A 57,671-nucleotide genomic window follows, 5' to 3' on the forward strand; every position below is an offset into this window, starting at 1 on the left:
GGCGTGCCGGCCGACGCGCCCGGCTATGATGCAGGCGACGGTCAAGTGTCCACGGCCGCCGAGTCGCATCGGTGCAGCCCGGGTCCGCGGGCCATGTTGAGTTGGCAAGTATCGAAGGGGAACCAGTGAAGATCCGAGTTGAGCGCGACGCGTTGGCCGACGCTGTGGCCTGGGTGGCCCGGAGCCTGCCCACCCGTCCGACCGCCCCGATCCTCGCCGGCATGCTCCTCCAGGCGGACGCCAAGGGCTTGACGATGTCCAGCTTCGACTCGACGACGTCGGCCAAGGTCTCGCTGCCCGCCACGGTCACCGACGAAGGCACCGTGCTGGTCTCGGGGCGCCTGCTGGCCGAGATCGCGCGCTCGCTGCCGAACAAGCCGGTCGACCTCGTCGCCGACCACTCCAAGGTCGAGCTGACGTGCGGCCAGGCGCGGTTCACGCTCCAGACGCTGCCCGTCGACGAGTACCCCACGCTCCCGGACATGCCCACCCAGACCGGTGAGGTGGATGCCACGGTGTTCGAGAAGGCCGTCGGTCAGGTGTTCGTGGCCGCCGGCCGCGACGAGCTGCTCAGCGTCTTCACCGGCGTCAAGATGGAGATCAACGGCGAATCGCTGTCGCTGCTGGCCACCGACCGCTACCGCATGGCGCTCAAGGAGCTGACCTGGCGCCCGTCGTCGCCGTCGGTCGAGGGCGCCGTGCTGGTCCCGGGCAAGGTGCTTGCCGACACGGCCAAGTCCATGACGTCGGGCGACACCGTGACCATCTCGCTGTCGACCACCGAGGCCGAGGGCGAGGGCCTGGCCGGCTTCGTCGGCGAGAGTGCCCGCGGCACCCGCGAGGCCACCACCCGCCTGCTCAGCCAGGCGTTCCCGAAGGTCCGCCACCTCATGGACGTCGACGCCACGGTCAGCGTGCGGGTCAACACGGGAGACCTGCTGGCCGCGGTCAAGCGCGTGTCGCTGGTGGCGGAGCGCAACACCCCGCTGCGGATGCGCATCAACGACGACCACATCGCGCTTGAGGCCGCCACCGGAGACCAGGCGCAGGCGTCCGAGGCGCTCGAGGCGCAGGTGGAGGTCGTCGGCGACGAGCAGTCCATCACCGACGCCGGCTTCAACCCGCACTACCTGCTCGACGCCCTCACGGCGCTCGACGCCCCCTACGCGCACTTCTCGTTCACGCTGCCCGGCAAGCCGTGTCTCATCATGGGGCTGGCCACCGTCGACGGCGACCCGCTCGTCGACTACCGGCACGTCATCATGCTGATGCGCCTGCCGAACTGACCCGTCCACCCAGGAGGTTCCACCATGCGCATCGGTCTGATCGGCCTCGGCAAGATGGGCGGCAACATGCGCGAGCGGCTCCGCCGCGGCGGCGTGGAGGTCGTCGGTCTCGACCACAACCCGGCCATCTCCGACGCCGCCGACGAGGCGGACCTCATCGCCCAGCTCGGCGACGGACCCCGGGTCATCTGGCTCATGGTGCCGATCCACGCCGTCGACGCGCTCATTGAGACCCTGAAGCCGCTGCTGTCGCCCGGCGACATCGTCATCGACGGCGGCAACTCGAAGTGGACGCACGACGCCCGGCACGCCGCCTACCTGGCCGACGCCGGCGTCCGGTTCCTCGACTGCGGAGTCTCCGGCGGCGTGTGGGGCCTGGAGAACGGCTACGCGCTCATGGTCGGCGGGCCCGCGGACGCCGTCGAGATCGCCATGCCCGTGTTCGAGGCGCTCAAGCCCGAGGGCGAGTTCGGTTTCGTGCACGCGGGCGACCACGGCGCGGGGCACTTCGCGAAGATGGTCCACAACGGTGTCGAGTACGGCCTCATGCAGGCGTACGCCGAGGGCTGGGAACTGCTGGAGACCGCCGAGATCGTCAAGAACGTGCCCGCGGTGCTCGAGTCGTGGCGCGAGGGCACCGTGATCCGGTCCTGGCTGCTGGACCTCATGACGCACGCGCTCGACGCGGACCCGCACCTCGACGGCATCGAGGGCTACGCCGAGGACTCGGGCGAGGGCCGCTGGACGGTCAACGCCGCCGTCGACCTCGCGGTGCCGGTCCCGACGATCGCCGCCAGCCTGTTCGCCCGCTTCGTGTCGCGGCAGGAGGACTCCCCGGCCATGAAGATGGTCGCGGCCATGCGGCAGCAGTTCGGCGGCCACGCCGTCGCGCCCGCGAAGGACTGACCGGCTCGGTGTTCGTCACCGAACTGGCGCTGGTCGACTTCCGCAACTACACGGAGGCGTCGCTGACGCTGTCATCGGGCGTGACCGTGTTCGTCGGCGCCAACGGGCAGGGCAAGACCAACCTCGTCGAGGCCGTGGAGTACCTCTCGACGATGTCCTCGCACCGCGTGTCCGCCACCGCTCCGCTCATCCGGGCCGGCGCCGAGACCGCCGTCGTCCGCGCGAAGGTTCAGGCCGGCCGGGAGGACGAGCGGGTCATCTCGCTGGAGCTGGAGATCGCCAACGGGCGCTCGAACGTGGCGCGGCTGAACCGGGCGCCGGTGGCCAGGGCCCGCGACATCGTCGGCGCGCTGCGCACCGTGGTGTTCTCGCCCGTCGACCTGGGAATCGTCCGCGGCGACCCCTCGGACCGACGCGCTTGGCTGGACTCCCTCATCGTGACGCGATGGCCGCGGATGGCGGGCGTGCGGCAGGACTACGACAAGGTCCTCAAACAACGCAACGCCCTGCTCAAGGGCATGGCCGGGCGCTCGTTCGTGCCCACCGGCGGCGACGAGGACGTGACGCTGACCGTGTGGAACGAGCAGCTCGCAGCCCTCGGCGCCGAGCTGCTGCACGCCCGGCTCGACACCCTGGCGGACGTGCTGCCCCACGCGCAGCGGGCCTACGAGACGATCGCGCCGGTCAACAACCGCATCGACGCCACGTACAAGACGGGGCTGGACCTCGGCGCTATGCCCGACGACGACGTCAGGGCCGAGCTGCAGCGGCGGCTGCTGGAGCAGATGGAGCGGCTGCGCCGCGACGAGGTGTCGCGGGGGGTGACGCTGGTGGGGCCGCAGCGCGATGACGTCGAGTTGAGCATCGGGGCTCTGCCGGCGAAGGGCTACGCCTCGCACGGCGAGTCCTGGTCCCTGGCGCTCGCGCTGCGGCTCGGCGGCTTCTCGCTGGTTCGCGACGACGGGGTCCAGCCGGTGCTGGTGCTCGACGACGTGTTCGCGGAACTGGACGTGTCGCGGCGGGAGCGGCTGGCCGCCGCCGTCGCCGACGCCGAGCAGGTCCTCATCACCGCGGCGGTGGGGGCGGACGTGCCGGACTTCCCCGCCGAGCGGCGGTTCCGCGTCGAGGCGGGGACGGTCAGCGGACCCGATGCGTAGGGGCGCTCAGCCGTAGGTGTCGCGGGGTCCCAGCCCCTTGACCGAGCGCGTGCCCTTCTTCCAGCTCGGGGGCTTCGGGCCGCGGAACTCGACCCGCAGCACCGTGCGGTCCCCGAGCTTCCGGTTGAGGGTCGCGACGATCTGCGAGGCGGCGTAACGCATCGCGGAGGCCCAGGCCGTGGAGTCGCAGTCGACGATCAGGACGCCGTCGGCGTAGTCGACGGGCTTCGAGTGCTGTGCGTTGGCCTCTCCGACCAGTTCCGGCCACCGCCGCAGGACCGTCGACAGGCCGATGCGGCGCTGCCAACCCCTGGCCTGGATCACCGACTCGAGCACGTCGCCCACCCGCTGCGGGTCGCGTTCGTCGGGGTGCGCCCCCGAACGCTGCTCCTGGAAGACTCGCCGGCGCCGGACCGGCTTCGGCGGCGCCGGCTCCGGCAGCGTCGGCCCGTACGCGGCGGACTCGACGGCGGCGCGCGCGATCTCCGAGGCCAGCTCCAGCCCGGTGGGGTCGTGCGCCTCCTCGCTCATGATCTCGAGGGTACCGGCCGCCGCCCGCGACACCTACGCTCGAGGCATGCGCATCACCGTCACCGGCACCAGCACCGTCACCCTGCCCGCCGAGTGCGTCGCGGTGACCCTCACCCTCGGCTTCAGCGGCGCGGACCGCGAACCCGTCATCGCCGACACCGCGGCCCTGGCCGACCGGCTGCGGGCCCGCCTCGCCGAGGCCGTCGCCTCGGGGGCGGCCCGCGACCTCACCCTGTCGGGGCTGCGCACCTGGACCGCCACGCCCGTCGACGAGCGGGGCCGCCCGGCGCCGGCGCAGCACACCGCGGAGGTGCGCGGCAGCGTCGTGCTCGACGACCTGACGGTCGCGGGGCCGCTGCTCGGCGAGCTGGCCACGGTCCCCGGCGTGCAGATCGGCTGGCTCGACTGGCGGCTGCGCGACGCCACCGTCGCCGACCTCCAGCCCCGCGCGCTGGCCGACGCGTTCGGGCGCGCCCGGCGCCGCGCCGAATGGATCGCGGCCGCGGCGGGCGCCGGCACCCTCGAGGTGGTGTCGATCACCGACGGCGGCGCACCCGGCACCTTCGCCCGCTCGGCGATGCGCATGGCCGAGGCGGCGCCGTCGTTCACCCTCGACCCCGGCGAGGTGGACCTGTCGGCGACGCTGACGGTGGACTTCGACGCGCGCTGACATCGCCGGGGATCGTCTCGCCACAGGGCAAAGCGCGGCCTGTGTCGAGGCCCTGAGAGTCGGCTGAGATCTCTTCAGCAGAACCCTTCCCACCGGGGCCCCGCCGTGGTTACATGAGAGACGGGCAGCTGACCGGTGGGGGGACTGGATGAGACTGCAGGGATTGTCATCCGTGATCGCGGCGGCGATCTCGGCTGCCCTGGTGGGAGGCGCCGTCGCCACCGCCCAGGATCCCCAGACCGCCCTCGAAGCAGTGCCCGCCCCGGTGAGCTCCGCGGCCCCCTCCCCGTTCCTCGCGGCCGCCGAGCTGCCGAGCCTCCCGATGCGGGTCGCGGCCGTGGACGTGGCGCGCAACGAGGACCGCGAGCTGACCTTCGACCCCTTCAGCGCCCCCACGCCCGAGATCGCCCCGCTCGAGGGGCCCCGCATACCCGACCCGCCGCCCCCGTCGGCCCCGCCGACCATCTCCGCCGAGCCGAGCATCGGATCGCTCGGGGACCTCGTCGACGGCGACCTCTTCGCGCAGCCCGTCAATGGCCGGCGCACCTCAGCGTTCGGCATGCGGTTCCATCCGGTGCTGCGCCGCTGGAAGTTGCACACCGGGCTGGACTTCGCCGCCCCCTGCGGCACGCCCGTCGGTGCGGCCGCGGGTGGCCGGGTCGTCGCGACCGGGTGGGCCGGCGGCAACGGCGTCCAGGTGAAGATCGACCACGGGTGGATCGGTGGCTACCGCGTCGTGACCACCTACAACCACCTGTCCGCCATCGGCGTGCGCGTCGGCCAGGTCGTCGAGGCGCTCGATGGGATCGGGCGGGTCGGGAACACCGGCTACTCGACGGGGTGTCACCTGCACTTCGAGGTCATCGCCAACGGCCAGTTCACCGACCCCGAGCCGTGGCTGAACGGCAAGCCGTCGCGGGTGGATCTGAGTTCGGTCGCGTTCTTCGACGTGCCGGACATGCCCTCGCCGCTGCCGTCGGCGACGCCGTCCGTGTCGCCCAGCCCGAGCGCGTCGGCGTCGCTGAGCCCGCTGCTGTCGCTGTCTCCGAGCGGTTCGCCGTCGCCGAGCGCGTCGCCCTCACCGTCGCTGTCGTGGTCGCCGAGCCCGTCGCTGTCGCCGTCTCCCTCGCCGTCGGTGTCGGTCTCGCCGTCTCCGAGTCCGGTCGCGTCGCCGGCCCCGTCGCCGTCGCTGACGCCGTCACCGGCGGTCAGCGATCCCTCGCCCACGCCGTCGGTGATCGAGTCGAGTCCCGTCGCGGCGGCGTCGGTGGCCTCCCCCTCCACGGAGGCGGCGTCCTCACCCGCGCCCGAGCCGACGACACCCGCCCCGGCCCCGACGACGCAGCAGCCGCCCCCACCACCCCCACCACCGCCGCCGTCCCGACGACCGAGGCTCCCGCCCCGACCACGGAGGCCCCTGACCCGACGACTCGGGCGCCGGAGCCGCCGCCACCGACCGAGGAGCCCGCGCCGGAGCCCGCCCCGACGTCGGAGGCCCCGCCCGAGCCGACGGCGGAGCCGAGCCCCACCGCCTGAGGCTCAGACGATCAGCAGGGCGCCCGCGGCGAGGATCGACGTGAGCAGCGTGATGACGTCGAACGCGCGCTGTGGCACGCGGTGGATGAGGGCGACGCCGATGACGGTGCCGACCAGCACGACGGGGATCCCCCACGCCACGGTGACCAGGACCTGCGGCGTGAACAACCCCAGGGACGCGGTGAGCGGGGTCTTGGCCACGTTGACGATGAAGTAGAACCAGGCCGATGTGCCGAGGAAGCGCATCTTCTCGACCTTGGCCAGCTGCAGGTAGACCGCCATGACGGGGCCGGCGGCGTTGGCGGCCATGGTCGTGAAGCCGGCCGCGACGCCCGCGCCGATCGTCAGCGCGCGATGCGGCGGGCCGGCGTCGGCCGGGTCGGGTGCGCGGCGTCGCGCCAGCGTCGTCATGACGAGCTGGATGAGCACGGACGTCAGGAGGATCGCGCCGATGGAGCGGCGCAGGACCAGGTCGTCGACGACGTTGATGAACAGCGCCCCGAGGAGGATGCCCGGCACGACGGAGGGCAGGAGGGCGCGCAGGAGCGACCAGTCGGCGGAGCGGCGGTAGCGCATCACGCCGATGATGTCGCCGGTGATGAGCAACAGGAGGGCGGCCGCCGTGGACTCCTTCGTCGGCAGGGCGAGGGCCAGGAGCGCGACGGCGATGGACCCGAGGCCGCCGAAGCTGGTCTTGGCGATGCCGATGATCAGCGCGGCGGCGCCGGCCGCGATCCATGTCCACTCCACGGGGGTCTCCCTCTGTCGCGGGCAGGCTACCCCGGCGGCCCCTGCCGGACCCAACCGTGTTGAGCCTGACTCGCGGCGTGCGGCGATGGGATGAGCCTGATTCGCGGTTCGTGCCCCGCTGTTGAGCCTGAATCGAGACTCAAACCCAGAATTTCGGGTTGGATCGTTACATTCCTGGTCGACACCAGAATCAGGCTCAAACCCTCGCGCCGATCTGGCGCCCTACGGCCCCCAGAGGGATAGGGGACCCTGCATCTGCCTCCACCGTCCGCGCCAAACCGGCTCTGGTCGCGTCCCAGCGCCATATTCACCCCGCCCCGATGTCCGGTTTTGGGCGTGACCACGGTAGAATTGGGACGATCAACGGCGCCGGCCAGCCCGGCGCCCGTTTGTGTGGACAGGAGCAACGTGACCGACGACGTGCAGGCAGACGAGGACTTCACCCCCACGGAGCGCATGGAAGGGCTCCTCGACACGGCGGACAATACGGTCTCCGGCAGCTACGACGCCGATCAGATCTCGGTCCTCGAGGGCCTCGAGGCGGTCCGCAAGCGCCCCGGCATGTACATCGGGTCCACCGGCGAGCGCGGCCTGCACCACCTGGTCTACGAGATCGTCGACAACTCCGTCGACGAGGCACTGGCCGGCTACTGCAACTCCATCGAGATCGAACTCCTCGACAACGGCGGCGTCCGCGTCAAGGACGACGGGCGCGGCATCCCGGTCAAGGAGCACCCGGTCGAGAAGATCCCCACCGTGACGCTCGTGCTGACCGTGCTCCACGCCGGCGGCAAGTTCGGCGACGGCGGCTACAAGGTCTCCGGCGGCCTCCACGGCGTCGGCTCGTCCGTGGTCAACGCCCTGTCCGACAAGCTCATCGTCGACGTCCGCCGCGACGGCTACCGCTGGCAGCAGACCTTCCACCTCGGCGTCCCGGTTACGGAGCTCGAGCGCCTCGAGGAGACCACCGAGACCGGCACCACGGTGACGTTCTACCCCTCGCAGGACATCTTCGAGACCACGCGCTACAACTACGACACGCTCGCGACGCGCTTCCGCGAGATGGCGTTCCTCAACAAGGGCCTGCGGATCTCGCTCATCGATCTGCGCGCCGACCACCAGGTCGCCACCGGCGACGAGGGCGAGACGGACACCCCGTACGACGAGTTCCAGTTCGACGACGGCCTCATCGACTACGTGAAGTACCTGTCGGCGGGCAAGGACACCATCCACCCCACCGTCATCGCCGTCGAGGCCCACGCCCCGGAGCAGGGGATGGGCGTCGAGATCGCCATGCAGTGGAACTCGTCGTACACCAACAGCGTCTACACGTTCGCCAACACCATCAACACCCACGAGGGCGGCACGCACGAGGAGGGCTTCCGGGCGGCGCTGACCAACACCGTCAACCGGTGGGGCGAGTCGTGGGGGCTGATCAAGAAGCGTGACGACCGCGTCTCCGGCGACGACATCCGCGAGGGCCTCACCGCCATCGTGTCGATCAAGGTCTCCGAGCCGCAGTTCGAGGGCCAGACCAAGACGAAGCTGGGCAACACCGAGGCGAAGTCGTTCGTGCAACGCGTCCTCAACGACCGGCTGGGCGACTGGTTCGAGCGCAACCCCGCCGAGGGCAAGGACATCGTCCGCAAGGCGCAGTCCGCGGCGCAGGCCCGCATCGCGGCCCGCAAGGCCCGCGACATGGCCCGCTCCCGCAAGGGTCTGCTCGGCGGCTCCGGCTTGCCGGGCAAGCTGGTCGACTGCCAGTCGACGGACCCGTCCGAGTGCGAGATGTTCATCGTCGAGGGCGACTCCGCCGGTGGCTCCGCCCGCGGTGGCCGCGACCCCCGCACCCAGGCGATCCTCCCCATCCGCGGCAAGATCCTCAACGTCGAGAAGGCGCGCATCGACCGCATCCTCGCGAACAAGGAGGTCGAGGCGATCATCAACGCCCTCGGCGCCGGGATGCAGGAGGACTTCGACCTCGCGAAGCTGCGCTACCACAAGCTCATCCTCATGGCCGACGCCGACGTCGACGGCGCGCACATCCGCACGCTGCTGCTCACGCTGCTGTTCCGGTTCATGCGCCCGCTCATTGAGGCCGGTCACGTGTACCTCGCGCAGCCGCCGCTGTTCCGGCTGCGCTGGACCAACGCGCCGCACGAGCTGGCCTACAGCGACTCCGAGCGCGACGCGCTGCGGATCAAGGGCCTCGAGGAGGGCAAGAAGCTTCCTCAGGTCAACCCGATCCAGCGGTACAAGGGTCTGGGTGAGATGAACGCCGACGACCTGTGGGACACCACGATGGACCCGGACAACCGGATCCTGCTGCAGGTCACGCTCGAGGACGCCGCCATGGCGGACCAGATGTTCTCCATCCTCATGGGGGAGGACGTCGAGCAGCGCCGCACGTTCATCCAGCGCAACGCCCGCGACGTGCGCTTCCTCGACATCTGACCCTCGCGGCGACGATTTCCACGTTTTCGAAAGGTTTGTTGACGCATGGCTGACGACGGCACCCTGGTCCCCCCGTCCCTGGGTCGGGTCGACCCCATCGACCTGCAGGTCGAGATCCAGCGCTCGTACCTCGACTACGCGATGAGCGTCATCGTGGGGCGCGCCCTGCCGGACGTGCGTGACGGCCTCAAGCCCGTGCACCGGCGCGTGCTCTACGCGATGTGGGACGGCGGCTACCGCCCGGACCGCGGGTGGAACAAGTGCTCCCGCGTCGTCGGCGAGGTCATGGGCCTCTACCATCCGCACGGCGACACCGCCATCTACGACACCCTCGTGCGCCTGGCGCAGCCGTGGGCCATGCGGCACCCGCTCGTCTCGGGCCAGGGCAACTTCGGCAGCCAGGGCAACGACAAGGCCGCCGCCATGCGGTACACCGAGTGCAAGATGGCGCCGCTCGCCGTCGAGATGGTGCGCGAGATCGAGCAGAACACCGTCGACTTCAAGCCCAACTACGACAACCGCGAGGAGGAGCCCGTCGTCCTGCCGGCGCGGTTCCCGAACCTGCTGGTCAACGGCTCGACCGGCATCGCGGTCGGCATGGCCACCAACATCCCGACGCACAACCTGCGCGAGGTCAACGACGCCGTCCAGTGGGCGCTCGAGCACCCCGAGGCCACGCGCGAGGAGCTCCTCGACGCGGCCATGCACCGCATCCAGGGTCCCGACTTCCCCGGCGGCGGCCTCATCGTCGGCCGCGGCGGCATCGAGGAGGCGTACCGCACCGGCCGCGGCTCGGTCACGATGCGCGCCGTCATCGACATGGAGGAGGACAACAAGGGCCGCCAGATGCTGGTGGTCACCGAGCTGCCCTACATGGTCAACCCGGACGCGCTGGCCCAGCGCATCGCTGACCTCGTCAACGCCGGCAAACTCACGGGCATCGCGGACATCCGCGACGACACCTCCGCCCGCACCGGCCAGCGCCTCGTCATCGTCCTCAAGCGCGACGCCCAGCCGCGCGTGGTGATGAACAACCTGTACAAGCACACCGCGCTGCAGGACACCTTCGGCTGCAACATGCTGGCCATCGTCGACGACGTGCCCCGCACGCTGCGCCTGGACCAGTTCATCTCGCTGTGGATCAAGCACCAGCTCGACGTCATCCGTCGCCGCACCCAGTACCAGCTCGACGACGCGGAGAAGCAGGCCCACATCTACCGCGGCCTGGTCAAGGCCCTCGACGCGCTCGACGAGGTCATCGCGCTCATCCGGCGCTCGCCGTCGACGGAGGACGCCCGCGAGGGCCTGATGGACCTGCTCGGCATCGACCAGGTCCAGGCCACCGCGATCCTCGACATGCAGCTGCGGCGCCTCGCGGCCCTCGAGCGGCAGAAGATCATCGACCACCTGTCGCAGCTCGAGGCGCGCATCGAGGACCTCAAGGACATCCTGGCCAACGAGCCGCGGCAGCGGCAGATCATCGCCGACGAGCTGCAGGAGATCGTCGACAAGTACGGCGACGACCGCCGCACGCGCATCGTCGCGGCCGACGGCGACTTCTCCGAGGAGGACTTCATCCCGGATGAGGACGTGGTGGTCACCATCACGCACGGCGGATACGCCAAGCGCACCCGCGCCGATCAGTACCGCGTGCAGAAGCGCGGTGGCAAGGGCGTTCGCGGCGCGTCGCTGCGTGCCGACGACGAGGTGGAGCACCTCTTCACGACGACGAACCACCAGTGGCTGCTCTTCTTCACCAACTTCGGCCGCGTGTACCGGGCGAAGGTGTGGCAGCTGCCGGAGTCGGGCCGCGACGCCAAGGGCGGTCACGTGGCCGGGCTGCTCAGCTTCCTGCCCGACGAGAAGATCGCCCAGGTGCTGACCATCCGCAGCTACGAGGACGCCGAGTACCTGCTGCTGGCCACGAAGCACGGCTTGGTGAAGAAGACGGACCTCAAGGCCTACGACTCGCCGCGCCAGGCCGGTGTCATCGCGGTCAACTTCCGCGAAGAGTCCGACGAACTGATCGGCGCGTCGCTGGTGAGCTCCACCGACGACGTCCTGCTCATCTCCCGGAAGGGCCAGGCGATCCGGTTCCCCGCCGACGACGCCCAGCTGCGCCCCATGGGTCGCGCGACCTCCGGGGTGACCGGCATGAAGTTCCGCTCCGGCGACGAGCTGCTGTCCATGGCGGTCCTGCGGGCGGATGAGGACCAGTCGGACCGCTTCGTGTTCACGGTGACCGACGGCGGCTTCGCGAAGCGCACCGCCGTCGACGAGTACCGCGTGCAGGGTCGCGGGGGGCTGGGTATCAAGGCCATGCGGCTGAACGAGGACCGCGGATCGCTCGTCGGCGGGCTCATCGTCCGCGAGGGCGACGAGGTGCTGGCCATCAAGGTGTCCGGGCAGGTGACGCGGTCCGCGGTGGCAGGTGTCCCGGTCAAGGGCCGCGACACCATGGGGGTGAAGTTCGTCGGGGTCAAGGGCGACGACGCCGTCGGCGCGATCGCCTTGTACCCCGAGTCGGAGGCCGCCGACGCAGTCGACGCCGATCCGGCTACTTTCGACGGCGATGCTGCGGAGGCCGAACCCGGTACGGTAGAGGACAGCGCTGCCGATCAGGCGACGTCCGAGCCGACCACTGAGGGGGTAGCCGACGATGAGTGAGAACTCGCCGCGCTGGCCGTCCGCGTCCGGGGCGGGGGGTCTGGACTTCTCCCGGAACCGCCCCAGCCCGTCTGAGCAGCCCGATTCCAACGGACGTCCCGCCGAGTGGCAGCCCCTCGAGACCCCGCCGGCCCCTGTCCGGGCCGGATACGCGGTGCCGGGCGACGACGGCGCGGCGGCGTCGGTGACCACGCCGTCGCGCGCGGCTGACGATCCCGACGCGACCGATGAGGAGCGTCCCGACGCCGACGCGACGGGGGAGTCGGGGAGCGAACAGACCCGGACCCTGCCGGCGTTCGCGGGCCGGGCGGCCCGCGCGGCCCAGGACTGGGCCGCCAAGGCCCGCAACGCCGTCGTCATCACCCCGGGTGGTCCGTCGGCGGGTTCTGCCGCCACGACGGGAGCGGCGTCCGGCGCCGCGGCCGGCCTTGTGACCGGTGCCGCCGTCGCGGAACACCACGAGCCGACGCCCGCCGAGGGCGCTGCTCCGCACCGCACCGTGCGGCGGACCCGGAAGGCGCGGCTGCGCCTGGCCCGGATCGATCCGTGGTCCGTGATGAAGACGTCGTTCCTGTTCTCCATCGCGTTCGGCGTGATGCTCGTGGCCGCGACGTTCATGGTGTGGTCGGTGCTCGCGGGTTCCGGGGCGCTCGAGTCCACGAACCAGCTGATCAACACGCTGATCGGCGATGAGGACACGGCGTTCAACATCGGCGACTTCCTGAGCATGTCGCGGGTGCTGGGTTTCGCGACGGTGGTCGCGGCGGTCGACGTCGTGATCCTCACCGCGGTGGCGACCTTGTTCGCGTTCCTGTACAACCTCGCGGCCACCGTGATGGGCGGCCTTGAGGTCACGCTCGCCGAGGACTGACCCCGCCCGGCTGGACGCCTGCCCTCGCGTCTCGGCGCCTGCCTCGCGCTTGAGCGCCTGCCATACGTCCGGCCGCCTGCCCTACAGCGCAGGCGTCTCTCCGTCGCCTGCCCTGCGTTCAGATGCCTGCTGTACGGGGCAGGCGAACTGACTTTCCTCAGGCGCCGACGGTTGGCCTGCCCTGCGTTCAGATGCCTGCCCTGCGTTCAGATGCCTGCCCTGCGTTCAGATGCCTGCTCTACAGGGCAGGCGATCTGAATTTCCGCAGGCGCCGACGGGTGGCCTGCCCGAGTTCTCGCTCGGCGCCGAGGCTAGGAATCCCGGCTGACAAGGTCGTTCATGGCGACGGAGGCCTCGGTTTGCCGGGCGACGAAACGGTGCGCTAAAGTTACGCGTCGGTGAACGGGCCTATAGCTCAGACGGTTAGAGCGCTGCCCTGATAAGGCAGAGGTCACTGGTTCAAGTCCAGTTAGGCCCACCATCGCAAACCCGCGTCTCAGGCGCGGGTTTTTGCTGTCCCGGTCGGGCGCCCCACCCGACCGCGACGCGTCAGCCGGCGAGCGTGCCGCCGAAGACCTGCCAGGCCAGGAGCGACTTCGCCACGAGGCTGAGGATGATGTAGCTGCGCTCCCCAACCAGGTAGTCCGCCCAGCGGCCCTTCGCGCGGTACTGGAGCCACTGGTCGAGGGCGAAGACGTTGAAGAACAGGAACAGCGACACCACGATGGCGTAGACGAAGCCGGGCGGCTCGGCCTCGGAGCCCGGCGCGACGGTGTAGTAGAGGACGCCAGCCAGGGGACGATCCCCGCGACGCAGCCGAAGATGAACGGCAGCCATCCGCGGCCGCCGGGCTGCTCGTACTTCTCCTGGAGCCAGCCGAACAGGATCATCGACACGTTGGCGCCCGCGATTCCGATGATCGCGGCCACGTCCGTGATGCCGACGAGCTGCGAGATGACGACGATCATGAGCGTCGACGAGAACGAGTACTCCACCCAGCGCGCCCGGTTGATCCTGTGCGAGAGGTCGCGGATGTAGCGGGTGAACCACACGGTCGCGACGATGAGGTGGGCGAGGAACGAGAGCGCGAGGAAGCCGGCCACCGCGAGGCCGGTGGGGAGGTCCACCTGAACGGTCGCGGGCCCCGGCGGCGTCCCGGGCGGGCCGGCGAGGTAGGCCGCGGTGATCGGCAGTGAGAAGTCGGTGGCCAGGATCACCACGACGATCGCCTGGACGAGGTGCAGTGCTGCGGCTGCGAGGTTGAGGGTGCGCAGGCGGCGCTCCTCGGCGTGCGTGATCTCGCGGGGTGTCATGGCCTCACCGTAGCCCCGTGCCTGCCCCGGCGGAGGTCACGGCGCGGGGCCGGGGCTCAGCGGCCTGCGCGGGCGATACCCCGCCTCCCTGCACATGAGTGCAGCGCCCCTGATTCCGACGTGCACGTGAGGCGGCTCGGCGCTGGAATCGGCGCGGGCACGGGCACGCTGGCCCCAAGGAGCCGACGACGACGTGGCACCGCGACACCCAGACCGCCCACGCCGTCGCCCGCCCATCCGATCCTGTGGGGAGTCACCGTGGACCAGTCAGCCCGCTACACCGATCTCAGCCTCCGTGAGGACGACCTCATCGCCGGGGGGAAGCACATCCTCTGCGCCTACGCGATGCGGCCGAAGTCTGGCTCCTTCCTGGAGGCGGCGGCGCACTTCGCCGCGGAGTCGTCGACGGGCACCAACGTCGACGTCTCCACCACCGACGACTTCACCCGCGGCGTCGACGCCATCGTCTACCACGCCGACGAAGCTACGGAGGAGGTGCGCATCGCGTACCCGCTCGACCTGTTCGACCGCAACATGATCGACGGCCGCATGATGATGGTGTCCTTCCTCACGCTGACCATCGGCAACAACCAGGGCATGGGCGACATCGAGTACGCCAAGATGTTCGACTTCTACGTCCCGCGTGCCGCGATCAGCCTGTTCGACGGCCCGGCCATGGGGATCGCCGACCTGTGGCGCGTCCTCGGGCGGCCGGTCACCGACGGCGGCTACATCGCCGGCACCATCATCAAGCCCAAGCTGGGGCTGCGCCCCGAACCGTTCGCCCGGGCCGCCTACGAGTTCTGGCTGGGCGGCGACTTCATCAAGAACGACGAGCCCCAGGGCAACCAGGTGTTCGCCCCCATGAAGCAGACCATCCCCCTGGTCTACGACGCGATGAAACGCGCCATGGACGACACCGGCGAGGCGAAGCTGTTCAGCGCCAACATCACCGCCGACGACCACGCCGAGATGATCGCCCGCGGCGAGTTCATCCTCGAGACCTTCGGCCCCGACGCCGACAAGGTGGCGTTCCTCGTCGACGGCTACGTCGGCGGGCCGGGTGCCGTCACCACCGCGCGGCGCTACTTCGCCAGGCAGTATCTCCACTTCCACCGCGCCGGCCACGGCGCCGTCACGTCCCCCAGCTCGAAGCGCGGCTACACCGCGTACGTGCTGGCGAAGATGGCGCGCCTCCAGGGCGCCTCGGGCATCCACGTCGGCACCATGGGCTACGGCAAGATGGAGGGCGCCCGCGACGACCGCGCCATCGCGTACATCTGCGAGCGGGACCAGTACCAGGGCCCGGCCTTCCACCAGGAGTGGCACGGCATGCGGCCCACCACGCCCATCGTCTCCGGCGGGATGAACGCGCTGCGCCTGCCCGGGTTCTTCGCCAACCTGGGGCACGCCAACATCATCAACACCGCGGGCGGCGGCGCGTACGGGCACCTCGACGGCGCCGCTGCCGGCGGGCGATCGCTGCGACAGGCGCACGAGTGCTGGGCGGCGGGCGCGGACCCCGTCGAGTGGGCCACCGGGCACCGGGAGTTCGCCCGGGCCTTCGAGTCCTTCCCCGCCGACGCCGACGCCCTGTACCCGGGCTGGCGGCAGGCCCTCGGCGTGGACCGCTGAGCCGGACCCACCGGGACCGGACATGTCGGATCAGACGTTCACCCAGTACCTGCTCGACGTGCAGGACGCGGCCCGCGGCCCGCAGCGTCCGCCCGGCCACGACTACGCGCACATCCTCAGCGCCGTCGCCGTGTCGATGAAGCTCACCGCCTCGCTCGTGAGCCGCGGGCCGCTGGCGCTCAGCGGCGCCTCCCGGTCCGCGGGCGAGCCAGGGACACTTCAACGCGGCCTGCGCCGCCTGGCCACCCGGACCCTGCTCGAGCGGGTCGCCGGCATCGGCCGCCTGGCGGCGGTGTCGATCGCCGGAGACCCCAGCATCCACCAGATCTCGGCCGGCCTGGACGCGCGATACTTGTTGCTCGCCGAGGCCCTCCACGGGTCGGGCGGGCTCTACGAGAACCAGACGGTCGGGCTCGCGTTCTCGATCCTGGAGCGGCTCGGCGGCGGCCCGTGCGGCGAGGCCGACTTCATGCAGCCGGAGACGCGGCAGGTGTGCGCAGGGATCGGCCTGTACGGGCCGAGCACGATGCTGGTCCTCACGACGGGGCACGGCGTCGACGGCTTCACCCTCGACCGCGACGTCGGCAACTTCGTCCTCACCCATCCCCAGATGACCATTCCCACGAGCTCCGGGAGCTTCGCGATCAACCCGTCGGAGGCAAGGCACTGGCCGGCGCCGACCAAACGCTACGTCGACGAATGCCTCCGGGGCTCCGACGGCCCGCGCGGGCGCGACTTCACGATGCGCTGGAACGCCTCGGCGGTCATCGGCGCCTTCCGGGTCCTCGTCAACGGCGGACTGTTCATGGCGCCCGACACGGGGCGGCGCGTGGGCCTGTGGGGGATGCCGCTCATGCACAACGCGGCGCCGCTGGCGTTCCTCGCGGAGCAGGCGGGCGGCGCGGCCACGACGGGCGGCGAACGCATCCTCGACCTCGTGCCCCTCTCGCTGACCCAGCGCATCCCGATCTTCTTCGGCGCCGTCGAGGAGGTGCGCCGGATCGAGCGCTACGTCGACGAGCATGCCCGGGGGCTCGACGAGGGCCAGTCCTACCCGCTGTTCCACCACCGCACGCTGTTCATCGAACCCTGAGGAGTCCGCCATGTCCGACACGCATCCGGTCGTCGCGATCACCGGCTCCTCCGGGGCCGGGACGACGACGGTCACCGACACGTTCGCGCAGATTTTCGCGCGGGAGTCCATCACCTCCGCCATCGTCCACGGTGACTCCTTCCACCGCTACGACCGTGACGAGATGAAGCGGGTCTACGAGGAGGCCGGAGAGAACGCGCCCAGCCACTTCGGCCCCGAAGCCAACCTGTTCGGCGAACTCGAGGACCTGTTCGCCGAGTACGGACGCAGCGGCACCGGGAAGGTCCGTCAGTACGTCCACGACGACGAGGAGGCCCAGCTCTACGGCCGCCCCCCGGGCACGTTCACCCCGTGGCTCGACCTGCCCGCCGGGACCGACCTGCTCTACTACGAGGGGCTGCACGGCGCCGTGCGCACCGACGCCGTCGACGTCGCCAGGCACGTCGACCTGCGCATCGGGGTGGTGCCCATCATCAACCTCGAGTGGATCCAGAAGCTGCACCGCGATCGAAGCACGCGTGGCTACTCCACCGAGGCCGTCACCGACACCATCCTGCGTCGCATGCCCGACTACGTGCACTACATCTGCCCGCAGTTCTCCAACACGCACATCAACTTCCAGCGCGTCCCCGTCGTCGACACCTCCAACCCGTTCATCGCCGGCTGGATCCCGACGCTCGACGAGTCGATGGTGGTGATCAGGTTCGCCGATCCGCGCGGCATCGACTTCCCCTACCTGCTGTCGATGATCGACGGCTCGTTCATGTCGCGGGCCAACAGCATCGTCGTGCCGGGCGGGAAGATGCACCTGGCGATGCAGCTGATCTTCACGCCTCTGATCTGGTGGCTGGTCGAGTCCAGCCGCAAGGCCAGGGCACGCGAGGGTGCGCGCACCTGACCGCGGTCAGGAGAAGTCGGTGCTGCGGCTGAGGTCCTCCCAGCGGTCGACCTCGTCGAGACGGGCACGCATCACGGCGCGGTAGGTGTCGAGCGCGTCGCTGCCCAGGAGCAGGAACGCAGGCGGCTCGTCGGCCTCGACGGCGCGCAGGATCGCCGCCGCCGCCTTCACCGGGTCGCCCGGCGCCGGCTTCTTGACCACGTTCTCGATGCGCCGCGTGCCCGCGGTGCCCGCGTAGTCGTCGATCACCGTCGCGGACTGCGTCAGCGACCGGCCGGCGAAGTCGGTGGCGAACACCCCGGGCTCGACGACGGTGACGGAGATCCCGAGCGGCGCGAGTTCCCCGCGGAGTGAGCCTGACATGCCCTCCACGGCGGCCTTCACCGCGGCGTAGTAGCCGGACCCGACGGGCGTCATGGTGGCGCCGATCGATGACAGGTTGACGATCGCGCCCGAACGGCGCGACCGCATCCCGGGCAGCACGGCCTTGATGAGCGCGACGGACCCGTAGAAGTGAGTGTCGAACAGGCGGCGCACGTCGTCGTCGGCCCCCTCCTCGACGGCGGCGCGGTACCCGTAGCCCGCGTTGTTGACCAGGACGTCGACCCCGCCGAAGGCGGTTTCTGCCTCGGCGACCGCGGCCTCGATCTGGGCCGGATCGGTCACGTCGAGGGTCAGGGTGAGGACGCGGTCGCCGGCGAGATCGTCGAGCGTCGCGCGGTCGCGGGCGGTCGCGACGACCTGGTGGCCCGCGTCGCGGGCCGCCTCGGCCAGGGTCCGGCCCAGGCCGCTCGAACATCCGGTGATCAGCCACGTTGCCATGAGGTGCTCCTTGTCGTTCGCGATCACTGTAATCCCTGCCCGCCATGGTCAGAGCATGAGGAGAAGCGCGGCATTGCCCCCGTACACCGCGAGCATGAGCGCCGCGTCCCCGGCGAGTACGAAGCGCTTGGCCGCGCCCGCCTGGTAGGTGAGTCCGATGATGACGACGGCCGACATGGCGATCGTCGTGAGGACGGTCGACACCTGCGTCGGGGAGGCGTCCGCCAGCAGCAGGCCTTTGGTGTAGACGAGCTCGTCGACGGTGAGGATGAGGATGTTGAACAGGTTGGACCCGAGGAGGTTGCCCACCGCCAGGTCGACGGCGCCCATCCGCACGGCGGCGAGTGAGACGGCTAGTTCAGGCAAAGACGTCGACACCGCGAGGAACACCGTGCCGACGAACGACTCCTCCAGCCCCGACATCCGCGCGATCTGCTCGGCTGCCGGTGGAAGGATCAGGGCGGCACCCACGACGACGGCCGCCACCGCGGCGTAACGCCCGACGGCCTGGGGGAGCGTGAGGTGTGCTGTCGCGGGGTCGCGTGCGGTCAGGTGGACGTCGAGCGGCGCCTGCACCCCGGGGTCCGGCGCCGAGCGGGAGTGGCGGAAGATCAGCCGCACCGAGCCGACGTACAGCCCCAGGAACAAGAGAGAGGAGGCGCCGATCCAGGGGGTCAGCGGCATGGCGTCGCCGCTCAGCATGGCCACGCCGACGGTGGCCAGCAGGACGATCCCGAGCCCGGCAGCCAGGGCGTGTGACGGCGAGGCGAGCGAGAGCAGGCGCTTGCGCTCGGGCACGAGCATGTCGAGGCTGGCGAGGATGAGCAGGTTGATCGCGCAGCTGCCCAGCACGTCGCCCACCGCGAGATCGGCCGAACCGACGATGGCCGACGAGCTGATCCCGACCATCAGTTCCGGCAGCGACGTCACGGAGGCCATGAGGATCAGTCCCACCCAGGCGCTGCCCCACCCGCTGAGCTCGCCGATCCGCTCGCCGTACCGGGACAGGCGCCCGCCCGCGACGAAAATCGCCGCGGCACAGGCCACGAACGCGATGAGTGCGACCAGTTCTGACACGAGCGACCACCGGGCGTTGGAGCGCTCATGACGCTACTCCGGGTCGACTTTTGCCAGGGGTGCACCCTGGCAATCTAACGGCATTAGGGATACCTTTGTGCATAAGGAGGAGCCATGGAGCCAGGGCGGCGGCAACGCAGGCACGACCAGACCCGCGACGAGATCGTCGCGCTGGCCATCGAGATCATGGCCGGCCAGGGCGTGGCCGGCCTTTCGTTGGGAGAGGTCGCGCGACGGCTCGGGGTCCGGACGCCGTCGCTCTACACCTACGTCGAGTCCAAGGGCGCCCTCTACGACGAGTTGTTCCGACGCGGATGGCAGGCCTGCCTCGACGAGATGCGGGCACGCCGTGGCGCCCTCGAGCCGATCGACGGGCACACGGACACCGTGGCGCGGGTCCTGGCGATCACCGACGCCTTCGTGCGCTGGGCGCTGGCGAACCCCGAGCTGAGCCAGCTCATGCTGACGCGGCCGGTGCCGCAGTGGCAGCCCACGCCCGAGGCGTTCGCCCCGTCGCTCGCCGTCGTTGCGCTCTCCCGCGACGAACTCGCCGCGCTGTGCGCGAACGAGCTGCTCCACCCCCTCACCGACGTGGACGAACTCGTGCAGAACCTCGCCACCGCCACCACCGGGGCGGTCGTGCGGCACCTGGCCAACGAGCCGGATGTCGCCTATGCCGACGGCGTCGCCGTCGGCCACCTCCCGGCACTCGTCCGGGCTCTCGTGCTCGCGCACCTCCCCGAAAGGACCTGACATGCGCGCCATCGACATCCCCCTGCCCGGCCCCGGCGACGGACTGCGCGTCGCACGCGCCCAGCACCTGCGCCTCATCGACGAGGTGAATGAACTCGCCCCGGAGCAGTGGGCCGCGGTCACCGAGTGTCCGGCCTGGACCGTGCGCGACATGGTCGGGCACATCGCCTCGGTCGCCCGCTTCCAGGGCAACCCGCTGCTGTTCCTCGTCGACGCGCAGATCGGGCGGTTCCGCTACCGGGGTCGCAGCACCCTCGACGCGGCCAACGAGGTGGGCATCGACCGCCACCGGTCCCTCTCGACGGCAGAGCTTCTGGCGACGCTGCGACGCCGGGCGGAGTCGGACCGCGACACCCCTGGGTGGCTGCGCCGGTTCCCCGCAAAGGACGAGGCCCTGCCGACGTACACGACCATCGGGTCATTCGTCGACACCATCCTCACCCGCGATGTCTGGCTGCACCGCCACGACATCGCGCGGGCGGTGGGGGCTGCGACCCAGCCGGATCCCACGGATGCGGAAGTGGTGGAACAGGTCGTCCGCGACCTCGGCCTCGCCTGGACCGGGCCAGCGGTGCACCTGCGGCTCACCGGCCCCGAGGGGGGAGCGTGGGACCTGGGGGAGGGGGCCGGACCCGAGGTTGAGCTGCCCGCCGTGGAGTTCATGCGGCACTTGTCCGGGCGGACTGCGGCGCCGGGGCTGCTCGACGGCGTCCCGGCCGAGGTGCGCGGTCCGCTGGCCGGGGCGCGCGTCGCGTTCTGACCAGGCGTGATTGCGCGCCGGTGATTCATCATTGCCGGGCGGGCTCTGCGGGTCCTAGATTGTGCCCATGATCCGCAGGGGGGTGCGCGGCATCGCAGCCGCGCTGACGACCGTCGTCGTCGCTATGTCCATCACCATCGCCGGGGCCGAGGCGGCTCCGAAGAATCCCAAGCCGACGCCGACAGCCGAGCCGACGCCGTCGCCTTCGCCGACCGCCTCCCCGACTCCAGCGCCGCAGCCGATGTACGTCGCCCTCGGCGACAGCTACGCGGCAGGCACCGGGGCCGGGTCGTACCTCCAGGATTCGAGCGGGTGCTACCGCTCGCTCAAGGGGTACCCCGGCCTCGTCGCGACCGAGAAGGGCTACGCCCTGAACCTGCAGGCGTGCTCGGGCGCCGTGACCGCGGACGTCCTGGACAAGCAGCTCACTTCCAGCTTGACCGACGCCAGCTACGTGACCATCACCATCGGCGGCAACGACGTCGGCTTCGCCTCCATCATGACCACGTGCATGGGGAGTAACGAAGCTGCCTGCCTGTCGGCTGTCCAAACGGCGGTCGAGGTGACGAAGACTGATCTGCCCAGCAGGCTCGACGCAGTGTTCAGCGCCGTGAAGACCGAGGCACCGTCGGCCGCGATCGTGGCGACGAACTACCCCCACCTCCTCAGCCCCGTCAAGCCCGACTGCAGCTGGCTCACCGCCTTCACCAAGAACGAGGTGACGGCCATCAACAGCGGGGCTGACACGCTCTCCGACACGATCAGCGCTGCCGCGGGACGCGCGGGCATCCGCTTCGCGGACGTACGGGAACCCTTCACGGGGCACGCCGTCTGCGACTCGTCGTCCTGGATCAACAACGCTTCGCTGGCCACGTATCAGTCGTTCCATCCCAACGCGACCGGGTATGCGTCGGGCTACAAGCCCACCGTCGCCGGGGTGCTCGGCGGCACCGCGACCGGCACCGCCGCGACCGTCACCACCGGCGGGACCACTTCCAGCGACACCACGCGCGGCATGGTGAAGCTGCCGAAGGACTGAGGTCGGTGACCCGGCGTCGGAGGACGGCGCCGGGTCAGCGCACGACGGTCGCGGACGACGACCGCACGACGAGCGTGCTCGGGACCACCACGGACGCGGGCGGAAGGTCGGGCTCGGCGAGGCGCCGGAGAATCGCCTCGCCGCATGCGACGCCGGCGTCGTAGGCATGGCTGTCGACCGTGGTGAGGTCGAGGAACCGGCTGCGTGCCAGGTGCGAGTTGTCGTAGCCGATCAGCGCGACGTCGCGAGGCACCTCGCGCCCCGCCTCCCTCAGAGCGGCGCGGGTGCCGAGCGCCATGGTGTCGTTGGCGGCGAAGACCGCCGTCACATCGGGATGCCGGCGGAGCAGTTCCACCGCCCCGGCATACCCGCCGTCCTCGTTCGTCTCGTTGGACTCGCCGGCGAACCGGGCCGCCTCGCCTTGGGCCTCCACCGCCTCGAGGTACGCCTGCAGACGGACCGCGGCCGCGCCGCCGGCGCCGGTCACGTGTCCGATCCGACGATGTCCTGCCGACCGCAGGTGCTCCATGAGTTGATCGACGCCGTGGCGCTGGTCGCTCTCGACGGTGTCCGCGTCGTCGATGCGGTGCAGTCGCGTGCCCTCGAGGACCGTCGGGACGCCGAGCGTGGGAAGGTCGCGCCCCGGTTCGGCCGCGACCACCAAGGCGTCGACCTGGCTGTCGAGGAAGCCGTCGATGGCGTTGACGAACGTGTCCCCGTCCCGGTAGTGCTCCCGGATTGCGACGTGGAATCCCTGCGGCCCCACCGCGGCGCGGAGACCGCGCAGCAACTCGACGAACGAGGGGTTCTGGAAGTCGTCGATGACGAGGCCGACGGTGCGCGTCCGGTCCGCCGCGAGCGCCGAGGCGGCCTGGCTGCGGCGGTATCCGAGCTTGGCGATGGCGTCCTGGACGGCCTGCCGCTTGGGCTCGGCCACGAGACTGGAGCCGTTGAGCACGAGCGACACCAGCGACTTCGAGACGCCGGCCTCGCGGGCGACGTCGTAAATGGTCGGCCTGACAGGCCGTCGGCGGGGTGACACGGCGCAACTCCTTCCGCGATGACCGAGGGTAACGCAGCTATTGACAGGACAAGCGTCCTCCGCCTACCTTAGTGGCACTTGGACCGCTCCAAGTGTACATCGAGGAGGATGAATGACCATCGGCATCGCCGTCATCGGAGCCGGCATGGCGGGGAAGTCGCACGCCGCCGCCTACCGGGTGGCGCCCACCCTGTATCGGCCCACGCTGCCCGACCTGCGCTACGTCTCCATCTGCGACGTGAACGCCGAGATCGGCGAGGCCACCGCCCGCCGCTACGGCTACGAACGCAGCGACACCGATTGGCGGGCCATCGCCGCCGACCCCGACATCCACGTCGTCAGCGTCGTCATCGCCAACAGCCTGCACCTCGAGGTGGTCCGCGGCCTCCTGGAGGCGGGAAAGCACGTCCTGTGTGAGAAGCCGCTCGCCGACACACTCGAGTCCGCCCGCGAGATGGCGCGGCTGGCCCGCGAGGCGTCGTCGATCGCCCGCATCGGTCTCACGTATGTCCGGCAGCCCGGGATCGCCGCCATCCGCAACTGGATCCAGGACGGGACGCTGGGCACGGTGTTGCATCTCTCGGCGCGCTACTGGTGCGACTACGCGTGCAATCCGAAGGGGCAGATGAGTTGGCGCTACAAGGGCCCCATGGGGTCGGGCGCGCTCGCCGACGTCGGCAGCCACCTCACCTATCTGTCGGAGTTCCTCTGCGGCGACATGACCGCCGTCTCGGGCGGGGCGTTCACGACCGCCATCACGGAGCGCCCGCTGCCGCTGGGCGCCGTCGTCGGGCACGGTCAGGTCGACGTCTCCAGCGAGACCGAGCCGGTGGAGAACGACGACTACGCCACGTTCACGGCGAAGTTCGGTGCCACGACGGCGAGTCTGGAGGCCTCCCGCGTGGCCGCCGGGTACCCCAACGGCCTGAACTTCGAGGTCTTCTGCGTCAACGGCGCGGCGAGCTTCCATCAGGACACGCCGTCGCAGGTGCGGCTCTACCTGCACGACGACCAGCCGGGCACCAACGGCTACCGGACCGTGAACCTGGGCTCGGATCACCCTTACGTCGCCGGCGGCATGGCCATCGACGTGTCCGGCGTCGGTTTCGGCCAGAACGAGGGCTTTGCGTTCCAGGCCCGCGCCTTCCTCGAAGAGGTGGCCGGAATCCCCGAATCGGAGTCCCTGCCCCGCAACGCCTCGTTCGACGACGGCGTCCACAACATGGAAATCCTGGCCGCCGTCGCTGAGTCGGCAGCCGACAACGGAAAGACGGTGACCCTGTGAAGCTCGGTGTCTACAACGCAGTCCTGCACGATCGCCCCCTGGAGGAGGCGCTGGAGGTGATCGGGGGTCTCGGCCTGACCGGCATCGAGATCAACTCGGGCGGCTTCCTGCCCCCCGTCCACATCCCGGAGATCGAGGAGATCGCCGCCAGCCCCGCGGCCGCGAAGGCGTACCTGGCGCGCTTCGAGGGCACCGGCGTCGAGATCGCCGGCCTCAACTGCAACGGCAACCCGCTGCATCCGAACGCGGAGATCGCCGAGAAGCACGCCGAGGACATCCGCCGCTCCATCCGTGCGGCCGCCGCGCTCGGCCAGACCCGCGTCGTCACCATGTCCGGCCTGCCCGGCGGCGAACCGGGAACGAAGTACCCGAACTGGATCGTCAACGCCTGGAACTCCGCCGCGCTCGACGTCCTAGACTACCAGTGGGAGATCGCCGCGCCGTTCTGGAGCGAGATGGACCGGTTCGCCAAGGACCACGGCGTGAAGGTGGCCCTTGAGCTGCACCCCCAGAACCTCGTGTTCAACGCCCGCGACGTCAAGAAGCTCATCGAGCTCACCGGAGCGACCCACATCGGCGTCGAGATGGACGCGTCGCACCTGTTCTGGCAGCAGGCCGATCCGATCGCCGTTGTTCGGGAACTGGGGCCGCTGATCTTCCATGCCGCGGCCAAGGACGTGCGGATCAACCCGAACGCGCGGCTCAACGGGGTCCTCGACAACGGGTTCCGCCGACTCTCGCCCGACGAGGCGCGCGTCAACCTCGGCGGCGACGAGTGGGCCAACGAGTGGCCGACGGACTCCTCCTGGGACTTCGTCGCGCTGGGTAAGGGCCACGACACCGAGTACTGGACGGAGTTCATCCGGGCCCTCCACGAGGTGGACCCGGACATGTGTCTGAACATCGAGCACGAGGACACTGAGCTGGGTCGCATCGAGGGGCTCGAGGTCGCCGCGGAGGTATTGAAGGACGCCTTGGCGGCGTTCGAGGCCGAGTGACGGGCCGAGCGCCGGTGATCGTTCCGGCCGCTCCTTGACGAGGTCGCTGCGCGGAGCGCCGGTGGGTCGTTCTCACCGCTCCCTGACGAGGTCGCTGCGCGGAGCGCCGGTGGGTCGTTCTCACCGCTCCCTGAGGAGATCGCCGCGCGGAGCGCCGGTGGGTCGTTCCCACCGCTCCCTGAGGAGATCGCCGCGCGGAGCGCCGGTGGGTCGTTCTCACCGCTCCCTGAGGAGATCGCCGCGCGGAGCGCCGGTGATCGTCTCGAAGGGTTGTGTCGCGACATTGGGCAGAGACTGTTGGACGGTGCGGGTTACGACCCTTCGAGACGGCCGAGGGTCGCTTCGCGACTCCGGCCTCCTCAGGGATCGGTGGGGCCGCCCGTGGTCGATTCGCGACTCCGGCCTCCTCAGGGATCGGTGGGGCCGCCCGCGGAGCGGCGGGGCCTGTCTGTTTTCGTTCCCTGAGGAGATCGCCGCGCGGAGCGCCGGTGGGTCGCTCTCACCGCTCCCTGAGGAGATCGCCGCGCGGAGCGCCGTGATCGTCTCGAAGGGTTGTGTCGCGACATTGGGCAGAGACTGTTGGACGGTGCGGGGTACGACCCTTCGAGACGGCCGAGGGTCGCTTCGCGACTCCGGCCTCCTCAGGGATCGGTGGGGCCGCCCGTGGTCGCTTCGCGACTCCGGCCTCCTCAGGGATCGGTGGGGCCGCCCGCGGTCGCTTCGCGACTCCGGCCTCCTCGGGGATCGGTGGGGGCCGCTTCGTTCGCGACGCCGCGGGCAGACCCGCGCAGCGCTGCGGGTCGACGGGTCCTGACCGTTGGCGAAGCGTCGAGAGGAGATGTCGTAGCTTGTGTGAAGCGTTCCGCCTGGCGGGGCGGGGTTCAGGCGCGACGCTCCGCCGGGGTGGCCAGGCCGCGACGCTCGCGCAGCCGCCGGGCCGCGGCGCTGAAGGCGGTGTCGGCGAGCATGCCGACCACGAGGATGACGATCATGTAGGCCATCAGCCCGGCGGCGTCGCCGAACTCCTGCGCGAACGACAGCCGGTTACCCAGCGCGATCGCGCCCGGGATGACCACCAGCAGCTCGCCCGCCATGAGCGAGCGCCACGCGAAGGCCCAACCCTGGCTGAGTCCCGCGACGTACGACGGCAGGGCCGCCGGGATGATGATGTGCCGGTAGAGGGTCCAGCCGCGGGCACCCAGCACATCGCCGAGCCTGTGGTAGGCGGGGGGCACCTGGTCGACGCCGGTCAGCACGCCGTTGGCGACGCTGGGCGCGGCGCCGAGCACGACGACGAACATGATGGCCTGCTCGCCGAGGCCCATCAGGAGGATGGCGAGGGGGAACCACACCACCGAGGGCATGGTCTGCAGGCCGGTCACGAGCGACCCGATGGCCGAGCGGAGCAGCCGCGACCTCGCCGTCGCCAACCCGATGGCCGTGCCGATCGCCACCGCGAGCGCGAACCCCACGACGGCGCGGGTGAGCGTCCGGCCCAGCGCCACCCAGAACGACGGTTCTGAGGCCAGCCGGGCGAGCTCGCCGAGCACGACGGTGGGCCCCGGGAGGAGGTACTCGGGCTTCCAGCCCGACCACGACACGACCTGCCACAGCACCAGGAAGATGCCGGTCGCGAGGAGGATCGGCAGCGCGCGCCGCCAGCGGGCCGGGCGGGCGGCGGCGTCGTCGGCGAGGGGCTCCTCGGCGGGATCCAGCGGCTCGGCGACGTCAGATCTCGAAGTAGTCGGCCTCGTCATGGCGGGCCACCTCCTCGCGTAGGCGTTGAGTGAGGTCGGCGGCCAGCGCCACGCAGGGGGCCGACTCCATCGCGCGCGGCCGGGGCACCTGGATGCGCTGCTCGTGGATGATCCGCCCCGGACGGGCGCCCATGAGGATCGTGCGGTCGGCCAGCCGGACCGCCTCCCGCACGTTGTGGGTGACGAACACGACGCTGAACCCCGCGTCGAGCCACACCTCCTCGATGAGGTCGTGCATCTGGTCGCGGGTCATGGCGTCGAGGGCGCCGAGCGGCTCGTCCATGAGGACGACGGCGGCGTCCTGCGCGAGGACCCTGGCCAGCGCGACGCGCTGCCGCATGCCGCCGCTCATCTCGTGGGGGCGCTTGTCGACGTGCCGGCCGAGGCGCACCCGGCCGAGCAGTTGGCGGGCCAGGGCGCCGCGCTCCGCCGTGGGCACGCCGCGCAGCTGGAGCGCGAGCTCGACGTTGCCCGCGGCGGTCAGCCACGGCAGCAGCGTGCTCTCCTGGAACATCAGCGCCACCTTGCCGCCGGCGTCGATGCTCCCGGTCGTCGGTGTCTCCAGGCCGGCGGCGAGCGTCAACATGGTCGACTTCCCGCAACCGGACCCGCCGACGACGGCGACGAACTCGCCGGGGGCGACGTCGAGGTCGAGGTCGCCGAGCGCCGTGACCTGGGAGTCGCCGCGCCCGAACGACTTGGACACGCCGCGCAGGCGCAGCCCGCCGCGGGCGGCGGTCGGCGCGGCGGCGCTCACGCGGCCACCGCCGGGAGGCCGCGTGCGGCGAGGGCATCGTTGAGGAGGGCGAGGTCCCAGAGCCGGGCGAAGTCGTCGTGTGGTTTGTCGGGGAGCAGGCCGACGGCGTCCGCGTGGGCGGCGGCGTCGCGGAGGGCGCCGGCCAGAGGGTCGGGGCCGAAGTCCATGGTCTCCCAGGCTGAGGCGAGGGTCGCGGGGTCCAGGTCCTGGCCGGTGAGGGCCGTGATCTGGGCGGCGACCGTGTCGCGGGCGGCGGCCGGGTCGTCGTCGATGAGAGCCAGGGCGTCGAGGTGGGCCTCGAGGACGGCTTGGACGCGCTCGGGGTGCTCGGCGAGGACGTCGGGGTGCGCGACGACGGTGGTCGTGACGAAGCGGCCGCCCGGCCAGAGATCGCGCTCGTCGACGAGGACCCGCCCGCCGGCCTCGACGAGCCGGCTCGCGAACGGCTCGGGCAGCCAGGCGCCGTCGATCTGGCCGGTGCGGAACGCCTGGACGGCGGCGGAGTTGGGCTGGGGGAGGACGTGGACGTCGCCCCCGCCATCCTCGGTGGCGGTGAGGCCCTGCGCGGTGAGCCAGTGCCTGAGCGCGATGTCCTGCGTATTGCCCAGCTGGGGGGTGGCGAGGCGGGCGCCGCGGAGGTCGGCGGGGTCCTCGATGCCGGGGCGGACGACCAGCGACGCACCGCCGGAGGTGGAGCCGGCGATAACCCGGACGGCGTCGCCGCTCGACTGGAGATACGCGGTGACGGCGGGGTTGGGGCCGAGGTAGGCGATGTCGACCGATCCCGCCAGCACCGCCTGGAGTGCCTCTGGCCCGGCGCGGAAGGACTGCGTGGTCGCGTTGGCACCGACCTCCGCGAGCCGGTCGTCGAACAGGCCCTCGCCGTCGGCGACGAGGGCCGGGGCGTGCGTGACGGTGGGGAAGTAGCCGATGCTGACGCCGTCGTCGGCGCCCGCCGCGGTGGTGCACCCGGCGAGCAGTCCGCAGGCCAGCATGGCGACGGCGAGCGTCGTCGCGCTTGCGGGCCGGGGGCTGCGGCGGTCGTGCATGGGGTCTCCTGCTGGGCGGGTGCTGCCGAAGCTAGGTGGGCCCCGACACCACCGTCAACGCCCGCCGGCGCGGTGAGACTTCCCCTGAGCGTGCCGCGGAGGCGGTCTTTCGCTGAGCGCTGAACGCGGGAATATCTTCGCCGATCCCCGTTGAGCCTGACACGCGGTCTGCGGGGCTCGGTTGAGCCTGCGGCGGGGGTGGGGGAGTGGGGTTGAGCCTGCACCGGGTGTCGACGACCCATTCGGGACATTTGATCGTTAAAGACTCTGGCGACACCAGAACCGGGCTCAACCGAGAGTTCGGCAGGGGCTGCCAGCGGCGGGCGACCAGCCCACGGCGTCGACGCGGCGCACGGGCGGGCGGCCGCTGAATCAGCGCAGCGAAGCGCGCACCTCGGCGCCGCGCAGCGGCTTCCCGAACGGCTCCTCAGGGGCGGGCGAGACCACCACCCTATACCCCAGGGGGTACTGGCCGCGGGTGGGCGTGGAAGTTCCGACGGTCGGCGCCGGCCATCCCGCGCAGCACCTCGTCGCCGGCCCGCGCGATCGCCGTCGGATCTCCGACGACGATGAGCCGGTCCGTCGCCCGCGACAGCCCCACGTACATGCGCTCCCGGAACCGCTCCCGTGTCCCGTCTTCGTTCACGCACAAGACGACGGCGCGGCGCTCCAAGCCCTTGAAGCCGAGCACGTGGCCGTAGAACACGAGGTCGTCGTCCCAGAACGACTCCCAGTATCCGTCCTGCCCGTCCATCTCCTGCCGGCTGCGTTGCTCCGGATGCCGCCTGCCGGTGGTGAGCAGCGCCACATGCCCGGGCGCCCAGCCCTCGTCGAGCAGAGCCTCGACCTTGTCGTCGGCCACGTCGTCGGCGTCGTCGGGAGCGGCGGGGACGAAGACGACGTCGGGCCCGTTGCCGCCCTCCAGACGCATCCGCAGCGGCGCCAGCGGCCGGAACACCTCGGCGATCTGCCGGGTGTTGCGCAGGTTATGGTCCAGCACCAGGGGGACCAGCGGCACCGGGGGACGTCCGAAGCGCTGGAAGATCCGCTGGTTCTCATCGGAGTAGAGAAACAACCCGCCCTCCTGCTCATCCTTGAGCGCGGACACCAGAGGCCGCCACCACGACTCCGCGAAGTCCTGCGCCTCGTCGACGACGAACGAGTCGAACCGCTGGCCCGGCGGCAGTTCCGCGGCGCGGTCAGCCATGATCCGCGGCAACTCGTGCTCCCAGAAGTCCGGCTCGTCGCGCGACCCCGACGCGATCCCCCACAGGTTCGCCAGCCCCTCGAAGGTCCCGACGAACGCCGGGCGGTGCTTCCGCGGCCACCCCGCTACCTCACGCCGGAAGTAGCTCGCCAGGCCGATCGAATAACACAGCAGCGCCACCCGCTCAGGCGCGCGCCCACCCTGCCCGCGGCTCAGCTGCTTGGCCTGCGTCAACGCCAGCACTGTCTTGCCGCTGCCGGCCCCGCCGCGCACCTCGATGCGGCGCAGCAGCCGGGTGACGTCCAGGATCAGCGCCTGCTCCTGCGTCAGCCGGTCGGCGCGGGCGTGCCGCTCGTCGGCCTGGTCTTCCACCGTCGGCGCCGCGTCGACCCCGCGTCCGGTGAGGATCTCGACGATGAGCTGGCAGTCGTCGAGCGACGGTGCCAGGCGGTTGGTCTCGAACCGCAGCGGGACGTCGGCCAGCCGGGTCGCGAGCGTCGGCATGTCCTCGCGACCGTGCACCATCCAGCGGGGGCAGTCGGGGAGGTCGAAGTCGTCGCCGAGGGTGAGGAACGGGGTCACGACGGTGTGCGCGAATCGCACCCGGCCGCGGGAGCTGTCCGCCCACCGTCGATCAGACTCGACGTAGTCGCGGATCGCGTACCGGGCGTCGCGCGCCTGGGCCACCGGATCCACCGTCTCGCGCCTCCCTTCGCGCTCCATGAACCACCGACCGTCGCGACACCCGATGCCGGCGCCCTTCACCTCGACGACCACCACCCCGGCCCCGGGCATCACCACCACCAGGTCGGCCTCGTAGTCCTTGGCCGCGTCCGTGAGGCGGTGGTTCGCGATGAGGGTGTCCTCGGGGCGGAGAGCGTCGCGCAGCCTGGTCCACACGAACTCCTCCGACGAGGTGGTGAAGCGTGGTTCGTCAGGGATCAGCGTCGGCGCCATGGGGCCACGGTAACGGGCGCGGGCGTCACCGCACAGGGTGGCGGGTCACCGTCGCGTAGGCCCAGCCGACGTTGAAGGACGGGTCGCCCGCGAAGTCCGCGTCCACCGAGCCGCTCAGCGCGTCGTAGTCCACCACCAGCGACGACTCCAGCAGGATCGCCGACCCGCCGCGCACCCAGAACCCGGTCGTGGCCGGGCCCGGCGCCGCGCTCACGAAGCTCCCGTCGCTCGCGCCCAGGAACCCGCCCTCGGCCGACGCCGCCGCGATGGGCCGGGTGTCGGCCACCACCTGCGGCGCCGGATCGCTCCACAGCTGCCACAGCGTGAGCCGCGCCTCGACCTCGACGGCGGCCCGCGGCCGCGGGAAGAACCACGCCGCGACGCCGGCGCCGTCCGCAGCCACGTCCAGGTGGCCGTTGACCGTCATCCGGGACTGGACGTCGACCAGCACGTCGTGGTCGGTCGGGTTCTGCCACACCGTGTAGAAGGAGACCTTCTCCGTGGCATGCGCGCGGATGGCGTCGGCCTCCTCGCGGACCCGGTACCGCGCCCAGGTGACGCCCGGGCGTCGACGCTCCTCGACGAGGTTGTCGGAGCTGGCCCAGGACCGGATGAAGTCGGCCTCGAGCAGCAGGTCGGTGTCGGGACCCAGCAGGTCCGGGTGGTCGAGCAGGTCCTGCCGCCAGGAGTCGACCATGCCGGCCAGTCGCTGGGCCCGGTCGGACGCCGCGTCGACAGTCAGGCGCCGCACCTCCTCGGAGAACCGCTCCATCTCCGCGGCGTGCTGGCGGCGCAACTCGCCCAACCGCAGCGCGTCGTGGCCCAGCTTCCAGGCCGTCGACGCGGCCATGCGCTTCAACTCGTCGTGGACCTCCGCCACACGACGTTCGTCCAGTTGTGCCCGTCCCTCGGCGGCGAGGGCCTCGACGGCGGCGACCATGGCCTCGAGGTGTGACGTATCCCGTCCCTCCATCCACCCATTGTCGCCCCGGAGGTGACGGCCCGGAGGTGTAACCTCGGATCACGCAGGAGGCCCGCTGCAGCGCCCCGTTTCGGCGCGTCGGCGCCCTGTCGGCCCCGGCGCCCACGTCCCATGAGGAGGGCACGATGAGGCAGAGTTCGTGGCTGCGCCGGGCGATGGCGACCGTCGTCGCCCTGCTGCTGGCGGTTCTGGTGGCGGGGTGTTCCAGCTCGGACCAGTCGACGGACATGCCAGGCGTGGAGCCCGCGCCGGCGCAGGACGGCGGCGGCAAGGCGTTCCCGGAGGAGGGCACCGAGGGCGGCGACGGCGACGAGGGCCGCCTGGTCATCCGCACCAAGACGCTGCGGCTCGAGGTCGAGAGCACGGCCGACGCCGTGACCGAGATCCGCGACCTCACCCGCACCCACGACGGCACCGTCACCGACATGCAGGTGGCCACCGACACCGACGAATGGCTCTACCGCTACGACGAACGCGGTAACCTCACCGGCGACGGCACCGCCCTGCGGGGCTGGGTGACCGTGCGCATCCCCACCGACGAGTACGAGGACTTCGTCGCCGAGGTCGGGGAACTGGGGACCATCAAGTTCCAGTCGGAGGCCACCGACGACGTGACGCAGGAGCACGTCGACCTGTCCGCCAGGCTGGCCAACATGCGCGCCCAGGAGGAGCGCCTGCGGGAGTTCTTCGACGCGGCCAAGAACGTCACCGAGATGCTGGCCATCGAGAAGGAACTCGGCCGCGTGCGCGGGGAGATCGAGTCGCTCGACGCGCAGGTCACGCTGTTGGAGCGCCAAGCGGCGATGGCGACCGTCGCCGTCGAACTCGTCGAGCCGCGGGCCGTGGTCAGGCCCGAGGGGGAGTCGTGGGGGTTTGTGCAGGCCCTGACCGACGGCGTTCGTGGCGCCGCGCAACTGGTGTCGGTGGCGCTGACGGTGCTCATCGCCTCCTCGCCGCTGTGGTTGGCGGCGCTCATCCTGTTCTTCCCGATCCGGGCGCTCGTGCGCCGGCGCCGCGCCGCCGACACGACGACCACCGCACCTACCCCGCCGACCCCTCCAGATAGCGAATGACCGCCAGCACCCGGCGGTGATCGTCGGCGGTCAGCGGCAGCCCGAGCGCGTCGTAGATGTGCGAGGTGTGCTGTACGACCGCCTTTTCGGTCAGCACCAGCTCCGCGGCGATCCCCGCGTTGGATCGACCCTCCGCCATCAGCGCCAGCACCTCCCGCTGCCGCCGCGTCAGCCGTCGCACCGGCCCGCCGGTGTGCTCCGCCCGGCTGAGCATCAGGCCGACGACCTCGGGGTCCAGGACGGTGCCGCCGTCGGCGACGCGGCGCAGGTCCGCCAGGAACGTCGAGATGTCCGCGATGCGCTGCTTGAGCAGGTAACCCACGCCCGCGCCGTCGCCGCCCAACAGCTCGATGGCGTAGCGCCGCTGCACGTACTGCGACAGCACCACCACCGCGACACCGCCCTGCCGGATCCGCAGCGCGGCTCGAAGGCCCTCGTCGGTGAACGTCGGCGGCATGCGGATGTCGGTGATCACGAGGTCCGGAGCGAGGTCGACGACGGCGTCGAGCAGGGACGCGGCGTCGCCGACGCCGGCCGCGACGTCGACTCCGCCCTCCTCCAGCACGAGCGTCAGCCCCTGCCGGAGCAGGAGCTCGTCCTCGGCGATGACTACGCGCACGGCACCTCCACCCGCAGTCTGGTCCCGCCACCCTGCGGGCTGGTCACGGTCAGCCGGCCTCCGACGGTCTCGACCCTGTCGCGCAGGCCACCGATCCCTGAGCCCGGCCGCGGTGCGGCGCCTCCCGCGCCGTCGTCGGCCACCTCCACGACGAGGTCCGCGCCGGAGCGCTCGATGGTCACCCACGCCGTCGAGGCGCGGCCGTGTTTGACGGCGTTGGTCAGCCCTTCGGAGACCGCGAAGTAGGCCGTCAGCGCGACGGCGGGCGGCAGGTCCTCCGGGACGGCTGCGGCGTCGAACCGGGTGGGCAGCGGCATGCGGTCCGTGAGGTCCTCGACGGCGAGCGCCAGGCCGCGCTCCTCCAGCGCCGATGGCATGACCTGTCTGGCCAGCCGCCGCAGCTCGGCGGCCGCCTCGTCGATCCCGTGCCGGAGCGTGGTGGCCTCGGTGCTGAGGCGGTGCCCGTCGGCGCCGGCCGCCGCCGCGTTGGCCAGGCGTTGCGCCTCGACGGCGAGCAGGACGAGCCGGACCTGGAGCCCGTCATGCAGGTCGCGGGCGATGGCCGTGCGGACGGCGTCGGCGGCCTCGACGAGCCGTGACCGCGACCGGAGCAGCGCCGCCCGGCTGGCCCGCAGCGCGGCGGTGAGCCGCTCGCCCTCGATGGCCAGCGCAACGACGCCCGCCGCCTCCTGCGCGGCGCGGGCCGTGGTGGCGCGTGGGTCGAAGAGGATGGCGCCCAGCAGGTCGCCGCCGGAGCGGATGTGGACGGCGTCGCGGTCCGGGGAGCCGGGGGCGGGGACGTCGGTCCGTTCACCGGCTGTGTCGACGAACTCCTGCCGCTCCGGGACCCAGTACGTGATCCGGACGCTGGGGTCGCCGAGGGCCCGGGTCAGCGCCTGCGCCACCGGCGGCCGATCCGTCCCCGCCGACAGCCAGGCAGCCAGCGCCTGCGCCTCCGCCGTCGGGGCGAAGCTGCCCAGCAGCGACGCGGCGAGGAACGCCAGCGGCACCCCGGCGATGGCCGCCATCTGCAGCATCCACACCTGGAGGGGGTCCATGCCCAGCAGGCCGCGGAGGATGAGCGTCGACGTCGGGATCAGCCCGGCGACGGCCAGGCCGTAGCCGTAGAGGGGGATGAGCGTGCGGCGCTTGGCCGGGCTGGCGAGCAGGAGCCGGTAGAGCAGGACGCCGGCCACGGTCACCATCACGACGGTGCCGACCGCCGACTGCGCACCAGCCCACCACTGCCCCTGCTCCGCGGGCAGCAGGGCGCGGGGGAGCTGGAGGACCACCGAGTTCACGTAGGCGGCCGCGACGATCGCGCGCGGCAGGCGGTGCCGGAGCCGGCCGCCGGGAAAGGCCAGCAGCAGGTGGACGATCACCGCCAGGATCCAGGTGCCGGCGACCGCGCCGACCTCGGTGAATCCGGGCAGTTCGGTGTTGCCCACGCCCGCCACCAGCAGGGCGAGCCCGCCGAGCATGATGAGCGCGCCCATGAGGGAGCCGGGGCGGCGCCACCAGGCGAGCGCGCCGGCCGCGACGTACACGAAGGCCGCCGCAGGGTAGGCCAGCGTCAGGGGGTGGAAGCCGGGAACGGCGGCCAGCAGGGCGGCCTCGAGGCCGGCCGCCGCGGAACCCGCGACCAGGACGGCCGCCAGGGCAGCGCGCAGCGAGTCCACGAGCTGCGGTCGGATGTCGCGCGGGCGGAGCCCCACCGTCGTCCCCCTTCGTCCGCGCTCACAGTATCGTCGCCCACCGCGATGCGCCCCGGGCTGAGGCCGATAGGCGACCTAGGTCCATGGTGCGCACGGGGCGGGGTTGCGACGCTGGAACCAGCGCCTCAGACGTGAGGATGTCGGGGGCGGCGTCGCGGGGTGGGATGCGCCGGATTGGCTGGTCCGAACCCCGGGCGAGGCCGGCCGAGCACGGGGCGCGTGGCGAGTAGCCCCGGTGGGGGTACCGGGGCGCTCGTCGGCAGCGCCTGTCACAGTTGAGGGGGGACGCCAGCACCGCGGGACGGCTAGCGTGAGCGTGACCAGGGGGGCGCGGATGCGATCGAGAGTCGTCGCGGTCGGCGGGATGGTGGCGTTGGCCGTCGGGGTTGCGCGCGTCGTGGGGCGCATGCGCCGCCGCCGACCCGCCGTCGAGAAAGTGGCGGAGGAGCTGCGTACGCCGTTGCTCTACCTTCTTCCCGTGGCGCCCTCCGGTCGGCCGCCCCGCCGGAGGCCATGGCTCGAGCGGCTCGCCAATCGAGCGATCGCGCGACGCGGGGCGCACCCGCAGACCTTCGCGGCGGGCGATGTCGCGGCCGGTCAGCCGGGCGTCGGCGGCTTCGTCTACCGCCCGGCGGGGCGGCCGGCCGGCGCCGTGCTGTGGATCCACGGTGGGGGGATGATCACCGGGGTTCGCGGCGATCAACCACACCGCTGCGACGCGGATGGCGCGGGAGTTGGGGCTTGTCGTCGCGACGGTCGACTACCGCCTGGCGCCCGAGCACCCGTTCCCCGCCGCCCTCGACGACTGCATGACCGCCCTGCGGTGGCTGCACGACAACGCGGCTCGGTTCGGGGTCGACCCGGCCCGGATCGCGGTGGGCGGGGAGAGCGCGGGCGGAGGCCTGGCGGCGATGGTCGCGCAGCGCGCGCACGACGAGGGTCTGCCCGTGGCCTCCCAGGTGCTCGTCTACCCGATGCTCGACGACCGCACCGCGCTGCGCGACCCCGGCCACCGCGGCGAGTTCGTGTGGACGCCGTCGTACAACCGGCAGGCGTGGGAGTGGTTCCTCGGCCATCCGGTGCGCCAGGAGGAGTCGCGGCCCTATGCGGCGGCCGCGCGTCGCGGGGACCTGACCGGCCTGCCGCCGGCGTGGATCGGCGTCGGGGAGCTCGACCTCTTCCACGACGAGGACGTCGACTATGCCCGCCGCCTCGAGGAGGCTGGCGTTCAGGTGGAGCCGGTCGTCGTGCCCGGGATGGCGCACGTGATGGACATGCTGCCGGCGCCGTCGATGCGGGCGTTCCGGGACTCGTGGCTGCGGGCGCTGCGGGCCGGGCTGGCCGACTGAACTCGGGGGCTCAGCGCGACTGCTCCGACTTCAGCCGCGCCTCCTCCTCAAGGACCTTGCGATGCGTTTCCCGCTCGCGGACGAGCCACTCCGGCGGGTCGGCGATGAGCTCCCCGATCTGGTCGGCCGTCAGCGCCTCCGTGATGCCGCCGCGCACCAGCCCGGAGCGCGAGATGCCCAACTTCTGCGCCATGACCTCCTTGGGGAACGGCCCGTTGCGGCGCAGGTCCGTGAGCCATGCCGGGGGGTCCGCGCGCAGCGCGTCCAGCTCCGCCCGCGTGATCGGCGTCGTCTGGAACTCCTCAGGTGCCGCCGGCAGGTAGATGCCCAGCTTGGCGGCGGCCGTGACCGGCTTCATCGTTTGGCTCATGCCCTGAGCGTAGCCCGGTGGGGTAGCCTGCGCGCGTGACCACCTCCCCCTCCGGCGACCGTCTCCGCGTCGGCGCCGTACCCGGCGTGACGCTGACCAAGTGGCGGCGGATCTGGGAGGAGCGGTTCCCCCGGGTGACCCTGGACGTCCTCGAGGTGGACGAGGCGGACCAGCGCCGCATCCTCGCAGAGGATGCCGTGGACATGTGCTTCGTCCGGTTGCCCGTCGACCAGGAGGGTCTGCACGCCATCCCGCTGTACGACGAGGTGATGGTGGCCTGGGCGTCGAAGGAGCATCCGGTCTCGGTCCTCGACGAGGTCACCCTCGCCGACTTGGCGGGGGAGACGGTGGTCGACGCGGTGACGGCGGAGTCGGTGGACGTCGCGGCACACTCCGGCGCGACGGTGCTGCTCGTGCCGATGTCCATCGCCCGGTCGCACAGTCGCCGCGACATGGCCTACCGCCTGGTGACCGACGCGCCGCCGTCGACGGTGGCGCTCGCGTGGCGGACCGACAGCGACAACGAGTGGGTGGACGAGTTCATCGGTGTGGTCCGGGGGCGGACGGTGAACAGCTCGCGCACGGCGCGGGAGCGCGGTGACGAGCCCGCGGCTGCGAAGCCGGCCCCGGCGCGAAAGGCGGCGGCGAAGGTGTCGCGCGCGGCGCCGAGGCGGCGCGCGCGCCGCCGTTGATCGGCAGGGTCCTGCACTTTTCTTCCTGTGGAGCTTCTTGCGTGCATATGCACAGATAAGGCTCCACAGGAAGAAAAGTGCAGGACCCCAGAGTCTCAGCCTGGCGTGACGATGTTCGCGATGAAGAAGTAGAGCCAGAACGCGACGGTGAGCCCGCTCGCGACGAGTCCGACCCACACCGGCCAGTGCCGATCGCGACGCCGCAAGGCGTACACCGCCAAAGCGAGCCCGACCAGCGAGATCGAGATCGATGCCAGAGGCAGCAGTTGCGAGTTGGACACCGTCACCTCGCCGTCGTCGCCCGAGGCGCGGTGCGGCTCAACACCAGCGGATAGGCCAGCGCGGCGAGCGACACCAGGCCGAAGCCGAAGGAGGACCATGCCGCGAGCCGGACACCCTTCGTACCGCATACCCAAACTGCCACCTGCTGCTCTGAACGGCGCATGTCGTCCTGGAGGGCCGCCGCCGTAACGATAGCGGCGGGGCGCTCCACCGCGGCACATGACCCTCTTCAGGGCCGCGGCCCTCGGCTCAGCCCTGTCCGAGCGACGGCGGGCCGAGCGTGGCGGCGATCAAGCGGCCCCTGTCGCAGGCCGACATGCCCACGAACATCCCCCACATCGCTCTGGCAAGGCCGGGGGCTGTCGAGTCTCGGGACATGAAGTCGCGCTGCGCTGACGCCGGCAGCCGGCCGAACGCGTCGAACAGGCCCAACGTCCCCGCGACGTCGAGCCGCAGCAGCGCCCGCAGCCCCATCTCCCGGAACACGTCCGCGGGACCCCGCGCGTCCACCGCCCGCGGTGCCCGCCCGGCCGCGAGCTCGGCGGCGAGCGACCCCGCCCGGGCCATGGAATGCGCCACCGAATACCCGGTCACGAGGTTCCCGCCGCGCCCGGCGGTCCCGGCAGCGAGCACGCCGGCCGGCGCCGGGCGCGCGCGCCCGCGCATCGGGATCCGCACGACTTCCCGCTCGAGCGGGTGGTCGACGGCGGCCTCGGCCATGCCGCGTGCGAGGAGCCGCCGTCGCAGGCGGGCCTTCAGTTCGGGGATGGGCAGGCCGGGTGCGGCCGCCAGGCAGGTCTCCTCGAGCAGGACGGTGCCGTCGCCGAGCGGGATGGCGTAGAGGAAGGTCGGTGTCTCGCCTGCCTCGTCGCCCGCCCAGTCTGTCCGCCAGTCCATCAGCAGCCCGGTCGCGCCCTGGAGCGCGGGGGCCGCGTCGTCGGCCGGGACGACGATACCGAAGGCGGTCTGCGCCGGCGAGGGGTCGCCCGGGACGATGCCGTCGGGCCGCGCGCCCCGCGCGTCGACGACGACCCGCGCCTCCGCGCGCAGCGCCGCGACGCCGTCGTCATCGAGCCTCTCTCGCCGTACGGCCACGCCGTCGAGGGGGAGTGCGGCCTGGAGGGCGGGGTTGTCGAGGACGAGGTAGTCGCGGGGGAGGCGGTAGACGCCGTGGGCGCGGAGCTCGGGGCGCGCGACCCGCGACCGGATCACCGACGGCGGGAGGTCGCCCAGTTCGTCGGCCCAGATGCCGTACGTGGGCGACCACACCGCGTCGGGCCGCGGGTCCACGGCCAGCACGAGCAGGCCCTGCGCCGCGGCGCGCGACGCCAGCGCCCGCCCGGCGGGGCCCAGCCCGACCACCGCGACGTCGAAGCGGGACGAAGCACTCACGCCGCCCATCGTCCCATGGGATTGAGCAGATGGCACGGCTCAACGATCGCGGCACGCTCGGCTCACGCGCGACGCCATCCGCGAGTGGTGCCATCTGCTCAACCCCCACCGGCCCGACCGGCCCGCGGCACGGCGGGGAACCACCCCGCGTCACGTCACAGCTTGAAGCGCACCATGTTGTTGAACACCCAGGTGTCGGCGCGGTAGTACCGCCACGTGCCGTCGGGGTTGCGCACCGCGTGCACCACGCCCAGCGACAGGATGTAGCTGCGGCAGCCGCCGTAGCCGGTGGTCGCGGTGTCGCACTCCGTCTTCCATTGCCGGCCGCCGGAGTAGAACACCTTGCCGCCGGAGTCATTGGCGAGCGGGTTGCTGCCCCACTGCGCGCGCGTCATGTACGGCAGGTAGGTGAGGTTGTTGAAGACCCACGTGTTGGTCTTCACGTACCGCCCGCCGGTGTACGTGACCGCGGTGGCCCAGATGTCGGTGCGGCAGCGAATGGTCTGCGAGTACGGCTCGCAGGTCGTGCGCCACTCGCGTCCGTTGACCTGGTGGTAGCCGGGCGTGCTGTAGACGTCGACCGGCGTCTTCCACGGCATCGCGGGCACCGACGCCGGGGCCGCGAACACGCTGGCCTTCAGCGCGGCGAACGTCTGCCGTCGCTGCTCCGTCTTCACCGTGAGCGACGTCGACGCCGCGGCCGCCTGGCTGGTGTTGGCGTAGCTGAACCCGGACCAGCCGAGCCCAAGCGACGTGACCGCCTGCGCCTGCCGCACCGAGTTGGGGATGGTGTTGAGGTACAAGGCGGCGCCGGAGATCATGTGCCGGCCGGTCTCGTTGCGCACCCGCACCAGGAACTGGTTCCAGGACGTGAACATGGCGGCCTGGGCCGCGTCGTGCTGGCGCTTGTAGTTCATCAGCACGACGGCGTCGATGAGCTTGGCCTTCGTCCACCCGTACCAGTCCTGCAGCACCGCGGCGTAGGGGGCGCTGGCCTGCCAGCTGAGGGTCGCGGACGGCCCGTCGCCGTAGGAGATGGCGTTGACCGACAGCACGACGGAGGTGTCCGCCGCCGCGACCGTCTGGCTGATCCGGCGCACGACGTTGGTGACCTGGTCGCGACGCCACTGCGAGAACTGCTGGTCCGACGGCAGCGGCGTGTCGGTGCGGCCGGTCGCGGCACGGAACCGCTGCAGCGAGGTGGCGGAGTAGCCCCAGTCGTTGCCCGCGATGGTGCCGGTGCGGTCGGGGTAGCGGATGTAGTCGAGGTTGATGCCGTCGACGTCGTAGTTGCGCACGATCGAGTTGGCGCCCGCGACGATGTAGTCGACGGCGGCGGGGTTGGCGAGGTCGACGTAGGAGTTGCTTCCGGACAGCTCACCGCCGTCGTAGCGCTTGTCGAGCCAGCGGTTCGCCCCGGTGGCGGACGGGCCGTGCGTGTTGTAGACGTGCGCCGGGTCGGCCGGTGGGGTGGTGCTGTTCCACAGGGTGCCGACGTTGAACCAGGCGTGCACGCGCAGCCCCGCCGCGTGCGCCTGCCGGATCACCTCGGCGAGGGGATCGAACGGCGCGGGCGTGGCGATGGTCGAGCTGCGCGGATAGGTGGACTTGGTGCAGAAGCAGTCGAAGCGCCGCACCGACTGCACCAGGAGGGTGTTGACGTTGGCCGCCTTCGCGTCGGCCACCACCTGGGCGATCTGCTGCGGCGACGACAGGCCCGGGTTGAACGCGTCGACCCACAGCGAGCGCCACTGCGACACCGGCGCCGCCGCGGCCGGATTCGGTTGGAAGGCGACGACGGCGAGCAGCGCCGCGATCGCCAGGGTGATGATCTTCCTCATGGTGTCCTCCCACCGGGTATCCGATGGTCAGGGGAAGAGCGCTGCGGCGGGCGCGGGCGGGGCGGGCGTCGGGGCTGCTCGAGAGCCACCGGACTAGCTACTTTACGCCTGAGCGCCTCGCACCGGAAGGGGCTCGACGGTTTGGCGTCCGGGCCCGCGGGGTATCGCCCCACTATGTCTCCTGACCAGAAGTTCGCCGACGGCTCGGAGCCCGAGTCGGTCGACCAGACCCGCGACAAGGCCGCGACCGCGCCCCACCCGGAGGATCCCCGCAAGCCCGACTCGCCGTCGGATCTCGCGAAGCCGTCGTGGCGGTATGCGCTGCGCCGGGCGCTGTCGGAGTTCTCCAAGGACCACGTCACTGACCTGGCGGCCAGCCTCACGTACTTCGCCGTCCTGTCGCTGTTCCCGATGCTGCTGGCGCTCGTGTCGCTGCTGGGCGTGTTCGGGCGCGGCGAACAGACGGTCGAGGGCATCAACCGCTGGATCGAGACCTACGCGCCGGCCGAGCTCTCCGCGCTGCTGAGCGACACCATCACCGGACTTGCGGGCCAGACCGGAGCCGGGCTCGCGCTCGTCACGGGCCTGGCGGGCGCGCTATGGGCCGCGTCGGGCTACGTCGGAGCGTTCTCGCGCGCGATGAACCGCATCTACGAGGTGGAGGAGGGGCGGCCGATCTGGAAGCACAAGCCCCAGATGCTCGCCCTGACGTTTGTGCTGGTCCTCCTCATGGCGGTCATCGTGTTCGCGCTCCTGCTGTCCGGGGACCTGGCCGACACCGTCGGCGCGTTCATCGGCCTGGCCGACACCACCGTCCTGCTGTGGAACATCGCCAAGTGGCCGGTGGTCGTCGCGCTGGCTGTCCTCGCCGTCGCGCTCCTGTACTACTTCACGCCCAACGTGCGGCAGCCGAGGTTCCGCTGGATCAGCGTCGGCGCGGTGGTGGCGCTCGTGGTGTCGGCGCTGGCGGTCGCGGCGTTCTCGGTCTACGTGGCGAACTTCGCGTCGTACAACGCCACCTACGGGATCATCGGCTCGGTCATCGTCATGCTGCTGGGCCTGTGGATCATCAACAACGTCCTGTTGTTCGGCGCGGAGATCGACGCCGAGATCGAGCGCGGTCGGCAGCTGCAGGGCGGCATCGAGGCCGAGGAGACGATCAAGCTCCCGCCCCGCGACACCCGCGCGTCCGAGAAGCTCGCCGACAAGCACGCAGCGTTGGTGGATCGCGGCCGCGAACTGCGCCTCGAGCACGGGCGGGATCACTCGCGCGACGAGGCCTGAGCACTCAGGCTGCCGGGCCCTGACCGAGGGCCTCGAGGGTGAGGCGGCTGAGGTCGTCGACGGTGTAGCCGGGCCAGCCGTGCAGGGATGCGCGCCACTCCGCCGGTACGTGGGAGGCGCCCCACACCGCCCCGGCGAGGGATCCCGCGATGGCCGCGACCGTGTCCGTGTCTGCTCCGCCGCGCACGGCGCGCTCGAGGGCGTCGCGGAGATCGGCCGCGCCGGTCACGGCCGCGAGCGCCGCCTGGAACGCCCGGACCACCCAGCCGTTCTGGGCGTGGAAGTCGCGGGGATGGGCACCGGGTGCCGTCGCGTCGTCGATGAGGGGGGCCCAGCGGCGGCGACGCTGCTCCGGCACGAAGGGGAGCCCGACACGCGGGTCGAGCTCCCCGGTCAGGACCGCGTGCCGGATGGCCAGCGACCACAGCACGACGGCGTCGACGTTGTCGTCCTCCCAGTGCGTGAGCTGCGCGATGCGGGCGGCGGCGTCGACCAGATCTCGCTCCGCGCCCTGCGCCAGGTAGGCCAGCGCGACGGGGCCGGTACGCATGAGCGAGCCGTTGCCGCCGCTCCGCCCGGCGGCGTCATGCACGGCGCGCGCCCGGCCCCGCATGAAGTCCTCCGTGACGGCGGCCGGGCCGGTCGCCTCGATGCCCGCCAGGACGGCACGGGTCTGGGCGCCCACGTCGCGCGCGTCGCGCGACCACTCCCACCACCGGCGGACGATGTGGGCGAGGACCTCGGGGTCGCGGAGGGAGTCGCCGCGGGCGATGGCCTCGAGGATCGGCATCGCCATGGACGTGTCGTCGGTCCACTCACCAGGGGCGTGGCCGAAGGTGCCGACGCCGAAAGCGGGCGTGACCTCGTCGGACAGGGGCGGACCGAACTCGTACGGCGCGCCGAGGGCGTCGCCGGCGGCCGAAGCGACCACGACCCCCGCTGCCCGATCCGCGACCCGGCCGTCAGCGCCGAGCGGCACGGATCCGGGCGTGGCGTCCGAGGCGGGGAGCCGCTCCAGGAACGACGCCGGCAGCGCGACGTTCCCCGGCGCCCCGGCGAACAGCGGCGCGACGTCGTCGGGCGTGTACCCCGCGATCCCGCACCCGATCTCCGTGACCAGGAACACCTCGTTGCGGTGCGCGGCGGCGTAGGCCAGGAAGTCCGCGACCTCGCGCGCCAGCACGTCGAGCCCGCTCATGGAGTCGACGGCGTAGCTGCGGCCCTGCGGACCGTGGCCCTGTCCCCAGACCGCGCCGAACCGGTCCATCGCGAACCGCGCGGCACCCCCGCCGTGCGCGCCCGCGGCGTTGGAGCCGAACACGAACACCTCGTCGGGCGCGAGCGACGAGATCCGCGCGGAGGCGACGAGCCGGCCCGCGTCGTCCGGGAAGGTGTTGGGCGTCACTGCGGTCCTCCAGGTATGGGTGGGCTCAGGGGAGGACTCCATTCTCGCCCCGTCGGCCGTGCCCGGATGGGTTTGAGCAGATGGCACGACTCGTGGCCAGGCCGACGCTCAGCCCACGCGGGCCGACCACGTTGAGCAGTGCCATCTGCTCAAACCCATCCGCCCGGCGGCACCGACACGAACCAGCCCAGTCACGACGTCGCGGGGGGCGGCGACGGCGGGTCGTCGGAGGCGTCGAGGCCGGCCGCGGTGCCGTCGTCGGGTACCAGCCGCAGCCGCGGCGCCGGCTGGGGCGCGGGCGGCATCGGCGCGGCCCCCCAGGCGTCGGCCAGGCCCGCCAGCTGGCCCGTCTTCTCGTTGAGCGACTCCCGCTGCGCGTTCGTCAGCCGGTACGACGGCAGCTCGGCGTCCGCGCCGGGCCCGGCCAGGTCGGGGTACGGCGTGCCGCCGGGAGACGCGTCGCGGTAGCTGCGGTTCCACGCCCCCTGCCAGCCCGCCAGGCCCGACGCCGCGGTCCGGAACCGGATCCAGCGGTGGTTGTCCCAGCCGCGGGCGGGCACGACGCCGGGCCGCTCGCCCGCGAACACGTCGACCAGCTTCACCGCGCCCAGTCGGCCGCGCTCGGCGAGGTCGCGCACGACGTCCGGCGGCATCGACAGGTTCATCCCGCCCTCGGACTCGTCGTGGTGGACGGTGACGATGCGGTCGCGGTATCCCGGCATCACCATCTGCGCGGCGTCGACCCACTCACGCGCGGTGTGCACCATGAGCATGCCGAACGACGCCCACGCGCCGAGACCCGCGGTCGGCAGCGGGAACCACGGTCGCTGCAGGCCGCCCGCGTTGGCCGTGGGCAGATAGCTGTTCTGGGACTGGTCCGGCGACTTCTCCCGCCCCGGAGGGAACGGACCGAGGTTGAACGCGAACGTCGGATGCTTGGGCAGCGGCGAGTCGAAGAAGTGCACCGGCAGGTTCGCGCACAGCCCGCCGTCGGTGAACCACACCGGCGAGAACGTCGGTGCCGGGAGTACCGCCAGCGCCTGCTCGACGGTGCCGTCCGGGTTGGCGCGACGCCAGCGCGCGGCCTCGTCCACGGCGCGCCAGTTCGACGGCTGGGTGAAGTCGATGGACCAGAGCCGGACCGCCGCGATGAGGACGGGGAAGCTGAGGGACATGCGAGTCGCGACGATCACCGGCAGGTCGTCGGGGGACGGCCACGGGCGGAGTCGCCCGGCCTGTGCGCGGCGGAGCTGGGTGTCGAAGGGGGTCGCTCGGGTCAGGGGATCGACGCCTGCGGCGTCGGCTTCGAGACTCGCCCGGACGGCTGCGCCGTCGGGCGCGACCTCAGCGAGCGGGGTGGCGTCGGCTTCGAGACTCGCCCGGACGGCTGCGCCGTCGGGCGCGACCTCAGCGAGCGGGGTGCCGTCGGGCGCGACCGCTGCGAGCGGGGTGCTGTCGGGCGCGACCTCAGCGAGCGGGTTCTCCATCCACGCGACCACGTCCTCGGGGAACAGGCGGCGGAACTCGTCGGGGTCGAACCAGAACTCGCCCGTGGTCCACGGCATCGCCATCGGCTGGTGCCGGGTGAGATTGGTCGTCATCACGCGCAGCGTCACGCCGGCGCGGCGCAGGTCCCCGAACGTCAGCGGCGCGTCGCCCGGGCCGCGCCCGGCCAGTGACTGGATCTTCTCGTACAGCCACGGCGTGAGCGCGGTCGCGCCGCCGGCGCCGTCGCCCTCCATGCCCGTGCACATGCCGAAGCCGTCGCCCGCCACCCGCGCAAACGTCCGCAGCGCCCCGACCAGGACCCCCACCGCCGCGCCGATCACGAGCAGCAGCAGCCCACCGACCACTCCCGCGACCGTCGCGACACCCTCGCCCAACAGGCTCACCACCACCAGCACCAACCCCACGAGGGAACCGGCGAGGGCCTCCTTCCAGAAGCTGCCCAGCAGACCCCGCACCAGGGCGCCGACCTTCCCGCCCTCAGCCCCCGCGACAGCGAACAGCAGCCGGAACAGCGGCGCCGCCGTCGCCGTCGGCTGGAAGAACGACGCCAGCGTCGAGTGCCCGTCGGGCCCGACGGCGGCCAGCTCGTCGGGCATCGCGTCGAGCTCCTCGAAGCCCCCGGTCTGCCGTCCGAGTTCCGCGGCGGCAGCGGCGGCCGCCGCGATCGCCCCGGCGGACGCCCCGCCGACCGAGCTCAACCGGTAGGTCTGCGCGAGCTCCGCGACGGCGCGCGGATAGATCACGCCGCTGGTGATGCCGCCCTTCATGACGATGTCGCAGGTCAGCGACGGCGCGGCGTACGGGCTGGGTGTGGTCATCGGGGCTCCTTCGGTCCGAACAGCCGGTCGTGGTAGCTGATCACCACCTGGCGGCACATGGCGCTGTAGGGGGCGTGGTCGTCGACGAAGCGGCTCACCTCGGCGAGGCGCCGCTCGTATTGCGCAAGCAAGGCAGGGTCGTCGGGGTGCCGGGCGACGTTCTCCCTCGCCTCGACGACGGTCTCCAGGTGGGCGACGAGGTCGAGGAGGCGGTCGCGGCGGGCGGCGCGCAGCCCGCGACGCTGCAGCGCGCATACGGCGATGGTCGCCTCGCCCTTCGCGCTGCCGCGCCGGGGCCGGACCCAGCCGTCGTCGACGGTACCCGTGCCCCACACGAACTCCAGGTGCTTCTCGGGATAGTCGAGGTAGGGGTGCAGCAGCAGCCGCTTCTCGCGCTTCTCGCCGCCGGGCGTGGTGGCGCGCGACGCCTCCGACGCCAGCGGGAACGCGTTGGCCTTGCCGGCGGTGCGGGTGTCGTCGGGCAGGTCCTGCTTGCGGGGGCTGTTGCAGTCGGTGCACGACGGCAGCAGGTTGGTCCACTCGCTGGCCAGCCAGTAGTAGCCCGGGGGGACCCGCTTCCCGCCGATGGTCACCTCGCCCTTGGGGCGGTAGTGCTCGATGGCGACCGGCTGGGTCGCGGCGTAGTACGTCTCGCAGTAGGCGCACTTGCCGCCGAACGCCTTCTCCAGCTCCGCCCGGATGTCGGGGTTCTTGTAGACCTTGTAGTCGTCGTACTTCGTGGTGCCGTCCCAGGCCGCGTAGAAGTCGAGGGCGGCCTGGCGCTCGTCGAGGGCCTTCTTCTGCGACAGGCTCGTCGGCGCCGCGGGCCGCTTCACCCGGCGCATCAGTCGCCGCCCGGCAGGTACTGGCGCCACAGGTCGGCCAGCTTGGCGTTCACCTCGGCGCTGGTGGGGGCGGCGGCGTCGCCGGACTCGCGGCGCTGCGCGATGTAGCCGGCGGCCGACGTCAGCAGCAGCCGCTCCCGCTCCGTGGTGCCGAACTGCTCGAGCTCGTCGAGCCGCGCCCGGACGCGGCCGAGGCGCTCAGCCTGCTCCGCCGTCGGATGTTTGAGGCCCATGAGGCGGTAGTAGCTCTCCCACAGCTCGGCCACCTCTGGGTCGTCGGTCGAGCCCAACCCGAAGTGCTCGGAAGTGAGGAGCTGGTCGACGCGCATGCCCGTGACGGGCGGGAGGTCGGAGAGGGAGACGATGTCGCCCTCGCTGTTGCGGCGCATGACGACGACCTCGCCGTCGACGATGCCCCGCAGGCACAGCGGGTCGTGGGTCGTGACGATGAACTGGATACGCGGCATCAGGTTGCGCATCGCGGTGACGATTCGCAGCCGCCACCGCGGGTGGAGATGGGCGCCGATCTCGTCGATCAGCACGATCCCCTCCGCGAGCGCCGACTGCGTCCACAGCCGCATCGTGGAGCGGAGAATGTCGCAGGCCATCACCACCATCGACTGGTAGCCGTCGCTCAGCGTGCCGATGTCCGAGCGGGTGCGGCCCTGCTTGAGGACCACACGGTCGCGGTGGCGGATGAGCTCGGCGTCGTGGTCGAGGGCGAGCATCTCGTGGATGCCGCTGGCGACGTCGTCGTAGGTGTCCTCGTCGAGGGAGAGCAGCCAGGTGGTGGGATCCGTGAGCGGGGCGACGGGGTCGAAGAGGTTGTCGACCCGCACCACGCGGTTGTCGTCGAGGGGCGACGGCGTGCGCGGCAGAAGGCGGGTGGCACCGTAGCCGAGCAGCAGCGCCGGGACCGGTTCGGGGCCGTGGAAGTCCTGCTCGCCCTTCGCCCACTCGAGGCGGAGCGGCTCCTGCCGGCCGGAGAGGTAGACCTCGACGAGGCCCTTGCGGGCGCCGTCGCGGAGGTAGCGGCGGGCGTCGATGCCGAGCTGGCGGCGCTGCTGGCCGCCCATCAACGTCAGCGCGATGGCGTGCAGCACCGAGCTCTTGCCGCAGCCGTTCTCGCCGAGGAGCACCGTCCAGGGGCCGCGGTCGCTGGTGGAGCGGGCGAGGTCGATCTCGAGGTCGCGGACGGGGCGGAAGTTGCGGATGACGACGCGCTCGATCCACTGCGTCGCCTGGTAGTAGTTGCCGCGCTGGGGCGCCGCCATGGCGACGTTGAGGTCGTAGGCGGGGGCGCCCGGCTCGGCGCCGGCCATGGGCGGGAGGTCGGGGCCTTGGGGTCGGGGTGGTGGCGCGGGCGGTGTCGCGGCGTCGGGGGTGCCCGCCCCGGGGGCTGCGCCGTCGGGGGCGGCTGCTGCGTGGGCATCGAGCTGCCGGTGCAGGGCGGCGAACGCCGGGCCAGGGGCGCCCAGCGCGGCGAGCCGGGCCTTGACGAGGAAGTCGCGGTTGAGGGCGAGGATGTCGATGGTGGCGCGGCCGCGGTCGGTCAGGGCCGTGACGGTGCCGTCGGGCTGGTAGCGCAGGTGCTCGTCGGGGTCGTCGTCGAGGGGATCGAGGAGAAGTGGAAGCTCGGCGTCGAGCGGTTGGCGTGCCGCCGCGCGCGGCCCGTCGACGGGGAAGCGCGTCCCGCGGGAGCGGACGCAGTCGGCGCAGGCGGGGTAGAGGTTGTCCCACTCATACGTGAGCCACCAGTAGGCGGTCAGGGCGATGACGCCGTCGGTGCCGACGGCGCCCCACGTGGGTCGGTGGTGGGCGACGACCGCCGCGTCCGGACCCTCCGCCTCCAGCGCGCGCTCGCAGTAGGCGCAGGTGCCGTTCGTCATGCGAAGCAACGAATCCAGGATTTCGGGGTGGTGGAGGACGGGGTCCAATTCAGGGCCGCGGGAGCGCTTCTGCCGCCAGGCGCGCGCGGTCTCCTCCGTGAGCCGCTCCGCGGCGGCGCCGAGAACGTCGGGTTGAGCGGGTCGTCGGAGCCTCATAGGCGCACCCCCTTGTTGGTGGGGATTATTGCGGCGACCGGGCTAGCGGGGAAGAGGCAGGACGGTCTGGAGTGGGATGTGGGCTCCGAGTGGTCCTGTGTGCCGGCAAGTTTCTCGCCGTGGGGCTTTCTCTGTGCATATGCACGGAAGAAGCCCCACAGCGAGAAATGTGACGCGCCGGCGACATGCGACCTAGGTCCATGGCCCGGCCGAGCCGGGGTCCGACATCGTGGTGGCGGGCCCTGCGAGCGACGGGGCAGCGCCACGGCGAGGGGACCGGAGATGACCAGAAGCGACCACAGCCAACCTCGATCACGTGCCGGCGGGCGTCTCTCACAGCTGTGGGCGACCCTTCTCCTGGCCCTGTCACTGGCCGCGTCGGTGGTCCCGGGGGCGACGGCCGACCCGCTGGCGACCTCCACCGAGACCGACCCGAGCACGGTGGTGGTGACGATGTCGTCGACGGCGTCGAGCGCGCGCACGGGCTACTCCGTGCCCATCACCGCCACCGCGACCCTCGGGGGGAATCCGGCACCGGCGGGCAGCGTCGAGTTCTACCTGTCCACCGACGGTGTCTCCTTCACGCGGCACTCCACCGTCCCGACCTCCACGGGGACGGCGACGGCGCGGATCGACGTCCCCGTCGCGCCGATGGGGGAGGTGTACTTCCGCGCCACGTACGTCGCCCCGCTCGGGAGCTGGGTGAAGGACGCCACCAGCGACGTCTTCGTGATGCCCGTGGACCAGACGCCGACGATGTGGCTGAACAGGTCGAGCAGCGTCTACGGCGCGAACGCGCTGGTTACCGTGACGGTCGCGTACTTCCAGAACCCGCCCTCGGTGTACCTGGATGGCCGGTTCGCGAGCTCCTGCCCCCGGACCGGGACCTGCTCGTTCGGGGTGTCGACGACGCCCGCCGGCCCGCATACCGTCGTGGTCTCCGACGGCGTCACGACGCTGACCGCCCCCTACACCGTCGTCAAGGCGTCCACGGCGGTCTCCATGTTCTGCGCCAACCCCTCCATGTACACCGGCGAGGCGGTGACCCCGTGCACGGCGACGGTGACCGGAGCGTTCCTGTACTACGAACCTGTCGAGGTCGAGTACGTGGACAACGTCGCGGTCGGGACCGCCAAGGCCACCGCCCACTATCCGGGAGACGACAACCACGAGCCGAGCATCGCGTACGGAACGTTCGCCATCGAGATGCCCACCGCGGTGACGGTGACCTGCGGGCCCGGCCCGTTCGTCTACACCGGCAGCCCGGTCACGCCGTGCTCCGCGACGGCCACTGGGTCGTGGCAGCTGCCGCCCCGCGACGTGCCGGTCACATACTCCGGCAACCTCAACGCCGGCACCGCGACCGCCTCCGCCTCCTTTGTCGGGCTCAGCGGCTCGGCTGACTTCGTGATCACCAAGGCCGCGTCGACGACCACGGTGACCTGTCCCGCGTCCGCCATCTACACGGGGCTTCCCCTGACGCCGTGTTCGGCCGAGGCCTCGGGCGTCGGCATGACGGCGGTGCCGCGGACACCCGACTACACCGGCAACGTCGACGTGGGCACCGCGGCCGCGTCCGCGTCGTGGCCCGGCGATCTGAATCACACCGGGAGCAGCGGCACCGCGACGTTCGCCATCACGAAGGCTGCGTCGACGGTGGCGGTCAGCTGCCCGACGTCGCCGTCGACCTACACCGGGACCGCGCAGACGCCCTGCACGGCGAAGGCCAGCGGCCCGGGGATGGCCGACGTTCCCCTGACCCTGACCTACTCCGGAAACGTCAACGCCGGCACCGCCACCGCCTCGGCGTCCTGGGCGGGCTCGGCGAACCTGGCCGGCTCGAGTGGCTCGGCGACCTTCCAGATCGCCAAGGCCCCGTCGGCCACGACGGTGACCTGCACGGCCGGCCCGCACGTGTTCGACGGCGACGCCCAGACGCCGTGCAGCGCGGTGGCCGGCAAGGTCGGCGGGCCCACCGTCCCCGTCGCCGTCGACTACTCGGGCAACGTCGATGCGGGCACGGCGAGCGCCTCCGCGGCCTGGGCGGGCGACGCGAACCACCTGGGCAGCAGCGACGCGGCGACGTTCACGATCGACAGGGCCCCCGTCACCATGACCGCGGGAGGCTACGGCGGCGAGTTCGACGGCGCGGCCCATCCGGTGTCGGCGTGCGTGGTGACCGGTGCCCACGTCGGGTCGCTCAGCTGCGCCAACGATCCGTCGACGGTGGGGCCGGCCGTCGGCTCCGGCGTGACGACGCCGCTGATGGTGTTCGGTGCGGAGAAGGCGTCGAACTTCGAGGTGTCGGCAGTGGCGGGGCAGTGGGAGGTCACGGCCGTCCCGCTGGCGGTGTCGGTCCGGGCGGTGCCCGCCGTCGAGTGGACGGGCGATGGGAACTACGCCGGCGGGGTCGAGGTGCTGGTGGGCACTCAGACGGGTGCGGGGATCCCCATCAGCGTCGGAAGGCAGCGGATCGACGGCGGGCAGTGCCGCGTCGCCACGCTCACGGGCGTGGCCGACTACACGCTGGACGGCGCGACGGAGGCCGGCAACTCCGTCACGGTGACGGTGACGGACTGCGCGGGTGCCGCGGGGGATCGCATCGAGGTGACGGGCCCGGGGGTGTTCGGGCCGGTGTCGCCGTCGCTGGTGGACGGGGGAGTGCTGATCGTCACCTCGTGACGGCGACGACGCCGGCCCGGCGTCCCACGTGCCGGGCCGGTAGAGCAGAGGGCTACTGGCTGAAGTCGTAGGTGATGTCGATCTCCGGGTCGATGCCCGTTGTTCTCGGCCACCAGCCGGAAGTCCTCGTTGCTGTGGCCGATGAAGATGTACTCGGGGATGGAGATGCGGTACTTCTTCTCGCCAACCGGGACGATCCGCACGTCGCGGCCGTCAATGCCCTGCTTGGCGCTGAAGGAGTACTGCAACAGGAGCGCCCGCGGCGATCACCGCGGGCGCTCCCTGGATTGTGGGACTACTTCAGTTCAAGGCCGGCCGTTGCCTCGACGAGCTCCTCGCTTGCGTCGTTGACCGCAGCCTGGCCGCGATCAGCCCTGACGACTGCCGTGGCGCGTCCGAGGGCACCCTTGAAGGCGCCGAGAGTCTTGCCGGTGTACTGCGCGCCTCGCACGTCGACGGCCCCTGCCTCGTCGATTGCCTGGAGCAGTCTCGAGGTGTCGGTGATCGGCTTCTTCACGCCCAGTAGACCCTCGGGATCAGCGACCGCCGGGGCGGCGAGCTTCTGGGAGAAGTCGGCGTTGAACAGCTGCGGGTTGTGGTTCCGCCGCCAGTTCAGGGCGTCGGTCAATCCCCAGAACGTGACGCGATCGAGGTCCTGCGAGTACTTCTTGTAGACCGCGAAGTACTCGGCGAAGCGCTGCGCCTGGATGGCTTCGAGCTCCATGCGGTTGTCGATCTTGCCCACCCAGTAGGTGAAGCCCTCCTTGTAGAAGAGGTCCGCCGCGGCCGGGTCATCCAGGTCGTAGTAGGGGCCACGATCGCCCTGCGGCTCGGCGTTCCACGCCTCCCACACCTGCAGATCCAGCTCGCTCACGCTAGCGGTGAAGCCGGCCTCGGTGATCAGCTGCAGGGAGCGTTCCACCGATGCGTGGTCGGAGCACGCGCCGGGCTGCCATTCCGCGGCGTCCTCGTCGACCAGCTTGGGCAGACGGGTCAGGTCGGAGCAGGCGAAGGCCGGCGTCTGGTTGATGTAGTTGTGCGACTGCAGCCCGATGCCTTCGATCAGCTGACGCTCGTCCTCGGGATACTCAGCGGCGTAGCGCTCGTTGAGCTCCGTCGCCATGGCCAGGATGGCCTTGGCCTTGCCCTCGGACTGGAAGACGTTGAAGTCGTTGTACTCAAGCTTGGCCTCGGGGCCGTACTTGCGGGCGAAGACGAAGGCGTCGTAGATGAAGTCGCCGGGGCGCTCGCCCGCCGCCTCGTCCATGTCCGTGGTGTAGGCGTCGTACCACCCGGAGTAGCTGTAGTCGCTGGGGTTGCCGCGCAGGAAGTCCTCCCAGTTCTGGGTGGCGGGGTCGAAGGTGTCGAGACCGTCGACGAAGGCCTCGTTCACGACGTCCCAGGAGACGATCCGGCCCTTGAAGTGGGTCAGCACCTCCTTGATGTAGCGCTCCATGTTGGCCTTGGCCTGCGCGCGCGGGTCAGCGGACTCGAGTCCGTAGATCTTGGACGGCGACTGGCTGTGCCACACCAGCACGTGGCCGTGGACGTCGATGCCACGCTCACGGCTCTCGTCGACGAAGTAGTCGGCGGGGCCGAAGTTGAACGTCCACTCGCCCGTGGCCGTGTTGATGTTCGCGTTCGGCAGCAGCTGGTCGGGCTTCATGATGTTCTCGGCGGTCATGATGTTGTAGTGCCGCTCGACCTGCGCCCAGTTGGGCGAGTCCTCCGCGTACGTCTGCTCACCGGAGTAGATGTTGCCAACCTTGAAGTAGTCGGAGTAGACGTCCTTCAGCGGCGGGATCAGGCCGTCATCCGGGGTGCTGTGCGCTGGCGCGGCGAGCCCGGACAGCGCGAGAGCTGCGGCTGCGCCGAGCCCAGCGGTCCTGAGAATCCGTGTCTTGAGTCGGTTGGTGGACAAAGGGTGGTCCTCTCTGAAAGTACCGTCGGTGCGGCCAGGCGCCCTGGGACGTCGTGCGTGCACTCGTGGGTTGACTAGGGCCTGCGCTGGCCGTTCGTCACGTCGAATTAGTTCGCGTTCAGTACCAAACTGAATGAGACCCTACGAAGGGTGTTCGGTGCCCGTCAAGAGGTTTCGGGAAATTTCGGCCGGGGCGTCGAGCGAAAGGCGAACCGGTGGAACCGCCAGTCCCGCCGGTGACGACCATCGCGCGCCTCGCTGGACGACGACGCACTCCTCCAGCCCCTCGGGCCGAAGGGCGAGCGCCATGCCGACCAGTCCATGGCCGCGCTGGTGATGCACATCAACCGCGAGGTGATCGCCTACGGAGCGGAGATCTGCCTGCTGCGCGATCTGCATCGCGCCCAGCGGGACGCCCAGGACCCGGTGGTGGCGGCGGCGAGGCGTGGTGACGCTGGGGAGGTGTCGCGGCTACTCGACGGCGGGGCGGAGGTGTCGCCGTCGTTGGTGCCGGAGATGGCGGGGCTCAGGCAGTGGGGCGTGGTGCGGGCCCTGGTGGAGCGCGGCGCTGCCGTCGATGTCGGAAATCCGTGCGCGTTGCACTACGCCGTTGCGGCGGGCGAGCTGGAGTCCGTCGAGCTGCTGCTGGAGCACGGCGCCGATTCTGAGTTGACGGATGCTCAGTTCGGGATGACGCCCGCGGTGTGGGCGGACCACTTCGGCCACGGCGACCTCTCCGCCCACCTCCGTGGAAGACCGCTGCGCTAGGGCGTCGACCGCACGGCATCGGCTCGCGGGCAGCATCTCTGGATCTACCGGTGCACACGTGGCGGGTGAACTACTGTCGGTGCCATGAGGGCCCGCCCAGCGGCTGACCGCGGGCGGGGGCTCTCAACGGGGGTGGAGAGAGATGAGAAGCGCGCGCGTGTCGTGCTTGGCAGTCGTGGTGGCGTTGTTGGCGTTCGGTCTGGGCGGCTGCACTCCAGACTCGCGTCCTGCGGGTGATGAGGCCGGCGCGGAGGGAGTCAGCGCTTCGGCTCGTCCCCCATCGGCCGCAGGTGGCTCGGAGCGCATCGCTCCCTCGCCATCGCAGTCGGCAGTTCCGTCGGTCACCGAGCCCGTCATCAGCGAACCCACGCAGATTCCGGTGACGTTCTCAGCCGTCGTCGACGGCGACACCGTCGACACAAGCCTGGGCACCGTCCGCCTCATCGGCATTGACTCCCCTGAGCGGGGCGAGTGCGGCCACGACGAGGCGTCGATGGCGATCGGACGTGTCTTGTCCGTGGGCGAGGTGGTGACCCTCGAACTGCCGGAGGGGCAGAATGACCGCGACTCGTACGGGCGCCTCCTCCGCTACGTCATCACCGAGAGCGGAGCTGACCTGGGCCAGATGCAGGTGGAGGCTGGCAATGCGATCGCTCGCTACGACTCGACGGACGGCTATCCCGCGCACCCCCGCCAGGCCGACTACCGTGCCGCGCAGATAGCCTCCGCAGGTCTGGATGGTTCGGTGGTCACCGTCGTCTGCCGCGAGGAGCCGCAGGAGAGCGTTGCGCCACTCGCGGCGCCCGTGGCGACGGAGGAACCGTGGTGGGAGCAGTACGGGTCGTGCAGCAAGCTGAAGAAGAACACCGTCGGGCATCCGAAGGGACCGTTCAGCGTGGACGACCCGGCTGAGGTGGACATCTACAACTGGTTCGAGTTCGGCACGGGCCACCACGGCGACGGCGACAACGACGGCTTGGCCTGCGAGTAACGGTCGGAGGGATGCTCCGGCCTACCGCGCCCGCCGTCGGTCCAACTGCTTCGCCACCAGCTCTCCGGACTGCTGCTCTTCGCGCGGGAGTAGCTCCAGAGCGCGTGATAGAAGACGGTGGGCCACCATCCTCAGGCTGACTAGCGAGGAGGAGACGGGTCGGGCTTCGTGCCCCGGTCAGAGCTGGACGGTGCCGTGCTCGCCGTCGTTCGGGCGCTCGCCCGTGACGGCCGCCTTGGCCAGCCCGAGGAGGGCCGCGACCTGGCTGCCACCGTCCCAGTACTCGGCCTGACTTAGGCCAATTAGTGCCCATGGTCGGCGGATTGCTGCGGCTCAGTGGCGTTGGTGGATCCGGTCGAGGAGTTCCGTCAGGTCGTCGGGTAGGGGGTCTTCGGCGGTGACGATCTGGTCGCCGGCTTGGATGTCGATGGTGCGGTAGCGGCGCAGGGTCTTGACGAGCTGCTTGATGCTGACCCCGGTGGTGGCCTCGAGCCAGCGGACCACGGCCAGGGCGGCGAACACGATGGTCAGGTGGGCTTCGATGGAGTCGCGCTTGTGGTGGAAGATCGGGCGGGCTCGAAGGTCGCTCTTGGACATCCGGAAGGACTTCTCGATCTGCCAGAGCTGGTGATAGGCGCCGATCACGTACTCGGGTGTCGGGTGCTCGAGGTTGGTGATGTAGGCCTTCCAGCCGGCCAGGGTGCGGGTCTTGGCCTCCAGTTCGCGGTTGACTGATTTCGAGCCGCCTTCGAGGCGGACGAACCGGTTGCGTTTGACTGCTGTCTTCCCGGCGACGGCGTCGGTGGCTTTGCGGATCTGTTCATCGATCCCGCGGAGACTGCGGCGGGCCCTGTCAGCGCGGTACTGGTAGTAGATCGTCTCCGACTGCTGAGCCTCCAACGACCCGCGGGCCCAGGGCTGGGTGAGGATCATCTGATCGACCGGGTCCTGCCCGGGATGCGTCTTCTGCCACTGCTCCAACTGGTAGAACACCTTCGGGATCGGTTGCCCGACGATGTAGCGCAGCCCCGCTGCGGCCAGGGCCTTCAGGTTGCCATCTGACAGCATCCCGGCATCGGCGACGACGGTGACTTCGGGGATGCGGTGGGCGGCCATGAACTGGTGCAGGACCGGGATCATCGTGGTCGTTTCGGCTTTGTTGCCCTCGAACGCGTGGACCATGAGCGGGAACCCGCGGACATCGGCGAGGAGGCCGATTGTGATCTGCGGCTCCAGGCGGCGTTCCTTCGAGAACCCCGACTCGCGGAACCCGTCACCCTCATCGGTCTCGAAATACAAGGTGGTCACGTCGTAGAGCACCAGCGTCGCCGGCCCCAGCCCCACATGGGCCGCGAACCCCGCCGCGAGACGGCGCCGCCACGGGTCGGCCGCATACAGCGGTAGCCGGCGTTCGATGGTGCGGTAACTGGGTGACTTGATGCCGATCTCGTCGAGGACCCGGATCGCGTCGAGCTTGCTGGTCGGCTCGATCACCCGGGCCAGCACCAGCTGTCTGAACACCTCATCGCCGCCGCTGGTGGTCTCCAACCCGACCGCACGGAACGCGGCTGACAACGCTTCCCACAGATGCTCCGACCGTGACGCACGGATCGCCAGGGCACGCTTGCGGGGCTGGCCGTCGCCGAGGTCGAGCTCGTCCTGGCCGGCGGTCATCCGCTGCTGCGCGACGCTCTTGAGGATCTCCACATCCTCGGCGGTGTGAGCCGATCCGATGTGATCCATCTGCTTCGACCCGCGCTTGTTGGACCAGACCACCTGCACCGCGGTCGCGCCGCTGGCGGTCTTGACCGTCCGCAC

Annotated in this window: 46 protein-coding genes, 1 tRNA gene and 2 pseudogenes (1 of these 49 only partly in view); 24 read left to right on the forward strand and 25 right to left on the reverse strand. The window is 71.2% G+C overall.

Going from position 1 to position 57,671, the window contains the following annotated elements; genetic code table 11:
* Positions 1 to 125 precede the first annotated feature (125 nt).
* Genes dnaN through recF form a run of 3 tightly spaced genes read left to right on the forward strand, consistent with a single transcriptional unit; the run spans position 126 to position 3,349 of the window.
* The gene (gene dnaN, locus BCR15_RS00905) at positions 126 to 1,286 is read left to right on the forward strand and encodes a DNA polymerase III subunit beta (protein WP_068749558.1); all 1,161 of its coding nucleotides are present in this window, start codon (positions 126 to 128) and stop codon (positions 1,284 to 1,286) included.
* A 24-nt stretch (positions 1,287 to 1,310) separates the two neighbouring features.
* On the forward strand, positions 1,311 to 2,192 hold the full coding sequence (gene gnd / locus BCR15_RS00910; protein WP_068749559.1) for a phosphogluconate dehydrogenase (NAD(+)-dependent, decarboxylating): 882 nt from the start codon (positions 1,311 to 1,313) through the stop codon (positions 2,190 to 2,192).
* A gap of 8 nt (positions 2,193 to 2,200) precedes the next feature.
* Positions 2,201 to 3,349 carry a DNA replication/repair protein RecF gene (recF, locus tag BCR15_RS00915; RefSeq protein ID WP_068749560.1) on the forward strand — a complete coding sequence of 383 codons (1,149 nt, stop codon included), beginning with the start codon at positions 2,201 to 2,203 and terminating at the stop codon, positions 3,347 to 3,349.
* Between the two features lie 6 nt (positions 3,350 to 3,355).
* Here the strand turns inward: recF and BCR15_RS00920 are convergent, their stop codons facing one another.
* A complete protein-coding gene (locus BCR15_RS00920) occupies positions 3,356 to 3,880 on the reverse strand; it encodes a DciA family protein (protein ID WP_068749630.1) in 525 nt (174 codons plus the stop codon).
* A 46-nt stretch (positions 3,881 to 3,926) separates the two neighbouring features.
* On the opposite strand from BCR15_RS00920, the gene BCR15_RS00925 reads away from it, so the two are divergent.
* Together BCR15_RS00925 and BCR15_RS15455 are read left to right on the forward strand one after the other, a co-directional pair.
* The gene (locus tag BCR15_RS00925; protein WP_068749561.1) at positions 3,927 to 4,550 is read left to right on the forward strand and encodes an SIMPL domain-containing protein; all 624 of its coding nucleotides are present in this window, start codon (positions 3,927 to 3,929) and stop codon (positions 4,548 to 4,550) included.
* 559 nt (positions 4,551 to 5,109) lie between these two features.
* Positions 5,110 to 5,379 (forward strand): annotated as a pseudogene (locus BCR15_RS15455) (M23 family metallopeptidase); the annotation flags it as partial.
* 14 nt (positions 5,380 to 5,393) lie between these two features.
* Here BCR15_RS15455 and BCR15_RS14815 read toward each other — a convergent pair.
* Positions 5,394 to 5,834 (reverse strand): hypothetical protein, encoded by a 441-nt coding sequence (locus tag BCR15_RS14815; protein ID WP_068749562.1) that lies wholly within the window; start codon positions 5,832 to 5,834, stop codon positions 5,394 to 5,396.
* A 255-nt stretch (positions 5,835 to 6,089) separates the two neighbouring features.
* Positions 6,090 to 6,836, reverse strand: a complete 747-nt coding sequence (locus BCR15_RS00935) for a sulfite exporter TauE/SafE family protein (RefSeq protein ID WP_068749563.1) — start codon at positions 6,834 to 6,836, stop codon at positions 6,090 to 6,092.
* Between the two features lie 456 nt (positions 6,837 to 7,292).
* On the opposite strand from BCR15_RS00935, the gene gyrB reads away from it, so the two are divergent.
* From gyrB to BCR15_RS00955, 4 genes are all read left to right on the forward strand, one after another.
* Entirely contained in the window at positions 7,293 to 9,290 is a 1,998-nt protein-coding gene (gene gyrB, locus BCR15_RS00940; RefSeq protein ID WP_078920444.1) for a DNA topoisomerase (ATP-hydrolyzing) subunit B, read from the forward strand.
* A 45-nt stretch (positions 9,291 to 9,335) separates the two neighbouring features.
* Positions 9,336 to 11,957 carry a DNA gyrase subunit A gene (gyrA, locus tag BCR15_RS00945; protein ID WP_068749565.1) on the forward strand — a complete coding sequence of 874 codons (2,622 nt, stop codon included), beginning with the start codon at positions 9,336 to 9,338 and terminating at the stop codon, positions 11,955 to 11,957.
* A complete protein-coding gene (locus tag BCR15_RS00950) occupies positions 11,950 to 12,828 on the forward strand; it encodes a DUF3566 domain-containing protein (RefSeq protein ID WP_078919904.1) in 879 nt (292 codons plus the stop codon). The genes gyrA and BCR15_RS00950 overlap by 8 nt, the downstream gene beginning before the upstream one ends.
* Positions 12,829 to 13,232: 404 nt before the next feature.
* Positions 13,233 to 13,309: transfer RNA gene (locus BCR15_RS00955), tRNA-Ile, on the forward strand.
* Positions 13,310 to 13,377: 68 nt separating this feature from the next.
* Here BCR15_RS00955 and heR read toward each other — a convergent pair.
* Positions 13,378 to 14,141, reverse strand: a pseudogene (gene heR / locus BCR15_RS15460) (heliorhodopsin HeR).
* Between the two features lie 258 nt (positions 14,142 to 14,399).
* Between heR and BCR15_RS00965 the strand changes: the two are divergent.
* Genes BCR15_RS00965 through BCR15_RS00975 form a run of 3 tightly spaced genes read left to right on the forward strand, consistent with a single transcriptional unit; the run spans position 14,400 to position 17,767 of the window.
* Positions 14,400 to 15,776 carry a ribulose-bisphosphate carboxylase gene (locus BCR15_RS00965; RefSeq protein WP_068749566.1) on the forward strand — a complete coding sequence of 459 codons (1,377 nt, stop codon included), beginning with the start codon at positions 14,400 to 14,402 and terminating at the stop codon, positions 15,774 to 15,776.
* Between the two features lie 22 nt (positions 15,777 to 15,798).
* Positions 15,799 to 16,869: a class 1 fructose-bisphosphatase gene (locus BCR15_RS00970; protein WP_068749567.1), complete on the forward strand. Its 1,071-nt coding sequence runs from the start codon at positions 15,799 to 15,801 to the stop codon at positions 16,867 to 16,869.
* 10 nt (positions 16,870 to 16,879) lie between these two features.
* Positions 16,880 to 17,767 (forward strand): phosphoribulokinase, encoded by an 888-nt coding sequence (locus tag BCR15_RS00975; protein WP_068749568.1) that lies wholly within the window; start codon positions 16,880 to 16,882, stop codon positions 17,765 to 17,767.
* Positions 17,768 to 17,773: 6 nt separating this feature from the next.
* Here the strand turns inward: BCR15_RS00975 and BCR15_RS00980 are convergent, their stop codons facing one another.
* Positions 17,774 to 18,589: an oxidoreductase gene (locus BCR15_RS00980; protein ID WP_068749635.1), complete on the reverse strand. Its 816-nt coding sequence runs from the start codon at positions 18,587 to 18,589 to the stop codon at positions 17,774 to 17,776.
* A gap of 48 nt (positions 18,590 to 18,637) precedes the next feature.
* A complete protein-coding gene (locus BCR15_RS00985; protein WP_078919903.1) occupies positions 18,638 to 19,666 on the reverse strand; it encodes a sodium:calcium antiporter in 1,029 nt (342 codons plus the stop codon).
* 114 nt (positions 19,667 to 19,780) lie between these two features.
* Between BCR15_RS00985 and BCR15_RS00990 the strand changes: the two genes are divergently transcribed.
* From BCR15_RS00990 to BCR15_RS01000, 3 genes are all read left to right on the forward strand, one after another.
* Positions 19,781 to 20,419, forward strand: a complete 639-nt coding sequence (locus BCR15_RS00990) for a TetR/AcrR family transcriptional regulator (protein ID WP_068749569.1) — start codon at positions 19,781 to 19,783, stop codon at positions 20,417 to 20,419.
* Position 20,420: 1 nt separating this feature from the next.
* Complete coding sequence (locus BCR15_RS00995) at positions 20,421 to 21,179, forward strand: maleylpyruvate isomerase family mycothiol-dependent enzyme (protein WP_068749570.1); 759 nt, start codon at positions 20,421 to 20,423, stop codon at positions 21,177 to 21,179.
* A gap of 67 nt (positions 21,180 to 21,246) precedes the next feature.
* Complete coding sequence (locus BCR15_RS01000) at positions 21,247 to 22,218, forward strand: SGNH/GDSL hydrolase family protein (RefSeq protein WP_068749571.1); 972 nt, start codon at positions 21,247 to 21,249, stop codon at positions 22,216 to 22,218.
* Between the two features lie 34 nt (positions 22,219 to 22,252).
* Here the strand turns inward: BCR15_RS01000 and BCR15_RS01005 are convergent, their stop codons facing one another.
* Entirely contained in the window at positions 22,253 to 23,260 is a 1,008-nt protein-coding gene (locus BCR15_RS01005; protein WP_068749572.1) for a LacI family DNA-binding transcriptional regulator, read from the reverse strand.
* 112 nt (positions 23,261 to 23,372) lie between these two features.
* Between BCR15_RS01005 and BCR15_RS01010 the strand changes: the two genes are divergently transcribed.
* Positions 23,373 to 24,545, forward strand: a complete 1,173-nt coding sequence (locus BCR15_RS01010; RefSeq protein ID WP_068749573.1) for a Gfo/Idh/MocA family protein — start codon at positions 23,373 to 23,375, stop codon at positions 24,543 to 24,545.
* On the forward strand, positions 24,542 to 25,543 hold the full coding sequence (locus BCR15_RS01015) for a sugar phosphate isomerase/epimerase family protein (RefSeq protein ID WP_068749574.1): 1,002 nt from the start codon (positions 24,542 to 24,544) through the stop codon (positions 25,541 to 25,543). Before BCR15_RS01010 ends, BCR15_RS01015 begins: the two co-directional genes overlap by 4 nt.
* 881 nt (positions 25,544 to 26,424) lie before the next feature.
* Here BCR15_RS01015 and BCR15_RS01020 read toward each other — a convergent pair.
* From BCR15_RS01020 to BCR15_RS01040, 5 genes are all read right to left on the reverse strand, one after another.
* The gene (locus BCR15_RS01020) at positions 26,425 to 27,300 is read right to left on the reverse strand and encodes an ABC transporter permease (protein ID WP_068749575.1); all 876 of its coding nucleotides are present in this window, start codon (positions 27,298 to 27,300) and stop codon (positions 26,425 to 26,427) included.
* Complete coding sequence (locus BCR15_RS01025) at positions 27,272 to 28,057, reverse strand: ABC transporter ATP-binding protein (protein ID WP_068749576.1); 786 nt, start codon at positions 28,055 to 28,057, stop codon at positions 27,272 to 27,274. Before BCR15_RS01025 ends, BCR15_RS01020 begins: the two co-directional genes overlap by 29 nt.
* Positions 28,054 to 29,106 carry an ABC transporter substrate-binding protein gene (locus tag BCR15_RS01030; RefSeq protein ID WP_068749577.1) on the reverse strand — a complete coding sequence of 351 codons (1,053 nt, stop codon included), beginning with the start codon at positions 29,104 to 29,106 and terminating at the stop codon, positions 28,054 to 28,056. The genes BCR15_RS01025 and BCR15_RS01030 overlap by 4 nt, the downstream gene beginning before the upstream one ends.
* Positions 29,107 to 29,557: 451 nt before the next feature.
* The gene (locus tag BCR15_RS01035; RefSeq protein WP_068749578.1) at positions 29,558 to 31,270 is read right to left on the reverse strand and encodes a nuclease-related domain-containing DEAD/DEAH box helicase; all 1,713 of its coding nucleotides are present in this window, start codon (positions 31,268 to 31,270) and stop codon (positions 29,558 to 29,560) included.
* A 25-nt stretch (positions 31,271 to 31,295) separates the two neighbouring features.
* Positions 31,296 to 32,243 carry a hypothetical protein gene (locus BCR15_RS01040; protein WP_068749579.1) on the reverse strand — a complete coding sequence of 316 codons (948 nt, stop codon included), beginning with the start codon at positions 32,241 to 32,243 and terminating at the stop codon, positions 31,296 to 31,298.
* A gap of 134 nt (positions 32,244 to 32,377) precedes the next feature.
* Between BCR15_RS01040 and BCR15_RS01045 the strand changes: the two genes are divergently transcribed.
* The gene (locus BCR15_RS01045; protein WP_068749580.1) at positions 32,378 to 33,325 is read left to right on the forward strand and encodes a DUF4349 domain-containing protein; all 948 of its coding nucleotides are present in this window, start codon (positions 32,378 to 32,380) and stop codon (positions 33,323 to 33,325) included.
* Here the strand turns inward: BCR15_RS01045 and BCR15_RS01050 are convergent.
* On the reverse strand, positions 33,294 to 33,944 hold the full coding sequence (locus BCR15_RS01050; RefSeq protein ID WP_068749581.1) for a response regulator transcription factor: 651 nt from the start codon (positions 33,942 to 33,944) through the stop codon (positions 33,294 to 33,296). The two genes, BCR15_RS01045 and BCR15_RS01050, sit on opposite strands and share 32 nt — an antisense overlap.
* On the reverse strand, positions 33,935 to 35,659 hold the full coding sequence (locus tag BCR15_RS01055) for an ATP-binding protein (protein ID WP_078919897.1): 1,725 nt from the start codon (positions 35,657 to 35,659) through the stop codon (positions 33,935 to 33,937). The genes BCR15_RS01050 and BCR15_RS01055 overlap by 10 nt, the downstream gene beginning before the upstream one ends.
* 734 nt (positions 35,660 to 36,393) lie before the next feature.
* On the opposite strand from BCR15_RS01055, the gene BCR15_RS15040 reads away from it, so the two are divergent.
* A complete protein-coding gene (locus tag BCR15_RS15040) occupies positions 36,394 to 37,008 on the forward strand; it encodes an alpha/beta hydrolase (protein ID WP_197971724.1) in 615 nt (204 codons plus the stop codon).
* A 10-nt stretch (positions 37,009 to 37,018) separates the two neighbouring features.
* Here BCR15_RS15040 and BCR15_RS01065 read toward each other — a convergent pair whose 3' ends face one another.
* Positions 37,019 to 37,378 carry a DUF5997 family protein gene (locus BCR15_RS01065; RefSeq protein ID WP_068749583.1) on the reverse strand — a complete coding sequence of 120 codons (360 nt, stop codon included), beginning with the start codon at positions 37,376 to 37,378 and terminating at the stop codon, positions 37,019 to 37,021.
* Positions 37,379 to 37,413: 35 nt separating this feature from the next.
* Here BCR15_RS01065 and BCR15_RS01070 point away from each other — a divergent pair, with 35 nt between their 5' ends.
* Positions 37,414 to 38,070, forward strand: coding sequence for a LysR family transcriptional regulator substrate-binding protein (locus BCR15_RS01070; RefSeq protein WP_068749584.1), 657 nt, complete (start codon positions 37,414 to 37,416; stop codon positions 38,068 to 38,070).
* Between the two features lie 95 nt (positions 38,071 to 38,165).
* Here the strand turns inward: BCR15_RS01070 and BCR15_RS01075 are convergent, their stop codons facing one another.
* The 4 genes from BCR15_RS01075 to BCR15_RS01090 form a co-directional block, all read right to left on the reverse strand.
* Complete coding sequence (locus BCR15_RS01075; protein ID WP_141679968.1) at positions 38,166 to 38,351, reverse strand: hypothetical protein; 186 nt, start codon at positions 38,349 to 38,351, stop codon at positions 38,166 to 38,168.
* A 2-nt stretch (positions 38,352 to 38,353) separates the two neighbouring features.
* Complete coding sequence (locus BCR15_RS14820; RefSeq protein ID WP_153302388.1) at positions 38,354 to 38,515, reverse strand: hypothetical protein; 162 nt, start codon at positions 38,513 to 38,515, stop codon at positions 38,354 to 38,356.
* Positions 38,516 to 38,601: 86 nt separating this feature from the next.
* Positions 38,602 to 39,744, reverse strand: a complete 1,143-nt coding sequence (locus tag BCR15_RS01085) for a lycopene cyclase family protein (RefSeq protein ID WP_197971723.1) — start codon at positions 39,742 to 39,744, stop codon at positions 38,602 to 38,604.
* Between the two features lie 155 nt (positions 39,745 to 39,899).
* The gene (locus BCR15_RS01090) at positions 39,900 to 41,585 is read right to left on the reverse strand and encodes a glycoside hydrolase family 10-like protein (protein WP_068749588.1); all 1,686 of its coding nucleotides are present in this window, start codon (positions 41,583 to 41,585) and stop codon (positions 39,900 to 39,902) included.
* A gap of 174 nt (positions 41,586 to 41,759) precedes the next feature.
* Between BCR15_RS01090 and BCR15_RS01095 the strand changes: the two genes are divergently transcribed.
* On the forward strand, positions 41,760 to 42,869 hold the full coding sequence (locus BCR15_RS01095; protein WP_068749589.1) for a YihY/virulence factor BrkB family protein: 1,110 nt from the start codon (positions 41,760 to 41,762) through the stop codon (positions 42,867 to 42,869).
* A gap of 4 nt (positions 42,870 to 42,873) precedes the next feature.
* Here the strand turns inward: BCR15_RS01095 and BCR15_RS01100 are convergent, their stop codons facing one another.
* From BCR15_RS01100 to BCR15_RS01115, 4 genes are all read right to left on the reverse strand, one after another.
* Positions 42,874 to 44,274: an A1S_2505 family phage non-structural protein gene (locus BCR15_RS01100; protein ID WP_068749590.1), complete on the reverse strand. Its 1,401-nt coding sequence runs from the start codon at positions 44,272 to 44,274 to the stop codon at positions 42,874 to 42,876.
* Between the two features lie 191 nt (positions 44,275 to 44,465).
* Complete coding sequence (locus BCR15_RS01105; protein WP_068749591.1) at positions 44,466 to 46,601, reverse strand: patatin-like phospholipase family protein; 2,136 nt, start codon at positions 46,599 to 46,601, stop codon at positions 44,466 to 44,468.
* On the reverse strand, positions 46,598 to 47,446 hold the full coding sequence (locus tag BCR15_RS14825; RefSeq protein ID WP_068749592.1) for an HNH endonuclease family protein: 849 nt from the start codon (positions 47,444 to 47,446) through the stop codon (positions 46,598 to 46,600). Before BCR15_RS14825 ends, BCR15_RS01105 begins: the two co-directional genes overlap by 4 nt.
* On the reverse strand, positions 47,446 to 49,491 hold the full coding sequence (locus BCR15_RS01115) for an AAA family ATPase (protein ID WP_078919895.1): 2,046 nt from the start codon (positions 49,489 to 49,491) through the stop codon (positions 47,446 to 47,448). The genes BCR15_RS14825 and BCR15_RS01115 overlap by 1 nt, the downstream gene beginning before the upstream one ends.
* A 282-nt stretch (positions 49,492 to 49,773) precedes the next feature.
* On the opposite strand from BCR15_RS01115, the gene BCR15_RS01120 reads away from it, so the two are divergent.
* Complete coding sequence (locus tag BCR15_RS01120) at positions 49,774 to 52,173, forward strand: hypothetical protein (protein WP_068749594.1); 2,400 nt, start codon at positions 49,774 to 49,776, stop codon at positions 52,171 to 52,173.
* Positions 52,174 to 52,468: 295 nt separating this feature from the next.
* Here BCR15_RS01120 and BCR15_RS01125 read toward each other — a convergent pair whose 3' ends face one another.
* Positions 52,469 to 54,094: an endo-1,4-beta-xylanase gene (locus BCR15_RS01125; RefSeq protein WP_068749595.1), complete on the reverse strand. Its 1,626-nt coding sequence runs from the start codon at positions 54,092 to 54,094 to the stop codon at positions 52,469 to 52,471.
* A gap of 321 nt (positions 54,095 to 54,415) precedes the next feature.
* On the opposite strand from BCR15_RS01125, the gene BCR15_RS01130 reads away from it, so the two are divergent.
* Positions 54,416 to 54,862, forward strand: a complete 447-nt coding sequence (locus BCR15_RS01130; protein ID WP_068749596.1) for an ankyrin repeat domain-containing protein — start codon at positions 54,416 to 54,418, stop codon at positions 54,860 to 54,862.
* A gap of 379 nt (positions 54,863 to 55,241) precedes the next feature.
* A complete protein-coding gene (locus BCR15_RS01135) occupies positions 55,242 to 55,853 on the forward strand; it encodes a thermonuclease family protein (RefSeq protein ID WP_068749597.1) in 612 nt (203 codons plus the stop codon).
* Between the two features lie 333 nt (positions 55,854 to 56,186).
* On the opposite strand, the gene BCR15_RS01140 is transcribed toward BCR15_RS01135, so the two are convergent.
* Positions 56,187 to 57,671, reverse strand: partial view of an IS1634 family transposase gene (locus BCR15_RS01140; RefSeq protein WP_068749598.1) — the 3' portion only. Its footprint extends 12 nt past the window's final position; only the last 1,485 of its 1,497 coding nucleotides appear in the window; its start codon lies beyond the right edge, outside the window; the stop codon is at positions 56,187 to 56,189.

This window comes from Tessaracoccus lapidicaptus, from assembly GCF_001693815.1.
Classification (GTDB): domain Bacteria; phylum Actinomycetota; class Actinomycetes; order Propionibacteriales; family Propionibacteriaceae; genus Arachnia; species Arachnia lapidicapta.

What these genes read in the sequence shown, in the direction of transcription:
- gnd (WP_068749559.1), top strand. Translation starts at nt 1,311, where the DNA reads ATGCGCATCGGTCTGATCGGCCTCGGCAAGATGGGCGGCAACATGCGC.
- BCR15_RS00920 (WP_068749630.1), bottom strand. Translation starts at nt 3,880, where the DNA reads ATGAGCGAGGAGGCGCACGACCCCACCGGGCTGGAGCTGGCCTCGGAG.
- BCR15_RS00925 (WP_068749561.1), top strand. Translation starts at nt 3,927, where the DNA reads ATGCGCATCACCGTCACCGGCACCAGCACCGTCACCCTGCCCGCCGAG.
- gyrB (WP_078920444.1), top strand. Translation starts at nt 7,293, where the DNA reads ATGGAAGGGCTCCTCGACACGGCGGACAATACGGTCTCCGGCAGCTAC.
- gyrA (WP_068749565.1), top strand. Translation starts at nt 9,336, where the DNA reads ATGGCTGACGACGGCACCCTGGTCCCCCCGTCCCTGGGTCGGGTCGAC.
- BCR15_RS00950 (WP_078919904.1), top strand. Translation starts at nt 11,950, where the DNA reads ATGAGTGAGAACTCGCCGCGCTGGCCGTCCGCGTCCGGGGCGGGGGGT.
- BCR15_RS00970 (WP_068749567.1), top strand. Translation starts at nt 15,799, where the DNA reads ATGTCGGATCAGACGTTCACCCAGTACCTGCTCGACGTGCAGGACGCG.
- BCR15_RS00975 (WP_068749568.1), top strand. Translation starts at nt 16,880, where the DNA reads ATGTCCGACACGCATCCGGTCGTCGCGATCACCGGCTCCTCCGGGGCC.
- BCR15_RS00980 (WP_068749635.1), bottom strand. Translation starts at nt 18,589, where the DNA reads ATGGCAACGTGGCTGATCACCGGATGTTCGAGCGGCCTGGGCCGGACC.
- BCR15_RS00990 (WP_068749569.1), top strand. Translation starts at nt 19,781, where the DNA reads ATGGAGCCAGGGCGGCGGCAACGCAGGCACGACCAGACCCGCGACGAG.
- BCR15_RS00995 (WP_068749570.1), top strand. Translation starts at nt 20,421, where the DNA reads ATGCGCGCCATCGACATCCCCCTGCCCGGCCCCGGCGACGGACTGCGC.
- BCR15_RS01000 (WP_068749571.1), top strand. Translation starts at nt 21,247, where the DNA reads ATGATCCGCAGGGGGGTGCGCGGCATCGCAGCCGCGCTGACGACCGTC.
- BCR15_RS01010 (WP_068749573.1), top strand. Translation starts at nt 23,373, where the DNA reads ATGACCATCGGCATCGCCGTCATCGGAGCCGGCATGGCGGGGAAGTCG.
- BCR15_RS01020 (WP_068749575.1), bottom strand. Translation starts at nt 27,300, where the DNA reads ATGACGAGGCCGACTACTTCGAGATCTGACGTCGCCGAGCCGCTGGAT.
- BCR15_RS01030 (WP_068749577.1), bottom strand. Translation starts at nt 29,106, where the DNA reads ATGCACGACCGCCGCAGCCCCCGGCCCGCAAGCGCGACGACGCTCGCC.
- BCR15_RS01035 (WP_068749578.1), bottom strand. Translation starts at nt 31,270, where the DNA reads ATGGCGCCGACGCTGATCCCTGACGAACCACGCTTCACCACCTCGTCG.
- BCR15_RS01040 (WP_068749579.1), bottom strand. Translation starts at nt 32,243, where the DNA reads ATGGAGGGACGGGATACGTCACACCTCGAGGCCATGGTCGCCGCCGTC.
- BCR15_RS01045 (WP_068749580.1), top strand. Translation starts at nt 32,378, where the DNA reads ATGAGGCAGAGTTCGTGGCTGCGCCGGGCGATGGCGACCGTCGTCGCC.
- BCR15_RS01065 (WP_068749583.1), bottom strand. Translation starts at nt 37,378, where the DNA reads ATGAGCCAAACGATGAAGCCGGTCACGGCCGCCGCCAAGCTGGGCATC.
- BCR15_RS14820 (WP_153302388.1), bottom strand. Translation starts at nt 38,515, where the DNA reads ATGCGCCGTTCAGAGCAGCAGGTGGCAGTTTGGGTATGCGGTACGAAG.
- BCR15_RS01090 (WP_068749588.1), bottom strand. Translation starts at nt 41,585, where the DNA reads ATGAGGAAGATCATCACCCTGGCGATCGCGGCGCTGCTCGCCGTCGTC.
- BCR15_RS01095 (WP_068749589.1), top strand. Translation starts at nt 41,760, where the DNA reads ATGTCTCCTGACCAGAAGTTCGCCGACGGCTCGGAGCCCGAGTCGGTC.
- BCR15_RS01105 (WP_068749591.1), bottom strand. Translation starts at nt 46,601, where the DNA reads ATGACCACACCCAGCCCGTACGCCGCGCCGTCGCTGACCTGCGACATC.
- BCR15_RS14825 (WP_068749592.1), bottom strand. Translation starts at nt 47,446, where the DNA reads ATGCGCCGGGTGAAGCGGCCCGCGGCGCCGACGAGCCTGTCGCAGAAG.
- BCR15_RS01115 (WP_078919895.1), bottom strand. Translation starts at nt 49,491, where the DNA reads ATGAGGCTCCGACGACCCGCTCAACCCGACGTTCTCGGCGCCGCCGCG.
- BCR15_RS01120 (WP_068749594.1), top strand. Translation starts at nt 49,774, where the DNA reads ATGACCAGAAGCGACCACAGCCAACCTCGATCACGTGCCGGCGGGCGT.
- BCR15_RS01130 (WP_068749596.1), top strand. Translation starts at nt 54,416, where the DNA reads ATGGCCGCGCTGGTGATGCACATCAACCGCGAGGTGATCGCCTACGGA.